At 57.9% G+C, this 57671-nt stretch carries 54 protein-coding genes, 2 tRNA genes and 2 pseudogenes (2 of these 58 cut by a window edge); 21 read left to right on the top strand and 37 right to left on the bottom strand.

Features of this window, described 5'->3' with window-relative positions; all coding sequences use genetic code 11:
* The 11 genes from BQ8011_RS04185 to lepA all read right to left on the bottom strand — a co-directional run.
* On the bottom strand, nt 1-768 hold the 5' portion of the coding sequence (locus BQ8011_RS04185; RefSeq protein WP_072457575.1) for a hemolysin family protein. The gene continues 543 nt to the left of window position 1, outside the view; only the first 768 of its 1311 coding nucleotides appear in the window; it begins with the start codon at nt 766-768; the stop codon falls past the left edge of the window.
* Complete coding sequence (gene ybeY / locus BQ8011_RS04180) at nt 765-1214, bottom strand: rRNA maturation RNase YbeY (RefSeq protein ID WP_034502481.1); 450 nt, start codon at nt 1212-1214, stop codon at nt 765-767. The genes BQ8011_RS04185 and ybeY overlap by 4 nt, the downstream gene beginning before the upstream one ends.
* A 3-nt stretch (nt 1215-1217) precedes the next feature.
* Nucleotides 1218-2225, bottom strand: a complete 1008-nt coding sequence (locus BQ8011_RS04175; RefSeq protein WP_083429989.1) for a PhoH family protein — start codon at nt 2223-2225, stop codon at nt 1218-1220.
* Nucleotide 2226: 1 nt separating this feature from the next.
* Nucleotides 2227-3057, bottom strand: coding sequence for a 16S rRNA (uracil(1498)-N(3))-methyltransferase (locus BQ8011_RS04170; RefSeq protein ID WP_072457571.1), 831 nt, complete (start codon nt 3055-3057; stop codon nt 2227-2229).
* Between the two features lie 13 nt (nt 3058-3070).
* Nucleotides 3071-4189 (bottom strand): molecular chaperone DnaJ, encoded by a 1119-nt coding sequence (gene dnaJ / locus BQ8011_RS04165; protein ID WP_072457570.1) that lies wholly within the window; start codon nt 4187-4189, stop codon nt 3071-3073.
* 22 nt (nt 4190-4211) lie between these two features.
* Nucleotides 4212-5228 (bottom strand): heat-inducible transcriptional repressor HrcA, encoded by a 1017-nt coding sequence (gene hrcA, locus BQ8011_RS04160; RefSeq protein WP_072457569.1) that lies wholly within the window; start codon nt 5226-5228, stop codon nt 4212-4214.
* A gap of 112 nt (nt 5229-5340) precedes the next feature.
* Nucleotides 5341-6225: a DUF3097 family protein gene (locus BQ8011_RS04155; protein ID WP_072457864.1), complete on the bottom strand. Its 885-nt coding sequence runs from the start codon at nt 6223-6225 to the stop codon at nt 5341-5343.
* An 87-nt stretch (nt 6226-6312) separates the two neighbouring features.
* Nucleotides 6313-7584, bottom strand: coding sequence for a radical SAM family heme chaperone HemW (gene hemW / locus BQ8011_RS04150; RefSeq protein WP_072457567.1), 1272 nt, complete (start codon nt 7582-7584; stop codon nt 6313-6315).
* Complete coding sequence (locus BQ8011_RS04145) at nt 7581-8801, bottom strand: MFS transporter (RefSeq protein WP_231945372.1); 1221 nt, start codon at nt 8799-8801, stop codon at nt 7581-7583. The genes hemW and BQ8011_RS04145 overlap by 4 nt, the downstream gene beginning before the upstream one ends.
* A 427-nt stretch (nt 8802-9228) precedes the next feature.
* Nucleotides 9229-9978 carry a tRNA (guanosine(46)-N7)-methyltransferase TrmB gene (trmB, locus tag BQ8011_RS04140; RefSeq protein WP_231945396.1) on the bottom strand — a complete coding sequence of 250 codons (750 nt, stop codon included), beginning with the start codon at nt 9976-9978 and terminating at the stop codon, nt 9229-9231.
* 125 nt (nt 9979-10103) lie between these two features.
* Nucleotides 10104-11963, bottom strand: coding sequence for a translation elongation factor 4 (gene lepA / locus BQ8011_RS04135; RefSeq protein WP_072457561.1), 1860 nt, complete (start codon nt 11961-11963; stop codon nt 10104-10106).
* A gap of 290 nt (nt 11964-12253) precedes the next feature.
* On the opposite strand from lepA, the gene rpsT reads away from it, so the two are divergent.
* Together rpsT and msrA are read left to right on the top strand one after the other, a co-directional pair.
* A complete protein-coding gene (gene rpsT, locus BQ8011_RS04130; RefSeq protein ID WP_034502464.1) occupies nt 12254-12517 on the top strand; it encodes a 30S ribosomal protein S20 in 264 nt (87 codons plus the stop codon).
* Nucleotides 12518-12792: 275 nt separating this feature from the next.
* Nucleotides 12793-13461 carry a peptide-methionine (S)-S-oxide reductase MsrA gene (msrA, locus tag BQ8011_RS04125; RefSeq protein ID WP_072457863.1) on the top strand — a complete coding sequence of 223 codons (669 nt, stop codon included), beginning with the start codon at nt 12793-12795 and terminating at the stop codon, nt 13459-13461.
* Between the two features lie 90 nt (nt 13462-13551).
* On the opposite strand, the gene BQ8011_RS04120 is transcribed toward msrA, so the two are convergent.
* A complete protein-coding gene (locus tag BQ8011_RS04120; RefSeq protein WP_072457559.1) occupies nt 13552-15072 on the bottom strand; it encodes an amino acid permease in 1521 nt (506 codons plus the stop codon).
* Nucleotides 15073-15357: 285 nt separating this feature from the next.
* Here BQ8011_RS04120 and BQ8011_RS04115 point away from each other — a divergent pair, with 285 nt between their 5' ends.
* From BQ8011_RS04115 to BQ8011_RS04080, 8 genes are all read left to right on the top strand, one after another.
* Nucleotides 15358-16293 carry a hypothetical protein gene (locus BQ8011_RS04115; RefSeq protein ID WP_072457557.1) on the top strand — a complete coding sequence of 312 codons (936 nt, stop codon included), beginning with the start codon at nt 15358-15360 and terminating at the stop codon, nt 16291-16293.
* Nucleotides 16294-16418: 125 nt separating this feature from the next.
* Nucleotides 16419-17258 (top strand): hypothetical protein, encoded by an 840-nt coding sequence (locus tag BQ8011_RS04110; protein ID WP_197678560.1) that lies wholly within the window; start codon nt 16419-16421, stop codon nt 17256-17258.
* A 125-nt stretch (nt 17259-17383) separates the two neighbouring features.
* The gene (locus BQ8011_RS04105) at nt 17384-18316 is read left to right on the top strand and encodes a hypothetical protein (RefSeq protein ID WP_072457555.1); all 933 of its coding nucleotides are present in this window, start codon (nt 17384-17386) and stop codon (nt 18314-18316) included.
* Nucleotides 18317-18458: 142 nt separating this feature from the next.
* Nucleotides 18459-19304: a hypothetical protein gene (locus BQ8011_RS04100; RefSeq protein ID WP_072457553.1), complete on the top strand. Its 846-nt coding sequence runs from the start codon at nt 18459-18461 to the stop codon at nt 19302-19304.
* 15 nt (nt 19305-19319) lie between these two features.
* Complete coding sequence (locus BQ8011_RS04095; protein WP_157885008.1) at nt 19320-20369, top strand: hypothetical protein; 1050 nt, start codon at nt 19320-19322, stop codon at nt 20367-20369.
* 57 nt (nt 20370-20426) lie between these two features.
* Nucleotides 20427-21431, top strand: coding sequence for a hypothetical protein (locus tag BQ8011_RS04090; protein ID WP_072457549.1), 1005 nt, complete (start codon nt 20427-20429; stop codon nt 21429-21431).
* 58 nt (nt 21432-21489) lie between these two features.
* On the top strand, nt 21490-22560 hold the full coding sequence (locus BQ8011_RS04085; protein ID WP_072457547.1) for a hypothetical protein: 1071 nt from the start codon (nt 21490-21492) through the stop codon (nt 22558-22560).
* A gap of 69 nt (nt 22561-22629) precedes the next feature.
* Nucleotides 22630-25158, top strand: a complete 2529-nt coding sequence (locus BQ8011_RS04080) for a hypothetical protein (protein WP_072457545.1) — start codon at nt 22630-22632, stop codon at nt 25156-25158.
* A 118-nt stretch (nt 25159-25276) separates the two neighbouring features.
* Here BQ8011_RS04080 and BQ8011_RS04075 read toward each other — a convergent pair whose 3' ends face one another.
* Nucleotides 25277-25894, bottom strand: coding sequence for a GNAT family N-acetyltransferase (locus BQ8011_RS04075; RefSeq protein ID WP_072457544.1), 618 nt, complete (start codon nt 25892-25894; stop codon nt 25277-25279).
* Nucleotides 25895-26183: 289 nt separating this feature from the next.
* Between BQ8011_RS04075 and BQ8011_RS09135 the strand changes: the two are divergent.
* Together BQ8011_RS09135 and BQ8011_RS04070 are read left to right on the top strand one after the other, a co-directional pair.
* Nucleotides 26184-26321: pseudogene (locus BQ8011_RS09135) on the top strand (EamA family transporter); the annotation flags it as partial.
* Between the two features lie 18 nt (nt 26322-26339).
* Nucleotides 26340-26918, top strand: a complete 579-nt coding sequence (locus tag BQ8011_RS04070) for a GNAT family N-acetyltransferase (RefSeq protein WP_072457542.1) — start codon at nt 26340-26342, stop codon at nt 26916-26918.
* Between the two features lie 237 nt (nt 26919-27155).
* Here the strand turns inward: BQ8011_RS04070 and BQ8011_RS04060 are convergent, their stop codons facing one another.
* Together BQ8011_RS04060 and BQ8011_RS04055 are read right to left on the bottom strand one after the other, a co-directional pair.
* Nucleotides 27156-28154, bottom strand: coding sequence for a hypothetical protein (locus BQ8011_RS04060; RefSeq protein ID WP_231945370.1), 999 nt, complete (start codon nt 28152-28154; stop codon nt 27156-27158).
* A 62-nt stretch (nt 28155-28216) separates the two neighbouring features.
* On the bottom strand, nt 28217-29491 hold the full coding sequence (locus BQ8011_RS04055; RefSeq protein WP_072457537.1) for a DUF5692 family protein: 1275 nt from the start codon (nt 29489-29491) through the stop codon (nt 28217-28219).
* A 165-nt stretch (nt 29492-29656) separates the two neighbouring features.
* Here BQ8011_RS04055 and BQ8011_RS04050 point away from each other — a divergent pair, with 165 nt between their 5' ends.
* On the top strand, nt 29657-30694 hold the full coding sequence (locus tag BQ8011_RS04050; RefSeq protein ID WP_072457535.1) for a hypothetical protein: 1038 nt from the start codon (nt 29657-29659) through the stop codon (nt 30692-30694).
* A 5-nt stretch (nt 30695-30699) separates the two neighbouring features.
* On the top strand, nt 30700-31731 hold the full coding sequence (locus tag BQ8011_RS04045; protein ID WP_072457533.1) for a DUF5692 family protein: 1032 nt from the start codon (nt 30700-30702) through the stop codon (nt 31729-31731).
* Between the two features lie 54 nt (nt 31732-31785).
* Here the strand turns inward: BQ8011_RS04045 and BQ8011_RS04040 are convergent, their stop codons facing one another.
* The 4 genes from BQ8011_RS04040 to BQ8011_RS04025 all read right to left on the bottom strand — a co-directional run bounded on the left by BQ8011_RS04040 (nt 31786) and on the right by BQ8011_RS04025 (nt 34722).
* Entirely contained in the window at nt 31786-32154 is a 369-nt protein-coding gene (locus BQ8011_RS04040) for a HigA family addiction module antitoxin (protein WP_072457531.1), read from the bottom strand.
* Complete coding sequence (locus BQ8011_RS04035; protein ID WP_072457529.1) at nt 32081-32362, bottom strand: type II toxin-antitoxin system RelE/ParE family toxin; 282 nt, start codon at nt 32360-32362, stop codon at nt 32081-32083. The genes BQ8011_RS04040 and BQ8011_RS04035 overlap by 74 nt, the downstream gene beginning before the upstream one ends.
* A 146-nt stretch (nt 32363-32508) precedes the next feature.
* A complete protein-coding gene (gene ychF, locus BQ8011_RS04030; protein ID WP_072457527.1) occupies nt 32509-33591 on the bottom strand; it encodes a redox-regulated ATPase YchF in 1083 nt (360 codons plus the stop codon).
* A gap of 81 nt (nt 33592-33672) precedes the next feature.
* On the bottom strand, nt 33673-34722 hold the full coding sequence (locus BQ8011_RS04025; protein WP_072457525.1) for a 4-hydroxy-3-methylbut-2-enyl diphosphate reductase: 1050 nt from the start codon (nt 34720-34722) through the stop codon (nt 33673-33675).
* Between the two features lie 112 nt (nt 34723-34834).
* Here BQ8011_RS04025 and xseA point away from each other — a divergent pair, with 112 nt between their 5' ends.
* The 3 genes from xseA to BQ8011_RS04010 all read left to right on the top strand — a co-directional run bounded on the left by xseA (nt 34835) and on the right by BQ8011_RS04010 (nt 37412).
* On the top strand, nt 34835-36094 hold the full coding sequence (gene xseA / locus BQ8011_RS04020) for an exodeoxyribonuclease VII large subunit (RefSeq protein ID WP_072457523.1): 1260 nt from the start codon (nt 34835-34837) through the stop codon (nt 36092-36094).
* A 53-nt stretch (nt 36095-36147) separates the two neighbouring features.
* Nucleotides 36148-36372, top strand: a complete 225-nt coding sequence (locus BQ8011_RS04015; RefSeq protein WP_072457521.1) for an exodeoxyribonuclease VII small subunit — start codon at nt 36148-36150, stop codon at nt 36370-36372.
* Between the two features lie 92 nt (nt 36373-36464).
* Entirely contained in the window at nt 36465-37412 is a 948-nt protein-coding gene (locus BQ8011_RS04010) for a carbohydrate kinase family protein (protein ID WP_072457519.1), read from the top strand.
* 148 nt (nt 37413-37560) lie between these two features.
* Here BQ8011_RS04010 and BQ8011_RS04005 read toward each other — a convergent pair whose 3' ends face one another.
* Nucleotides 37561-38322 (bottom strand): isoprenyl transferase, encoded by a 762-nt coding sequence (locus BQ8011_RS04005; protein ID WP_072457517.1) that lies wholly within the window; start codon nt 38320-38322, stop codon nt 37561-37563.
* Between the two features lie 195 nt (nt 38323-38517).
* On the opposite strand from BQ8011_RS04005, the gene trhA reads away from it, so the two are divergent.
* Both trhA and greA read left to right on the top strand, forming a co-directional pair.
* Nucleotides 38518-39195: a PAQR family membrane homeostasis protein TrhA gene (gene trhA, locus BQ8011_RS04000; protein ID WP_072457515.1), complete on the top strand. Its 678-nt coding sequence runs from the start codon at nt 38518-38520 to the stop codon at nt 39193-39195.
* Nucleotides 39196-39310: 115 nt separating this feature from the next.
* Nucleotides 39311-39790: a transcription elongation factor GreA gene (gene greA / locus BQ8011_RS03995; protein WP_034502055.1), complete on the top strand. Its 480-nt coding sequence runs from the start codon at nt 39311-39313 to the stop codon at nt 39788-39790.
* A 100-nt stretch (nt 39791-39890) separates the two neighbouring features.
* On the opposite strand, the gene BQ8011_RS03990 is transcribed toward greA, so the two are convergent.
* From BQ8011_RS03990 to galK, 16 genes and pseudogenes are all read right to left on the bottom strand, one after another.
* Nucleotides 39891-41423: an AI-2E family transporter gene (locus tag BQ8011_RS03990; protein WP_072457513.1), complete on the bottom strand. Its 1533-nt coding sequence runs from the start codon at nt 41421-41423 to the stop codon at nt 39891-39893.
* A 29-nt stretch (nt 41424-41452) separates the two neighbouring features.
* Nucleotides 41453-41851, bottom strand: coding sequence for an FKBP-type peptidyl-prolyl cis-trans isomerase (locus BQ8011_RS03985; RefSeq protein ID WP_072457511.1), 399 nt, complete (start codon nt 41849-41851; stop codon nt 41453-41455).
* A gap of 104 nt (nt 41852-41955) precedes the next feature.
* A complete protein-coding gene (locus BQ8011_RS03980) occupies nt 41956-42915 on the bottom strand; it encodes a Bax inhibitor-1/YccA family protein (protein ID WP_072457509.1) in 960 nt (319 codons plus the stop codon).
* Nucleotides 42916-42950: 35 nt separating this feature from the next.
* Nucleotides 42951-43024: transfer RNA gene (locus BQ8011_RS03975), tRNA-Leu, on the bottom strand.
* A 7-nt stretch (nt 43025-43031) separates the two neighbouring features.
* A pseudogene (locus tag BQ8011_RS03970) lies at nt 43032-43355 on the bottom strand (exopolyphosphatase); the annotation flags it as partial.
* 316 nt (nt 43356-43671) lie between these two features.
* The gene (locus BQ8011_RS03965; protein ID WP_072457511.1) at nt 43672-44070 is read right to left on the bottom strand and encodes an FKBP-type peptidyl-prolyl cis-trans isomerase; all 399 of its coding nucleotides are present in this window, start codon (nt 44068-44070) and stop codon (nt 43672-43674) included.
* A 104-nt stretch (nt 44071-44174) separates the two neighbouring features.
* Nucleotides 44175-45134, bottom strand: a complete 960-nt coding sequence (locus tag BQ8011_RS03960; protein WP_072457509.1) for a Bax inhibitor-1/YccA family protein — start codon at nt 45132-45134, stop codon at nt 44175-44177.
* A gap of 35 nt (nt 45135-45169) precedes the next feature.
* Nucleotides 45170-45243, bottom strand: a tRNA-Leu gene (locus tag BQ8011_RS03955).
* Between the two features lie 7 nt (nt 45244-45250).
* A complete protein-coding gene (locus BQ8011_RS03950) occupies nt 45251-46231 on the bottom strand; it encodes a Ppx/GppA phosphatase family protein (RefSeq protein ID WP_072457508.1) in 981 nt (326 codons plus the stop codon).
* Nucleotides 46232-46288: 57 nt separating this feature from the next.
* A complete protein-coding gene (locus BQ8011_RS03945) occupies nt 46289-46810 on the bottom strand; it encodes a DUF501 domain-containing protein (RefSeq protein WP_072457506.1) in 522 nt (173 codons plus the stop codon).
* Between the two features lie 98 nt (nt 46811-46908).
* Complete coding sequence (locus tag BQ8011_RS03940) at nt 46909-47634, bottom strand: FtsB family cell division protein (protein WP_083429988.1); 726 nt, start codon at nt 47632-47634, stop codon at nt 46909-46911.
* Between the two features lie 153 nt (nt 47635-47787).
* Nucleotides 47788-49068, bottom strand: a complete 1281-nt coding sequence (gene eno / locus BQ8011_RS03935; protein ID WP_072457502.1) for a phosphopyruvate hydratase — start codon at nt 49066-49068, stop codon at nt 47788-47790.
* A gap of 241 nt (nt 49069-49309) precedes the next feature.
* Nucleotides 49310-49894: a SurA N-terminal domain-containing protein gene (locus tag BQ8011_RS03930; protein WP_072457500.1), complete on the bottom strand. Its 585-nt coding sequence runs from the start codon at nt 49892-49894 to the stop codon at nt 49310-49312.
* 52 nt (nt 49895-49946) lie between these two features.
* The gene (gene mfd, locus BQ8011_RS03925) at nt 49947-53582 is read right to left on the bottom strand and encodes a transcription-repair coupling factor (protein WP_072457498.1); all 3636 of its coding nucleotides are present in this window, start codon (nt 53580-53582) and stop codon (nt 49947-49949) included.
* A complete protein-coding gene (gene pth / locus BQ8011_RS03920) occupies nt 53583-54191 on the bottom strand; it encodes an aminoacyl-tRNA hydrolase (protein WP_072457496.1) in 609 nt (202 codons plus the stop codon).
* A gap of 81 nt (nt 54192-54272) precedes the next feature.
* Entirely contained in the window at nt 54273-55511 is a 1239-nt protein-coding gene (galK, locus tag BQ8011_RS03915; protein ID WP_072457494.1) for a galactokinase, read from the bottom strand.
* Between the two features lie 156 nt (nt 55512-55667).
* Here galK and BQ8011_RS03910 point away from each other — a divergent pair, with 156 nt between their 5' ends.
* The gene (locus BQ8011_RS03910; protein WP_072457862.1) at nt 55668-56207 is read left to right on the top strand and encodes a 2'-5' RNA ligase family protein; all 540 of its coding nucleotides are present in this window, start codon (nt 55668-55670) and stop codon (nt 56205-56207) included.
* 4 nt (nt 56208-56211) lie between these two features.
* Here BQ8011_RS03910 and BQ8011_RS03905 read toward each other — a convergent pair whose 3' ends face one another.
* Complete coding sequence (locus tag BQ8011_RS03905; protein WP_072457492.1) at nt 56212-57042, bottom strand: exodeoxyribonuclease III; 831 nt, start codon at nt 57040-57042, stop codon at nt 56212-56214.
* Between the two features lie 141 nt (nt 57043-57183).
* Here BQ8011_RS03905 and BQ8011_RS03900 point away from each other — a divergent pair, with 141 nt between their 5' ends.
* Nucleotides 57184-57671, top strand: partial view of a zinc-dependent alcohol dehydrogenase family protein gene (locus BQ8011_RS03900; RefSeq protein WP_072457490.1) — the 5' portion only. 553 nt of this gene lie beyond the right edge of the window; the window shows 488 of its 1041 coding nt (coding positions 1-488); the start codon lies at nt 57184-57186; the stop codon falls past the right edge of the window.

Raw genomic sequence — 57671 nt, 5'->3', positions numbered from 1 at the left:
GAAAAGGATTCCGCGCACATCGTCGGTATCTGTCCCGGTGACAGGGATGCGTGAGAAGCCTGATCGAACGAATAGACGCAGGGCCTTGTGCGCGGGGGTGTCGAAGGAAATTGTCACCATTTCCGTGCGCGGAACCATCACTTCACGCACCAGGGTGTGCCCAAGTTCGAAGACCGAGCGCAACATCTGGCGGTCTTCTTCTTCAAAACCTTCGGTTTCGCCAACCTGATCGACCATTTCGCGCAGTTCATCAGCCATTTCCGCACGCATTTCAGCTTCGGTGCGTTCCGGCTGAGGTAAGACCGCGCGCGCTTTGTGTGCAACGGGAGCAAAGAAGTGCGCGATGGCCACGAGGCGGGTGATGAGCGGGGTGAATAGCAGCGCAGCACCGGTGGGGTTGCGTTGTGCCCAGCGCGTTGCAATCACGCTATTGGCCAGGAATTGCGCAAGGGTGACGATCGCGATCGTCACCAGTCCAGCGACCCACCAGTGATTGGCAAGATGCAGCGCGATCGTCGCCATCGACACGGCGAAGACCACCTGCGTAAAGGTACGAACGCCTCGAAGGACAAAAATAACCACGCGCCGCTGGTCCACCAGCTCCATCAGGGCACCCGCGTGCTTCTTCTCTTCTTGAATCAAGTCCTCGACAATGGCGCGAGTCAGTTTCGAAAGCGCAAACTCACTGGTCGCAAGGACCATCGCGAAGAGAAGTGCAATCGCGGCGAGGATACTCATCGCCGCGACGGGTACTGCTGCTTCGATCATCGCTGCGCCAAGAAGCTCAAAAGGAGCTGGCGTTGCAGGGCGAACATCTCTTCTTTTTCTTCGGGTTCAGCGTGATCGTATCCCATGAGGTGAAGCATCCCGTGGGTGGCGAGGAAAAGCATCTCTTCTGCGGTCGAGTGGCCGGCCTCGCGGGCTTGTTTTTCGGCGACCTGGGGGCAGATGCAGATGTCCCCCAGCGTTCCCGAGGCCGTGGGGTGCTCGGCGGTACCCGGGCGAAGTTCGTCCATCGGAAAGCTCATGACGTCGGTAGGGCCTTCAAGGTCCAGCCAGCGCACGTGAAGTTCTTCCATGGGTTCGGGGTCGATGAAGATGATGTTGAGTTCGACCTCGGTTGAGACATGCATCGCGCTGAGCACGAAGTCAGCCAATTGCACGAACTCTGCAATGTCGATCTCATAGTCGGTTTCGTTGAGAACTTCAGTCATGACTTAATGTCCATTGTGTCGGGAACGGGAGTGAAGTGAGCGGTCTCGGCGCGCTTTCAGGCGTGCCAGTGACTCATCCCAGCGTTCGTATGCGTCAATGATCTCGCCAACAAGTCGATGACGCACAACATCGGCGCTTGTCAGATGACAAAATTCTATGTCATCGATGCCGCCCAGAATATCTTCAATGACAAGCAGGCCACTGCTACGCTCCCCCGCGAGGTCGATCTGCGAGGTATCTCCGGTGACGACAACCTTGGAGTTGAAGCCCAGACGGGTAAGGAACATTTTCATCTGTGCAAGCGTCGTGTTTTGTGCCTCGTCCAAGATAATGAACGAATCGTTCAAAGTCCTACCGCGCATATACGCCAAAGGGGCAACTTCAACTGCGCCGGAGGCCATGAGCTTGGGCAGAGCATCGGGATCCATCATGTCACCCAAGGCATCGTAGAGGGGACGCAGATAGGGATCGATCTTGTCCGTCAAGGTTCCCGGCAAGAAACCCAGATTCTCCCCAGCTTCGACCGCGGGGCGCGTGAGAACAATGCGTCGGACCTGACCAGAGAGCAGCGCTGATACCGCCTGCGCCATTGCAAGGTACGTTTTTCCGGTGCCGGCAGGGCCGAGGCCGAAGACCAGGGTCGAGCGTTCAATGGCGTCAACATAGGCTTTTTGCCCCGCAGACTGCGGTCGAATCGAACGTCCTCGACTGCGAAGAATCTCCTGCGGCCGCTCAGTCGACGAGTGTGCTGAAGTGAGGAGTGCGATTGCTTGTTCGACTCCGTCGGCATCGAGAGACTGTCCTTCTTTAGCAAGTTCAACCAGTTCGTCGACCAATTGAACAGCCATATCGACAATGCCTTCGGGACCAATCAGCGACAGAGTGCGTCCCAGAAGGGAAAAGCGCACATGCGGGAACCCCTTTTCAAGGGAGCGCAAGACGCGATCTGATGTGCCGAACAGGACAACCGGGTCAACGCCTCTGGGAATTTCGATCCGTTTTGCCTCCATGTCACCACCGTCCAATTGCATCGCTGATCAGTGACAAAGCAACCGGACCTGCGGTCGAGGCACGCAAGACTGTTGTCCCCAATAGGCACACGCGTGCACCCGCGGCCTCGAAAAGAGAAAGCTCGTCGGGATCAACCCCGCCTTCAGGCCCGACGACCACGCTGATCCGAGGCGGAAGGCAGGTTCCCGGCACCGTCTGTCCAGAGGCCTCGTCAGTGGTCGGCAAAGACTTTTCTGCAGCGGCACGCAACTCACGCAGGAGAAGACTCAAAGGGGCTCGCGTGCTCTCATGGCAGACGATCACCCACGCGCCGGATGCCGTTTCTTCGCTCATCCATTGAGCAAGTCGTTGGGAGGTGCAGGCATCTTCGAGGCGCGGGATGAAGGCACGACGAGATTGCTTCGTGGCCGACCTTAAAGTCGACTCCCACTTCCTCATGCCCTTCGCGGCTTTTTCGCCCTTCCAGCGCACTTCACTGCGATTAGCCTGCCACGGGATCACGACGTCGACCCCGACTTCGGTTGCCATTTCGATGGCCATTTCGTCGCGGCCGCCCGTCGACAATGCTTGAACAAGGATCAAACGTGGAGACGGTGGCACCTCATGAATGATCTCTTCAACGCGAAGAGTCAATGACTTCTTCGTTCGTTCACTCACGCTCCCGCGCACACGCAATCCGTCACCGTCAACGACGTCGAGCATCTGCCCCACGTCCATGCGACGAACGGTTGCCGCGTGAAAGCCTTCATCCCCATCCAGAGTGTAGGAACCCCCGCGAGTGCAGCCTTGGAGGGCGGCGGCCTCGGGAGCGATGAAAACGGGAAGGGTCATCGATGTGTTCCGATCACTGGCCTGTGAAGGTTTCGCGAAGCTTGTCGAAGAAAGAAGAACCCCGCTTTTCGGGACGGGCGCTTTCTTCCCCGCGCACAGCGGAAAGCTCTTCAAGAAGCTCGCGGGAACGGTCGTCAAGCTTGCGTGGAATCTCGACGTTGATGCCGATATGCAGGTCGCCACGGCCAGGACGCTGCAAGTGGCCAACACCCAAACCAGGCAAACGCAGTTCATCTCCGGGCTGAGTTCCAGGCTTGACCGTGATGGATTGTTTTCCGTCCAAAGTATCGAGCTCGAAAGTGCTCCCCAGAGCTGCTGCAGTCATGGGAATGGTGACGGTCATGTACAGATCGTCGCCTTGACGCGAGAAAGTGGGATGCCTCTTTTCGACAATATCGACATAGAGATCACCGTTCGGGCCGCCGCCGGGACCGACCTCGCCCTGTCCGGCGAGGCGCAGGCGCATGCCGTCTCCCGCTCCTGCCGGGATGTCGATGGTCAGGCTTCGGCGAGTACGCACGCGTCCTTGGCCCGCGCATTCATGACACGGCTGTTCAATGACGGTTCCATAGCCCTGACAGGTGGGACACGGAACTTGGGTGCGCATGGTTCCCAGCATGGTCTGCTGGGTTTGAATCGAATAGCCCGCGCCGTTACAGGTCCCACAGGTTGTCGGTTCGCTCCCGGGCTCGCACATCGATCCGTGGCAGACATCGCAGGCGACGTAGGTATTGAGCGAAATTTCGCGATGCGCGCCGAAGGTTGCTTCTTCCAGGGTGATTTCAATACGCGTGAGCTGCTCGCGGCCCTGACGAGTACGCGACTGAGGGCCAGCGCCTCCGCCGAATCCGCCACCGAAGGCTCCGCCAAACATGGTTGAGAGGATGTCCCCGAAGTCGAAGGAGTCACCAGCGTATCCGCCGCCTCGGGCAGCATCTGCACCACCGATATCGTACATGCGGCGTTTTTCCGGATCGGAGAGGGTTTCGTAGGCGACCGAGAGTTCCTTGAAAGCTTCCTCGTCCCCGCCGTAGTCCGGGTGTAATTCGCGGGCCTTCTTGCGATAGGCCTTCTTGATTTCGCTTTGGTCGGCGTCGCGTGAGACTCCGAGGATTGCGTAGTAATCGTTCACGAATATCCTTTTGCGGCTGCGATTAGTGCGTTGAGTTCAAGTACTTGGACAGATACGAGGCCACGGCGTGGACCGTGGACATTGTCGAGGCGTAGTCCATGCGGGTGGGCCCGAGGATTCCCACGTGAGCTGAGTTCCCCCCGGAAGCGTAGGTTCCTGAAACAAGGGAGGTTTCAACGAAAGCATCGTGTCCGTTTTCGGAACCGATGGAGACGTGGACGTCGCCGTTTCCTTCATCCATTTCGGCGAAGAGACGCAGGAGAACGACTTGTTCTTCGAGGGCGTCTAAAACCGGGGCGATATCGTGGAAGTCAACACCGCTTCGAGCAAGGTTCGACATTCCCGCCATAGCGATTCGCGCGGAAGGCTCTCCTTGGAGGAGGCTGGCAATGATCTCACTGATGTCTCCGGCGCACCCAGATAGTGCGGGCGGCAGACACTCAGCCATGGCCTCGTAATGGGCACGAACTTCTCCCGCGTCTTTGCCCTGGTAGGCGGCGTTGAGGACCGAGCGCAGCGTCAAGAGATCTTCTTGGGCGAGGTCTTGGGGCATCTCACGCAGGCGTTCAAAAACTTTACCCTGCTCAGAGATGACCACGATGAGCAGGCGCGAGTCGCTCAGATCGACGAATTCGATGCGGCTCAGTGTTGAGCGCGCGTTGACGGGGTATTCGATGAGGGCAACCTGGCGCGTAACCTGGGCAAGCAGGCGCACTGTGGCCATAACGACGTCATCGAGGTCTTCGGCGCGGGCCAAGAATTTCTCGACTGCCTGGCGCTCTGGGGTGCTCATGGGCTTGAGGGTTGCCAATTGATCGACGAAAACTCGGTAGCCCTTGTCGGTTGGTACGCGACCAGCACTGGTATGGGGCTGGTAGATGAGTCCTGCTTCTTCCAAGACAGCCATGTCGTTTCGGATGGTTGCCGAAGAGACACCTAGGTCTTGGGATTGCGCGATTGCTTTGGACCCCACGGGTTCACGCGTGTGGACATACTGGGACACGATGGCTCGTAGAACGTCAAGGCGACGGTCGTTCATTCATCCTCCCCTAATCTGGCACTCACGCTATTTGAGTGCCAGTTTACTCCGCAAATACCCAATTCGCCCTATTATCAACAGTTGTCCCCCGGAGCCGAATGGGAAAGAAGGATCATTCCAAACCGGGCTGAGTGACGAAATCAATGAGTTCCTCGACGCGCCCAAGAAGGGCCGGCTCGAGGTCTTTATAGTTGCGAACCGTGGAGAGAATTCGTTTCCATCCCATCGCGATATCGGCCTGAGTCGCATGGGGCCAACCCAAGTGTTCCAAAGTCCCGTGTTTGATATCCACTCCCCGAGGGATTTCGGGCCACTTTTCAAGTCCCAAACGCTGCGGCTTCACCGATTGCCAAATATCGACATAGGGGTGACCGACAATGAGGACAGCATCTTTCCAACGCGCGCTCACGGCCTCGGCGATGCGGGATTCTTTGGATCCGGGGACCAAGTGATCCACAAGCACGCCCGCGCGTACTTTCTCGGTGGGGCCGAAAACTTCAAGGATTTCCTCCAAATGGTCGACGCCCTCAAGAAGCTGAACGACAACCCCAACATCGGCAAGGTCGTCGCCCCACACGTGCTGGATGAGCTCGGCATCGTGGCGTCCCTCGACCCAGATTCGAGACTTTCGCGCAACACGCGCAACACGGTTTTCAGCAGCAATCGATCCGGAGTTTGTGACCGCCCGGCCGCCGGGAGTAGTCAAAGCGGGAGCCTGCCGCACCGGCGCGGCCTTCGGAGGAAGCGCAACAATCGGCTTTCCTTCAAGCCAGAACCCGCCGCCAAGGGGGAAAGAACGCTTGCGCCCGTGTCGATCCTCGAGTTCGACCAGGTGCACTCCCCCGGATTTTTCAACGCGGGTCACTGCACCAACCCATCCGCTGGAAATATCCTCAAGTACCATGCCGTACTCGATAGCAACTTCAACAGAGCGCGGCCTACGCGCACCCGGCCCATCACGATGCGGGTCGAATTCGAAGATGTTGGTCCCGTACATATCTGAAGTCACCGCTCCACACTATGAGGGCCCGCAGCTTTATTCCCCGATCAACACTCTTTCCCGCGTAAGTGTGCGGCTCGTAACTCAGTATCCAAGGAGCTCTCGCGTCACGTAGTCAGCTAAAAGCCTGCCCTGGAGAGTCAGAATCGCCCGCCCCTCGTCGGCTGCCTGCGCGTCGATCAGTCCTTTCGAGGCCAGGGGTTCAAGCGCGGCGCAAAAGGCCTCGCGATCCCCTTCCCCTTCCTGGGGAGCTTCAACCCCTTTGCTCGTGCGCACAGCCAAGAGGATGCGTTCCATTTCCCGCGTCGGCGCGTCGAGGATTTCACCGGCCTGCGCGGGAGAAAGTCCCTCTCGTAGCCTTTGCGCATAAGCCGAGGGGTGTTTGACGTTCCACCAGCGATAGCGGCCGATGTGAGAGTGGGCGCCCGGACCGATCCCCCACCAGTCCCAGTCGCGCCAGTAGGCAAGATTGTGTTTCGAGGCGTGGCGCAGCTGGGTGGAAACAGTTCCTTCTTCGCCCACCTCCCTGCGCGCGAAGTTTGAAATTTCGTACCAGCTGTAGCCGGCCTCGCCTAGGAGTCGATCCGCAATTTCGTATTTCGAGGCCTCGTCGTCTGGGTCGGGCATGGGAAGTTGCCCGCGAGCGACCTGCGCGCCCATTTTGGTTCCTTCTTCGATGACAAGGGCGTAGGCACTGATGTGGTCCGGTTCCATTGCGATCGCTTCTTCAAGCGAGGTCTGCCAGTCCGTCAGGCTTTCTCCGGGGGCTCCGTAGATGAGGTCGACTGACACATCCAAGCCGAGCCTGCGGGCCGCGCCAACCAAGCCGGGCAATTTCGCTGGATCATGACGGCGATCAAGGACGCGCAAAACCTCAGGGACTGCGGATTGCATACCAAAGGAAAGGCGGGTGAAGCCAGCCTTGGCGAGGCGTTCAAGCGCGGCCTCGTCCACGCTTTCAGGGTTCGCTTCTACGGTAATTTCTGCGCCGGGGGCGATCCCAAAGTTCTCACGCACTCCCACAAGGAGACGCTCAAGGATATCGGTGGACAAGAGCGTGGGGGTTCCGCCGCCAAAGAAGACGCTCGAGGCGGGGCGAGCGGGCATATCGGCATCGCTGAGGATCCCTGCTCCCATGCGCATTTCAGCAAGGGCGCTTCGGTCATAGCTCTCACGGTCAGCTCCGGGGCCAAAACCGACAGTGTAGGTATTGAAGTCACAGTAGCCGCAACGAATCTGGCAGAAGGGAACGTGCACATAGACGGCGAGGGGGCGCTTGGCATCAGGTTCGGAAAGTTCAGCTCGGAGACGACCGCGTTCGTCCCAAGCCTGGCCTTCTGGCTGGTGAGGGCTCATTGAGGCTTGGGGGTTGAGGTCGAGCGGGCAACGATTTGGGAAATCACGACGAGGCTTCCTGTCAGGACTGTTAAAAGGATGAAGGGCCACAGCCAGTTAGCCATCATGTCGTACATGCGCCCCAAAACCCACGGCCCCAAGGCGCCAAAGCCGTATCCAATGCTTTGGACGAGGGCAGAAAGCGTGCGGGTTTGAGCCATGTTGGTCGTGCGTTCAATGACCAGCGTAAAGGTAATTGAGAAAAATGCACCTTGACCAAGTCCCCCGCACGCACTCCACAAAGCCCAGCCTCCGGGAAGAAGGAGCATTCCAATTGGCATGAGGAGCCACGACAGAGAGACCAGCGTGAGAATTGTCGAGGTCTGAGCGCGGATCAATTTCTGGACGGCCATCATGCTCAGCGGCGCCGCAACACCCACGATGTGGTAGATCGATGCTGCAAAACCAGCATCGTTTGGGCCCATCTCAAGCATGTCTGCAAGGATTTTCGGCAGCCATGCTGCGACGCCGAAGTAGCAGAAGGTATTGACAGCGAAGGCGAAAGCCATCAGCCATGCCATGGGCCAGCGATAGATTTCCGAGGCCTTGGCGGGACCATCCGTTACGACTGAGTCGTCCGTATGGATCGTCCATCCGGCTTTTTGAGCGAAAAAGGGGCGGATTCCCGGGCGATTGAGTGGGTAGATTGCAAGACAGGCCACGAGCGCGATCAGAGCTGGACCGACTCCCCATACTCCCGCTGCGCCTCTCCAGCCGACGTATGCGACCAACGGAAAGCTGAAGGCGGTCGAGGCTGCGATCATGAGGTCAATCATCGTGGAGTAAACCGCCGTCATAATTCCCGCGCGATGGCGAAAATCGCGACCAATGAGCATAGTGACGACCAGGTTGGAGCAGGTTGTTCCGATGCCAATGACACAGGTGCCAACAAATAGTGACCAGGCCATACCGAGCGAGCGGAGCACGGCACCGAGGATCACGATTGCCAGCCCCAGACAAACGGCGCGATTCAGTCGGATTTTTCGCAGGATGAGTGCGGTGAATGGGGTGAAGAAACCGAAACAGAATACGGGGATTGAGGTCACTAATCCGGCCTCGGCCGAGGAAAGTCCCAAGTCTCTTTGGATTTCCTCGATGATGGGAGGCAGTGCGGTGATGGTTCCTCTGAGGGATCCAGCTAGAAGCACGAATGCGGACAAAGTGATGAGGATCCACACGAACCTACGCTGAAAATATCGCGCGTAAGCTACCTGTTTCACTGTTCTTTCTTCCTTGATGAATGTGGGATGGATTACACAATGTTTCCATAAAACGCTCAAAAAGAACACTTCGTGTTTTGGCGCGAATACAGCTGTGCCCGTCTTCTCCTAAGCGAAGAAGACGGGCACACGTTGCGGACCGAGGCGGGGCTTTCTCGGTTCATCGAGAAAGCCCCGTCCCCGTGCGTTCTGCTAGCAGAACGCATCTCCACTCTTCGCAGATCCGCCTATCGCGAAGAGGAAGCCGGAGTTTCACGTTGGAGTGAAATCTCAATGCACAGCCAGCATATAGAAATTGTCAACCAGGTGAAATATGAACACCCTAAATGTCACCTGTATCTCTTTGTGAAGTGGGAAAACATAGCGAGGCTGACATTGGATGTGGCTACACGCTTTCACGTGGAAGCCGGACTCCGATAACGTCATGTACACGACGCCCAGCATCGATCCCGCGCGTTTCAAAATGAGTAACGACACGTCCTTCATAGCGCGGCGCGAAACCACCGCGCTTTGGTTCGGGATCCTCGGGATCAGGCCTTTGCCCCACGTAAGGATTCTCAAAGAGTGGGCATCCTTCAATCACATCTCGCATTTGCCAGGCGTAATCATCCCAGTCGGTCGCAAGACGCCACACTCCCCCATCGCGGAGCACTCGGGCAACTTGGAGCGCGAAGTCATCACTGACGAGTCGGCGCTTGCGGTGGCGCGCTTTCCTCCACGGGTCAGGGAAGAAGGTCCAGACCTCGTCAAGGCAGGCATCGCCCAGCATGATCGGGAGCGCCTGTGCTACATCGGCCTCGAGCACTCGAATGTTATCAACGCCCGCATCCACTGCCTTGGAAATCAGCTTGGCAATCCCAGGCACCCACACCTCGAGCGCAAGGTAATCACGATCGGGGTTGGCCACTGCCGCGGCTACGATCTGCTCGCCCGTCCCCGAACCAATTTCAAGGGTCAGCGGCGCCCGCCTGTCAAAGAGTTCCTCGGTGTCCAGATGGAAATCGTCGGCAACAGTCGTGTAGCCAATGCCTCGTCGAGGTTCAATGACATAGCGGTCGGCATGCGCCTCCCACGTGCGCGCAAGGTTGACGGGGAGCTCACGGCTCCGGCGCGTAAAGGACTTCGTCCGGCTCATGAAAACGGTCCCCTCTGGGACGTCTCCAGATCGGCGGCCATTGCGCGCATTAGCGCCAGCAGACTGAGCGACATCAGTAGCCTGTGCTGCTGCCCCGCCCGCAGCCTCGCTATCCTCTGCCACGGTCATTTCTTTCCGGTGGGCACATCGGAGGTCAAGGCCGCGATGAAGGCTTCCTGCGGCACGTCCACGCGACCGATGGACTTCATGCGCTTCTTGCCTTCCTTCTGCTTCTCGAGCAGCTTGCGCTTACGGGTGATGTCACCGCCATAACACTTCGCAAGCATGTCCTTGCGCAGAGCCCTAATGTTCTCGCGAGCAATAACCCTGGCACCAACAGCCGCCTGCACGGGAATTTCGAATTGTTGGCGAGGGATCAGTTCCTTGAGGCGCTTCGTCATGCGCAGACCGTAGGCGTAGGCCTGGTCCTTGTGGACGATCGCACTGAAGGCATCGACGCGGTCTCCGTTCAGGAGAATATCGACCTTGACGAGGTCAGCAACCTGCTCGCCGCTCTCGTGGTAGTCAAGCGAGGCATAGCCGCGAGTGCGCGACTTGAGGTGGTCGAAGAAGTCGAAGACGATCTCTGCAAGGGGGAGCTGGTAGTGCAGCTCGACGCGATCTTCTGAGAGGTAGTCCATTCCTCGCATGGTTCCACGACGATCTTGGCACAGTTCCATGATCGTTCCCGTGAATTCAGTTGGGGTCAGGATTGTCGCGTTCACGACGGGTTCGCGGACTTCAGAGATCTTCCCTTCGGGGAATTCAGAGGGGTTATCAACTTGGACCTCGGTGCCGTCTTCTGCAACGACCTTGTAGACGACGTTGGGCGCGGTTGCGATCAGGTCCAGTTTGAATTCGCGCTCGAGGCGTTCGCGGATGATTTCCAGGTGCAGCAGTCCAAGGAATCCGCAGCGGAAGCCAAAGCCCAGGGCCGCGCTGGATTCAGGCTCGAAGGTCAGCGCTGCATCGTTGAGCTGGAGGCGTTCCAAAGCGTCGCGCAGATCCGGGAAATCAGAGCCATCAACGGGGTAAATACCCGAAAAGACCATGGGGCGCGGGTCGCGATAGCCAGCGAGAGGTTCTTCAGCACCACGAACAGCTGAGGTCATGGTGTCACCAACGCGGGACTGGCGAACATCCTTCACGCCGGTAATAAGGTAGCCAACTTCGCCGGCAGCGATTCCTGGAGCAGGAGTTGGCTCAGGTGAAATAACACCAATTTCAAGCAGTTCGTGAGTTGCGCCGGTAGACATCATTCGCACGCGTTCACGAGTGGAGAGCATGCCATCGACGACTCGGACATAGGTAACGACGCCTCGATACGTGTCGTAAACGGAGTCGAAGATCATCGCACGCGTCGGCCCCTCGGGGTTACCCGTAGGTGAGGGGATCTGACGAACAATCTCGTCAAGGAGGTCCGGAACGCCCTCACCGGTCTTGCCGGAGACGCGCAGAACATCATCCACTTCGACGCCAATGAGCTGAGCGATTTCCTGTGCGTATTTTTCGGGCTGTGCGCCCGGAAGATCGATCTTGTTCAAGACCGGGATGATGGTCAGATCGTTCTCTAAAGCTAGGTAGAGGTTCGCCAAGGTCTGTGCTTCGATCCCCTGGGCGGCATCGACGAGAAGGACGGCGCCTTCGCAGGCGGCCAGGGACCTTGAGACCTCGTAGGTGAAGTCCACGTGTCCGGGTGTGTCGATCATATTGAGAGCGAAAGGCTCCCCTTCGAAGGCCCAAGGCATACGCACGGCCTGGCTTTTGATGGTGATGCCACGTTCGCGCTCAATATCCATGCGGTCCAGGTATTGGTCGCGCATGTCTCGACTTGCAACCACCCCGGTGAGCTGAAGCATACGGTCAGCCAAGGTGGACTTGCCATGATCGATGTGAGCGATGATGCAGAAATTGCGGATGCGTTCCTGCGGGGTGGCCGAGGGCTGAATCAGCTTGGCCTGCTCGGGAGTAGGAATCGGGGACAAACAGGACCTCCGGAAGGATTGTGACGTCTGATCTATCGTCCCATTAGTAGGCACGGGCATGCCAATTCCACGCCGATAGGGTGTGCGTTCTCACCATTTCTCAAGCGGATGTGAGCATTCCGGGGGTCGTTAGGTTCCTATTTTTCTGGTAGAGTTGTTGATCGGACTCCCAGCCTGGTCGGGCAGGGGGTCTGGTTAGAGCCGTTTGCGGGTGTCCCCATGCCCCAGTCCCGGCACTGACACAGCCCTCACCGACCTGTACGTACGAAAGACCAAGGAGTAATCCGACTGTGGCGAACATTAAGTCTCAGATCAAGCGGATCCGCACCAACGAGAAGCGCCGTCAGCGCAACCTGGCTGTCAAGTCTGAACTGAAGACCCTGGTGCGCAGGACTCGCGAAGCCGTCGAGGCTGGCGACAAGGAAGCAGCAATCGAAGCTCTGCGCATTGCTTCGCGCAAGCTCGACAAGGCCGTCTCGAAGGGTGTTATTCACCGCAACCAGGCCGCGAACCGCAAGTCCAAGCTTGCCCGTCGCGTCCAGTCGCTCGGCTGATCTAAACGCTTGTTGTGGCCCTTGCAGGAAACTGCAGGGGCCACATTTTTTTCTGCCAAGACTTGAGTATCGCCATAGAATACGGGATAGATAGCCCCATCCGTCAGCGGCAGAGAGCACCTCGCTGCCACACACTAAAGGAGCCAAAGATGGCCACCGATCCTTCACCCACCTCCCAGCGCTATGCCGCAGGACCACACCAGGCATGGCCTCGTCTATCGGAGGGGGTAGAGCGCTACCTGGACTCCCCCACTGCGGGCACTCTTCCGGCGGATATGCCGGGTGGCAGACACCCAATCTTGGACGCGCTCGAACTTCACCCGGTGAATGGGACGCGCGCGACTGATCCGGTTCCCGATGGATTCGAGGTGCTCTACCTTGCTGCGGGTTGCTTTTGGGGTGTGGAGCGTATTTTCTGGCGCCAGAAGGGCGTGTGGGCAACTGCCGTTGGTTACATGGGCGGCGGGAACGCAAATCCGACTTACCGAGAGGTGTGCACGGGGCGCACGGGCCACGCCGAGACTGTCGTGATGGTCTACGACCCCTCCGTAACCGGCGAAGGCGGAGCAAGCCTGCTCAAGACCTTCTTCGAAAACCACGATTCCACTCGGTCTAATCGCCACGGCAACGACGTGGGCACGCAGTACCGCAGTGCGATTTGGGTGACGACGCCGAGGCAGGCTGAGATGGCATCGCTTCTGCGCGGTGCGTGGGTGGCTGAGTTGGAGCGCGCGGTGCCGGGAGCCCGCTGCTACACAACGATTGGCGAGGCCGGGGCGTGCTTTGCTCAGTCGGGTGGCCCTTTCTACCTCGCTGAGGACTACCACCAGGCGTACTTGGAGAAGAACCCTGATGGATACTGCAATCACGGCCCCAATGGGGTGACCTGCCCCGTAGGGATCCTCAATTTGCCCGCGCAGGTAAGCATCGAACCAGCGAAGTAGTCATTCATAGATTGCACAGTCCACTGCGAGAATAAACAATTCGGGGGAGGCAGTTTCTGCCTCCCCCGAACGCTGTTTACCAGCTCACCACTATGCGTTTTCAGGCGTTACGGTTACGCCTTCAACATCCATTTCATCCAAGCTCACGGTGCGGTCCTTCTTCACCAGGTGGTAGCCCAGCCAGATCAGCAAGAAGACCGGAAGTCCGATGTACGAGGAGGCGACTTGCAGAAGCTGTCCACGGAAGATGGCCTCGTAATTCTGGCCCAGCAGAACGATCAAGCACATACCGAAGGCAAGAATCGGACCGAAGGGGAAGAAGGGTGCTTTGTAGGGAAGCTCATCGAGGGAGTGGCCCTGCTTGACGTAGGCCCTGCGGAAGCGCCAGTGGCAGGCCGCAATACCCAGCCAGACGATGAATCCGGACAGACCCGAAACATTGAGCAGCCATGTGTAGGCAGTATCTTCACTCACCAGTGCCGCAACGAATCCGAGTGCGCCGACGGCGGAGGTGGCCAGCATTGCGTAGATCGGTACGCCGTGACGCGTGACCTTTGCGAAGAAGCGAGGCGCCTGCCCGATGAGTGCCATCGAGTGCAGCATTCGCGTGGAGGCGTACAGGCCCGAGTTTCCTGCGGAGAGGATTGCGGTCAGAATGACGGCATTCATCACTGCTGCTGCAGCGGCAACACCCATACGCTCGAAGACCAGAGTGAAGGGCGAGTAGGCAATGTCTGCAGCACTGTCACGCAAGAGGTTCGGATCGGTGTAAGGAATCAGCGTTCCAATGATGGCGATTGCGCCAATGTAGAAGAACATGATGCGCCAGAACACGGTCTTGATTGCTCGAGGCACGTCGCGGCGAGGATTAGAGGATTCACCTGCTGCAACACCGACAAGTTCGGTTCCCTGGAAAGAGAAGCCTGCAATCATGAAGACCGAAATGATGGACAAGAATCCACCGTGGAAGGGAGCATCTCCGGCGGTCCAGTTCTGAACTCCCGGGGAGTCATTGAAGATTCCGAAGATCATCAGAGTGCCTGAAATCAGGAAGACGATGACGGTGATGACCTTGATCAGGGCGAACCAGAATTCTGCCTCACCATAAACCCGCGCGCTCAGCGCGTTGAGGAATGTAAGAAGGAAGAGGAAGGAGATTGCCCAGACCCAGGAAGGGACGCTCGGCAACCAGTAGGACATGACAAGTCCCGAGGCGACGAGTTCGGCTGCGACGGTGATCGCCCAGTTGAACCAGTAGTTCCATCCCATTGCGAAGCCGAATGAGGGGCTCACGAAGCGAGTGGCATAGGTCTGGAATGATCCCGCAACGGGCATGTGTGCGCTCATCTCACCAAGAGATTGCATGAGCAAGAGGACCATGAGGCCGATGACGGCATAGGCCGTGAGGGCTCCGCCAGGTCCTGCGGTTGAGATTGTTGCGCCCGAGGCGACAAAGAGGCCGGTGCCAATTGCGCCGCCGATAGCGATCATCTGCATGTGGCGTGCTGATAAACCACGCTTGAGTTCCGTGCGCTGGGGCTTGTCCTTGGACTGTACCTGCTGGTCAGTCTCAAGGTTCACTTCCATTGCACGTGGGTTCGGCGTTTCCATGCCGCACTCTCCTATGGTTTATCGGTCCGCGGCCGGACGCCGCCGACTCTGGTCCTCATAGTCTGCCATTGCATGACCTGAGCTTTCCGCTTTGTTTACCTTTTGGACATGAGTGTGAGCAAAGTTATACCCCTGTTACCGACTGCTGAAAATGATCAAGTACCCCGCAAAGTGGATACACCCATCCATTGAGAGAGTCACACTATCCAGACAACATTCAAATTCGTCACGATCGCATTCAATGCCTATTCTGTGAATAGTCGTCCCTTGGACAAAGGAATTGTGATGAAGCAACGCATGCTGGGAATCATCTGCGCACTTGCGATCGCCATAACTTGCGCTTCGGCAGGAAACGCTTCTTTTGCCGACCCGTACTACGAACTAAAAGACAGTTATCAGATCACGTCTCCAACTGAAATTGGACACACTGTCAGCATGATCGATCCCACCGGGCAGACGATCACCAAAGACAAGTGCACGAGCAAACCCGGAGACTACACCCAGGCGCACTTCCGAGTACAAGGCACCAACAGTATTTGCGACCTTGTTCAGGTCATTAAGGATGACGCAGTCAGCGAACGTCTAAAGATCGACGGTTCAGAGTTCACTTTTACTTCTATGACTGCCGTCTTGATTGATAAGAGTTTTGAAGGCATGTCCTTTAAGGAAGTCAGTGTGACCTTCCCTAAAGGTTGGGTCGCAAAGACCGCAGACTTTGACGGAAAAATCAATGAGAAACAGACAACCGTCACCTGGACGCACATCACCCGGAATGTGACGGTCAAGGGAACTACCAAAGCCGGTGCTTCACCTACGTCCGAGGCGAGCGAATCCCCAACTTCCTCCCCAACTTCTAACGTCTCTTCCTCTTCGAACAACAACTGGATATTCCTCGGGGTTGCTGGCCTGATCCTCATTGGTGGTGGCACCGCAATTTTCTTGGTGCTGCGAGGTCAGAAGAAACCCCACTTAGAGTCCATGCCTGCACCAGGAACGTACCCGGCCCCCATCATCGAGCAGCCTATGCCACAACCGGGTCAATACCCCCAGCACACTCAATACTTCCCATCGCAGGGCCAGGTTTCCCCACAGCAATGGCAGGCAGCGCCTCCGCCACAGCCAGAGCAGTTCAACCCGCAGCAACAACAATGGCAGCCACCCGAACAAGGGCAACAATCTGGGCAGTATCCGCAGCAGCCAGGCCAGTATCCGCAGGGCTAACCCCCAAGCTGCGCATTCAGCATCCACTCAGCATTCTGTAATTTAAACGATACACAATTCGTCAGCCGCGACGATTGTGCCTATTCTTTTGTTTGTCTGTCCTCATATATCGAGAAGGAACTCTCATGAAGCGACGCACGATCGGGGCAGCAGGCGCCCTGGCACTCACAGCCAGCCTCTTGTTGGCGACAGGACCAGCTTTCGCTGACGAGCCGCGTTTTAGCGTGGAAGAGACCTACGATTTCACCTCTGCAACTCACTTGAGCTATACCCAGCATTTCAGGGACAGCTCGAAGACTTTGATGACAGAGTATACATGCAGCTACATTTCAAGCAAGAACCCAGAGCTCAGCACCAAGTTCCACACAGAAGGCTCAGTTAACGTCTGTGATGTAATCACCGAGGTCAACGAAACTGATATCGATGAGCTCTTGGAGGTCTCTGGAAACAACTTCACCTTCACTTCCGAGTCTGATGGCGTGTTGAAGGTCATGTCTAAAGAGTTCCCCGACGACAAAATTGACAGCATTGGGAAGGTGACTGCGAAGTTCGCTGGCGGCTTGGTTCCCAGTTCTGCCGATAATGGCGGCACGATCGATAAGTCGACGGGCACAGTCACTTGGTCCAATGTCAAGATTAATGTCAAAGTAAAGGGCAGTACGGACGGTAAGGCAGCTGCTTCTTCCACAGCGAAGAGCAGTTCGACAAGCAGTGCCTCAGCAGATTCCGACTCCACCAGCGCAGCATCCTCAACGCCTGATTCCACCTCGTCTTCCTCTTCTTCCGGCTCGAAGTGGATCCTCTTGCTGGTCTTGGCAGTCATCGTCATCGGTGGCATCGGTGCATTCGTTGTCATGAACAACCGCAAGAAGGCCCAGCCCCAAGGCGGCCAATACCCACAACAGGGTCAGTACCCCACACCAGGCCAATACCCACAGCAGCCAGGGCAGTACCCTCAGGGCTAACCCCCAAGCTACACATTCAGCAAACGCTCAGCATTCTGTAATTTAAACGATACACAATTCGTCAGCCGAGACGATTGTGCCTATTCTTTTGTTTGTCTGTCCTCATATACCGAGAAGGAACACTCATGAAGCGACGCTCTCTTGGAGTCATCGGAACTCTGGCGCTTGCTGGCACCTTTGCCATGGTGACCGGTTCAGCTATTGCAGCTCCGAGCATTGACCTCGAAGAAACCTACGAATTCACCTCGACCACATCGGGAAGCTACACCCTGAGCATGATCGACACCAGCGGTACTCTGATCTCGGAGTCCATGTGCAAGAGTGCGAAGACTGCCGGAGCAACCACGGCTTTCCGCACCAGCGGTTCTTCCCACATCTGCGATGTCAGCCAGTCCTTTAAGAGCAGCGAGATTTCGCAGGTCCTTGACATCAGCGGCAAGGACTTTACTTTCACCTCCCAGACAGAGACTGCTGTCTCGCGCCTGTCATCAGTGATGCCCGGCATCACAATGCAGAAGGTCACCGCAAAGTTCTCAGGCGGCATGGTCCCCACAACTGCAGACAACGGCGGCACCATTGACAAGGCGACCGGAACGGTCACGTGGACCGACGTGAGCGATAACGTTTCCGTTAAGGGCACCACCGATGGTTCAGGTGCAGCATCTGGCAAGTCTTCTTCGGATACCTCCTCCGATAGGAGCAGCACTTCTTCTTCCTCATCTTCGTCTTCAAGTATGAAGTGGGTTCTTCTTGGCATTCTGGCCGTTGTCGTCATCGGCGGCATCGTGTTCTTCGTCGTGATGAGCAACCGCAAGAAGACTCAGGCGCAGCCCATGGGCGCACCCGGCGCATACCCCGGCACCTACCCCGGTGCGATGCCTCAGCCCGGACAGTACCCCGCTCCGACCGGCCAGGCTCCTGTGGATCCGGCGCAGTACCCGCAGCAGGGTCAGTACCCGCAACAGCCCGCACAGTACCCGCAGGCTGAGCAGTACCCGCAGCAGCCGGGTCAATACCCTGATCAGGGACAGCAGCCCGGACAGTACCCTCAGGCCTGAGTAGCTCTCAAACCTGAACAGCCGGTGGGGCGAGCGCGGTCGAAGCGTTCGCCCCACTGTCTTCTCCACCGCTCCCTCACTTCACAGACGCACCAAGCCCGCTCCGGCCTCGGAAATCAACTGCTGAACAGAAGGAATCCTGATGACGCTCTCTCTACTGAAGCGTGCCGCCTCCCTCGCTTGCGCGCTCACTCTTACCGCTGCACTGAGCGCGACGCCCGCCCACGCTCAAGATCAGGGCGTTCAGATCGAGGAGCAGTATTCGCTCTCAGCCTCGGGATCAATCACGTACCGCTTGAAGATTGTCGACTTAACGAAGACCATCACTCTGGACACGTGCAACTCCCTCTCCCAGGTCATCGAGTGGTCAGAGGTGCACTTTAAAGCTGCGCCAGCGGCAAGCAACTGCCAGATCGCTACGGAATACACGCGCGACAAGAACCCCTATGTTGGCACTGACCAAGAAGGGAACTTTGTCTTCGCGGCAAAGAGCATCCAATTGTCGGACCTCAACATCACTTTTCCCGCGGGAACTTCCCTAACAGAGCACGAGTTCCACTTCAGCGCTGATACCGGTCAACTTTCACAGATGAGTCCCGGAGGAAAAGTTAGCGATAGCGTCAAGGGCTTTATTACGTGGAAGGACGATGTTCCTCAGATCGTTGGCGTCGCGGGAACCATCGAGAAAGCGGAAGATTTCCGCACGACTAATCGCGTTGAGTATCAAGGAATCGCCCCCGTCGAGCTTCCTTCTGGCCTCGAGGATATTCCGGCGAGGCCCTCGACGACGAGCACTCCTTTCACTCCAGCGACGGGAGCGCTACCTTATCCCGGAGATCGTGAGACGTGTTCATGCCCGAGCTCGAAGTTACTCATCTCGTCGATGGTGATCTTGATTGTTAGCATCGCGATACTTGCGCGCTCGGCTCGTAAGCGCTCGCGCCCTTCTCCTCCGCTTCCCCTCCCCTCCCCTGGCTTGGGCCAGTAGGCATTGGGAGCGTACGTGGCTTTTTCATTGCCGAGGCGATTGCTTGCTTGTGTCCTGAGTTGCGTGTGCGCGGGAGCTTTTCTTCTGCTTTTCCAAGGGGCTCCTGCGCATGCCGTGAATAATCGCGTGACGATCCACGAGTCGTTCGTTTTCTACGATATGGGGTTGTTGTCGTACGAACTGTGGGTTTTTGACTTCTCGGGGACGATCACGGAGGATAGCTGCAAGGCTCTTCCTCAAGCGCGGAATAATGCCCAGACCAGCTATTCCACTGATCCACAGCGCAAGACGTGTTCGATCAAGGCGAGTTTCTTCACGTTAAACAACCCTTATGTGGAGGCCAGTGAGGATGGAGCTTTTACTTTTGTCACGCGTCCCCTTCGCTTTGAGGATTTCAAGGTTTCCTTCCCGGAGGGCACGTCCTATCTCACTCGAGATCTCAGCTTCGCGGGGATCAGCCTAAAGATCTCAAAAATGAGTCCCGGTGGCACTGTGAGTAACGGGCCGCGAAACAGCATGCATGTCCAGTGGAGTGGCGATCTTGGCTCTTCCCTTGCGGCTGTTGGTACTTTTTCGCCTACAAGCGATTTCCGATCAACCAGGCGCGTTTCAATGCCGGAAGTCGCGCCTGACGAGCTTCCGACAGACCTTGAAGTAGTAGCCGCTCCATCGCGAAGTACGCAAGCTACACCACGCACCACAAGCACACCGCGTTCCTCTTCGGTTCCGCCAACGCATACACCACTGGTAGACATCGACGGTGATGCTCTCATCAGAAAGATCATGGGGCTCAGCGTATTCGTCTTCGCAGCCTTCGGCGTGTACTCAATATGGAATGCAAAACAGCGGCAGGACGCTCAAATATCCCATCGTCAAACCGAAGCAAAAGTCGATGAGGAGCTCAGCGATGACCACGCGGAGGGAAGAGCTTCGCCTCGTTCCCCCTTCGTTCTTCCTCCCGAAGAGAGAATCCCTTCTCCACCGGAGTCTTCCGCGCAAAGCGGTGTTACGCCAGACGATCCTTCGTCTTCCCCGCGAAGCCGCTTCGCTCCCCCGACAAACTAGTATTCTTCACACTGAGACGCAGCCGCTTCACGGCCACCTCACTCAAAGGAGTCATGCATGCACCTGCCACTTCATCGACACACACACGCCCCTGTCCTTGCATGCGCCTGTGCGCTGACTCTTTTTCTCCCCATCGCTGGGGCTCAGCCTGCACATGCCTTGGACAAAGACATCAGAATCAACGAGGACGTTCGTATTGAGCGCGATGGTCGCACTCAATACAGGGTCACTGTGACCGACGAATCTCAGACCATCACTGAGGACACGTGTACTGCGCTGCCATTTGTCCAGGAGTGGTCAATCGTCGATTTTTCGACAAGTAAGTACTACAGCCGTTGTGAGATCACGACGGACTTCAATCGTCACGTCAATCCTTATATCGGCGTCGATAGCAACGGAAACGTTACTTTTGCTGCAAAGCAAGTCACTCTTGACGATCTGGGGCTCACTTTTCCAAATGATGCCTCGGTTACCTCCCGCCGTTTTTCTCTGAGCGGTACTTATTTCCGGGGAACAAAGGCAACCCCGGGCGCTAGTCTCGATCGAAGCGAATACTCCGACACTGTTACCTGGGAAAATGCATCAGCTCGAGTCCTTGGAGCAGAGGGAACTCTCGAGCAAAATGATTATTTCCACACCCAAGAACGCCAAGAGTACAAGGGCATAGCTGCTGCCGACATGCCGACCAGTCTTGAAGCGCTCCAGCCCTCTTCTTCCCCAAGCCCTACGTGGCGTGCCACCGGCGCTCTTCCTACCCCATCCCTCCTCACAAGTTCTATTGGTAAGTACTTCATGTTCGGTCCCATTGTTGTTGTGTTTGGGACGATTTACCTGGTGAGGAGGGCGAATAAGAAGCGCCGCAAGCGAGAGAGCAGTGGCTTCGTCATCCCCACCGCATATCAGCCGAGTATGCCTACTTCCGCTTCGCAGACGAAGAATCCCTTCGCTCTTTCAGCTGACGAGGTTTCTGTTCCTTCTGCCGAGCACTCAACTCCTTCAGCCGTTGAGCCCCTTTCTTCAACTCAGGGGCCGACGAACCCCTACGCACCACCATCGAACTAAACGCACGCCGCTGGGGCACGGCCTCGGAAATCTGGCACTACCAGACAAGGAATCACCATTGCAGGTCTTACGACGAGAAACGAAAACCCTTTTCCTTGCATGCATGTGCGTGCTGAGCATTGTCGGCGGGATACTTGGCGCCTCCCCGGCACACGCCGCGCGAAACGAGGTCGAGCTTGCCGAGGAATTCTTTGTCGGCACATCGGGTGTGAGCTACTCAATCTATATCGGCGATTATTCCAAGAGTCTCGATCAGAAAGCGTGCGAAGCAGTACCCCAGGTAACGGAATGGTCCGAAGTGCACTTTGAGGCGGGAACTTACTCGAATGATTGCAGAATTACAACAAAGTTCAATCGTTTTGTTAATCCATACATCGAGATCGATGACCAAGGAAACCTTACTTTTGCCGCAAAACTCCTGAAGTATGAAGAGCTCAATCTTGGGCTTCCCAGTGACGTCAAACTGACGCGCCATGACGCATACCTGCAGGGGAGCTACCTGACCATTTCGGAACTCAGCCCCGGAGCGGTACTGGATGAAGACGATAATTCCGCTGATGAAGCGAAGTGGATGAGCACATCGGAAACGCTGATCGGAGCGAAGGGAAGCGTGCAGATCTTCAGTGACTTCCACGCAATCGAGCGCAAGGAAGTGAACGGTGTCGTTCCCGCCGGACTTCCTTCTGGTCTCAAGGCAGTAGTACACACCCGTTCCATCACGCCCTATACCCCGTCCCCCAGTCCCACTCCTTACCGGCCTCCACGCGGAATCGGGACGATTATCAAGATCATTCTGGTTCCGGTCGTCTGTTTCTTCTTCATCATCGGCGTTCCCATGATCATGCGCGCAAACAGCAGGAGAAAGGAACGCGAGCAGCGAGGTTTCGCAGTTCCGCTGAGTTACCAAAGTGGAACAGGTTTCTCCGGCTCGCTAACTCCGGGAGACACCGGGCAAAATCCCTTCAAACTTTCAGATGATTTCCATGTGGAAGATACGCCTGTTGCGCCCTCCGTTCAGGATTATTCGCCACCCACGCAGCCCTCGTCTTCATCGGCACAAAGCGAGCTTTTCCCTGAAGATTCACAGGCAGAGCAGGGGAAAAATCCCTTTGCCCCACCCTCGGAATAACTGTTTTTGCGCACCCCACACAATTCGATATGCTTGAAATAGCGTGATTCACTTTCAAAGGATGCCTCAATGAAGCGTTTGTATTCGACAGCGGCCACACTCGTGCTTGCAGGAGCATTGGTGCTCCCTACTGCAACAACTGCGCAGGCTGCAGATTCAGACTTGACCGTCTCGGTGACATTGAGTGTCTACAACAAGGGAAGCGTCGGACACGCACTTGAAGTGTATGACCGCACCAAGCAGATCGACGAAGGCAAGTGCAAGTCGTTTTCAAATGGGAATAACGACTATCGCATCGAGTTTGCCCAAGGTGATAACTTCACTCGTTGCTCAATCTTCCCGCCTTTCGAAGGCCCCGAAAATGCCGGAAAGTACTATTCGCTTGATGACAAGGGTGAGTTTATCTTTGTCTATTCAAGCGAACAGTTGATGCAGGAAACCGAATTCCTCGGCCGCCCGCGCGATATTGGCTACATCAGCATCCGCCCGCTGGTTTTTGACCTTGATTCCGCATCTGCAGGGGCAAAGTTCACCGACTACTGGGCCAATCGCCGAGACGATTCAAAATACACCCCCGTCGAACAGATCGTCCTGTGGAATAAGCCCGATGGAAAGGTCGCCGTCCACGGCAAGAAGACGGATGCTTACCAGGGCAACGCGACCGTTGCCGCACAGTACAGTACGCCCGTTCCCTCATTTGAGCCTTTGACACCGGCGCCGACAGATCCCGCTGCGCCCGACCGTAACCGTACTGCTTCTGCATCAAAGTCAGGCTCTCTCCTTGGCTCAATTTCTTCAACAACATGGATCATCGCTGCAGCAGTCGCTGGTGGTCTCGTTGTCCTTGCAGGAATTGTCTTCTTTGTCCTCCGAGGCCGTTCACGAAAGGCCGATACCCCCGCGAAGTCTCAGCGCCAACAGGCACGCGAAGAAGCACGTGCAGCGAAGCGTCAAGCTCGCGAGGATCGCAAGCGCGCGAAGTCTGGTGCTACCGCATCCGCGCCGATGTCGCAGGAAGCTCTTCCTCTCGGTGGCGCCCCCCAGCCGGCTCCAGCGCCTGCAGCTCCCGGAGCAATGCCCGGCACCACAGCTTCAATGCCTATTGCCACTCCCGTCAGAGGAGTTCGTGCTCCCTCTGGGGCATCTACAACGCCTACTTCCACAGCGGCATCGACGCCTGCCCAACCGCAGGTTCCTCAAGCTCCTCGCGCTCAGGCGTCCGCTCCGCACACTCCTCTTCAACCTACCCAGCAGGCGTACAAGCCAGCTCATGCTCCGGCCTCGACGCAGGAACAAACTCCAGAGCCCTCTCAAACAGAGGCTGGAATTCCCTCATTCGCCGCAGCCCAGTTCCCCGCACAGACGGAAGCACGTCACGCACCAGCAGAGTCCGAGCAGCCGGTTGTAGCTGAAGAGCCCGCTGGCGCGCCAGACGTTGAGCCGGCGGCAGTGGCAGAATCTGCACTGCCTGCGGTGAGCGAGCCGGAAGAGGCTGCTCAGGAACCGAAGACCGAGGCCTTCGCGGCCGCGCAGGCGGAAGAAACTGCACCGGCCGAAGAGACTGTTCCCGCGGCTGAGCACGATGAGGCCGAACAAGCACAGCCCGAACCTCAGGATCAGGCCGATTCGACGCCCGTTTCCAGTCCGGCACCGGCAGCGGCACCGGCACAAGAACCGCAGCTTTACTCTCAGCAAGGCGCGCAAGCACCCGTGGCACAGCCTCAGGCTCAGCCTCAGCACGCTCCGGCGCCTACACCGCTTCCGCAGTACCAGCCTGCGCCGACGCCGCAGGTCCAGCCACAGGCTCCCACGCCTGCGCCTGCTCCGGCACCCGCGCCGCACGTACAGCAGCCTCAGCCCGGTTACACGCCCATGGCCTCGCAGCAGCTCGCGCAAGCTCCCCAGCAGTGGGGTCAACAACCGCAGTACGGCGCAGCCCCCATGCAGCAGCAACCGCAGCAACAGCAATGGGGACAGCCTCTGCCCCCGCAGCAGACCAGGCAAAGCCAGCGACAGAGCTACGTTCCGCTTCCTGGCCAGCAACCCGCCGCTGCGCCGCAACAGTGGGGCCAGCCTCTGCCCCCGCAGCAGGGAGTCGGCTATGGCCAGCAGGGATATGCTCCTGCTCCCCGACAGTGGGGTCCCTCGTACGTTCCCCCGGCACCTGCTCAGCAACCTGCCCCTGCGCCTCAGTGGGGTCAGCGGCCGCAGCAAGGCCAGCCTGCACAGCAGTGGGGTCAGCCCAATGGTGCCGTACCCCCGCAGGGCCAGCAAGGTGGCCAGCAATGGGGACAGCAGCAGTACGGCGCTGCTCCCCAACAAGGCCAACAGCAGTGGGGTCAGCAGCAGGGTATGCAAGGCGACCAGTGGAGGCAGTACGCCGGCCAGTCCGGTCAGCCCACGCAGCAGGGGCAACCCGCACAGCAATGGGGCCAGCAACCACAGCAAGGCCAGCCCACACAACAGTGGGGCCAACAGCCCAATGGTGCCGCGCCCCAGCAGGGCCAGCAGTGGCAGCCTCCGCAGCAAGGCGGACAGCCCAATCAGCAGGGCCAGCAGCCTAATCCCTGGGGACAGCAGGGACCTGCCCAGCAATAACGAGCTAGATCTCGATAGATAGTTTGGGGGCTTGGTATCAGGTGATACCAAGCCCCCAAACTCATCGCAGAAACCTCAGCTGCGTTCTTCCCTCCAGTTCGAACGCGCCAGCAGGTATCTACTCGATGACCTTCTCAAAAGACCACACGGGAACATCGTTCCCATCTAAAGAAACCGAGTGCTCCCCCACGACTCGGTATCCAGCCGAGGAATAGAAGCGCGCATTCGTGGGAGTGCAGGTAATGAATGCGAGGCGTCCACCTCCATGGGAGCGCACGTATCCTTCGATTCCTTTCTCAAGGAAGCGCCGACCAATGCCCTGATGTTGGCGTGAAGGATCGACGGCAATAACGGTCAGGAACCAATCGAAATCGGATTCGCGACGCACTACAGCATCTGCGGCCTCGGTAAAGGCAAAGAAACGCAGAAGGCGATCAAAGCGCATATAGCCCAGGAGCGGCCTGCAATAGCGAAGGTATTCAAGCAGCCCGGGCGGTCGATGATTCAGGAGGGCAACTCCAAGGATTTCACCCTGGTCTTCAAGGACCAGAACTGTGTGATAACGCGCGAATACACGAATCATGACGGCGTGGACATCGCGAATCCAGTTGGGGAATTCCTCCGGATCGGCCAGTAGTCCCTTCACCGCTGTGTGAAGAGGGTAGTTCTCGAAGGCAGCACCCGCGATTTCAGCGAGCTTATCGATGTGCTCTGGGCGTGCAGAGTAAACGTGCATGGCCTTCCCTGTTCGTCGGCACCTCGTGGTGAGGTATGGGCGGATATTGAGGTTTTAGGCTAGGGCGTCAACCTGCACCTGTACTGTCTACAGACAGTATGAGGGCAGGGCAAAACACTCGCAACAGTTTGCATTCATAAATGTATCGGGAATTTTTTGAGGAAAATTCAGACACTTCCCGCAATCCGGCTGCCAATAATCTAAAAACGTAACTTTCAAGCACCTGTAGAGACGTTCACTCACAAACATCGACTTGTGCTGCCCATGAAAACATGCGGATTCCGTCCCCGTTGTCCCCATCAACAAGCTCTCAATACTGGTGACAGTTGCGTTTTCAGCGCTCATGTTGCGCGAGCGCGTCTCGGGACGGTATTTATTGGGAATCGCTGGTATGTGTGCCGGGACTGTTCTTATGATCATCGGCTAGCCCAAGGAGGGGAGAATTATGCTGCGTCGCGCAACACCCGAAGATGCAGAGGCACTATCCGTGCTTGCGTCCACGTGCTACATCCAGACTTTTGGACAGCTTTACTCTTCCGAAGACCTTGATCGTTTCATTCACGAGGCCTACTCCCCCGAGGTCCTTCGTGGCGAGCTCGCGGACCCCCAGCGCCCAACCTGGCTGCTTTTCCTTGAAGAAAGCGAGGCCGACGCGACTGCACCAGAGTGCACTGATGCGCGGACGGCCTCGGAAGGCAAACTGATTGGCTACGTGACCGTTTGCCCCGCACACCTCCCCCACCCCGACGTCAAGCCCACCGACGGAGAAGTTCAGCGCCTCTATCTACTGCGGGAATACCAAGGTGGCGGGCGCGGATCGATGATGCTCCGGCACGCGATCGATTACCTCCTTGCCGATGGGCCGCGTCCCCTGTGGATTGGCTGCTTCAGTGAGAACTTCGGGGCACAGCGACTCTACGGGCGCCACGGGTTTAAGCTGGTCGGCGAGTACAAGTTCATGGTTGGCGACCACGCTGACCGCGAGTTCATCATGCGCCGCGAGGCCGAAGTTCAGGAGTCATAATGAAGACAGCACACTGGCATGCACTTTTGCTTGCAGGAGCAGGAGTTATGCATTTCAAGGCACCGCAGGTTTATGACGCGATTGTGCCACGTAGCCTTCCCGGGAATGCGCGAACCTACACCTTGGTGAGCGGCGCAGCCGAGTTGGCAATTGCCGCTGGCCTTGCGCTTCCATTGACGAGGCGACTGGCCGGTTTGGCCGCGAGCGCACTGTACATCGCCGTCTTCCCCGCGAACATTAAAATGGCCGTGGATTATCGCAAGGAAGGCAAGCCTGCGGCCGCGCAGGCACTTGCGTATGCTCGACTACCGCTTCAGATTCCTTTGATTCGCGGGGCATGGAGGGTGTTTCGAGGGAAGTAGGAGGCCTCAGTTTCCACTCCGCGGCATCGAGGCCCGGAGGCGGAAGCTGACGCAGGTGCTGTTTGAGCCGTGTCGCTTGAGTTTGCAGAGCAACGAAGGTCATTCCACCCGAGATCACTCCCCCGATCAGGGGAACAATCTTCGACATGGTTTTCGCCATGCTCTGTTTCGTGACCGAAACGCCAATCACTTTAAGAGACTTCTTGACGACCGGATACCACGTTGTCTTCATGAGGGCTTTGCGCGCGATCCTCTTTTCGATAGCCGGAGCAACGATCACTCGCGCAAAGTCGCGCAGTGACTCCGCAGCTCCCGCAACTCCCAGCATGACACCGAAGAAGAGGCCCATCTGGGCAATAGTCTCATCATCGACATCGTCCAAATCCGTTAAGAATTCTCTCCACCCATACAGGTACGCAAGCTTTTGCATGATCCGCAGCGAGTGAACGTAGTACTGAGTGAGGTCGGCGGGCACGGTTCCGAGCATCGCCAGGCCACCGGGGATTCCTGCAGCAAAAGAGAGCGCGGTTGATTTCTTAGTTTCAAATGAGATCGCGTCACTTGCCAGTTTGTCCAGCAACTTGCGCGAAATACCTGCAGAGACAGGATCACTCGCGATCGCACGCTCAATCTGGGCATCACTTAGATGAAGCTTTCGCAGTTCTTGGCGCAAGAAGCCCTCGCGCGAGATCCGTACTCCCCGCAGGCGAACGAGCTTCTTCAAGAAGAAAACCGCGTAGACCGAGGCCTGCTGATCCTGCTCTGAAGACGCCTCAGAAACCAGGGAGACAGCACCATCTTCCTCGACGATTTCGCCTTCGATGATCGGCTCGACAACGAGCTCGTCTTCGCCTTCAACATTCCTCTGGGCCATTCTTGTCTCTTTTCATTCAGTGACACCCAAAATAGATAGTGCGATTCTAGTGGAAGCAGGCACTACCCACGCTTCGTGGGATACCGCCGGTCCTCACCCTTCCACCAGGGCATCCACGAGGCGTATCCATCGGCAGGCGCGGTATTGGACAAGGGCTCAAAACCAAGCTCTTCAGGAGTCTGCGGAATTCCGTCGACCAGGAAATACTTATCCTTATCATCGCAGTGCTCGCGCACAATCGTGCGGAATTCCGCCAGCTCACAGTACAAAACTCCGGTGATCGGATTGCGCTTAAACACCACGATCTTGTAGAGCCAGTAGACAAAGAGCATCACGTTCGCCACCAAGGCAACAACCGCACAAGCAATATTCGCCCGCGGGTCCATGGTCGCAAAGTTAAAGATGTCCGAGGGCGGCACCAAGACCTCGGGAAGCAAAGTATTCATCGAAATCCAGAACACCAGTGTGAAGCAGCGGAACCAGATCCACTGTCCCTTCGCCCAGGTGAACGCGGGGATCGTGCAGGCCAGCAGCAGGGCAAGAGTGCAGTACCACGTGTAGTCTGCCAGCGAGTTGTAGAGGAACGCGTGGTTCCACAGGTCGTAAGCAATAACCCACGGCCACACCATGTCCACCCAGATCAGCCCGCGGACCTTCTGCTTGCCCGGCGAGGTTGCGATGATTTTTCCGAGGCCGGTGATCGTGATGATATTGAGCTGGCCGGCCAGCGCGGAAAGCAGGTTCCAGTAGCCGCCGATCGTACGGAATCCGGTTTCAGGATCAATACCAACGTGGCGAGAAGACAGGTTCGCTGCAACTTCCTGATACCACTGCATTGAGTGGAGTTCTGCGCTGACGCCTCGTGCCTCGGGCAGGCCGGCGATCATATCGATTGTGTGCGCGTCGTTGACGCCCTTCAGGCACTGCCAGTCGGCGCCGCACGCATAGTAGGTGTCAGCATTGAAGTAGATCGTGAGGTCGCGGATGTTTGCTTCCATGATGTTGACGGCCAAGCCGATCCACAGTGCCACGCCCAACCAAATCGCATATTTGTGCGCTTTGTCCGGGTTGCGTTTGGCGTAAACCAAGACGGTTCCGGTCATGGTGGCGGTCAGGATCATGATCGCGTACTTGCCGAATGGGAACCACCCGACCATGGGAGTCCCGTGGATCCACGCATAGGGCATGAGCAAAATGCCGCCAACCGTCCATACTGCAAAGATCGTCCAGTTCCATCGGCGATTGATCTCGGCGACAAGGATTTGCGCGAGCAAGACAAGTAGCCAGATGAGATAGACCTTTGGAGTTCCCAGCTCCCAGAGGAAGAGCGAGTCCACAGCATTCTCCTTCGAACCTGTAACTAAGCTGAATATTTTCGTCTATCATAGTGCCTAAATCACCCAAAGATGTGAGGTTTGCTACATCTTCTGCAGTGTGCTGGAACCACGTACAGCCCCGCATCCACGCGATATTGGCTCAATTAGTCCTCAAGGAGGAGGATCATGAAACGACACTCGTCACGCTTTGGCAGACTCTGCCGCCTCGGCCTCGTCGGAGGAGGCGCACTCCTGGGCGGAATGTACGCCTTCAGCCAGCTCAGCGGCAAAGCCACCCCCGAAGAACAGGCCTGGCGTTACCCGGGCGATGATCTCATCGACGCCAACTACGACAACGGGTATTCCTCCACCTACGCGATCACCATCGACGCCCCCGCCTACGCAGTGTGGCGCCTCTTCAAGCAGATCGGCGCGGAAAAGTCCGGGTCTTTCTCCTCCGAATTCCTCGAGCGCGTCTTCGCACGACTCCCCTTCTTCAACTCCTACGAGATCCAAGAAGAGTTCCAACAGCCCGATTCCATGATGCCCGGCGACATTGCGGCCTTCGATTTCCACGGAATGTCCATGGAATGGGCAGACGTCGTGCCCGGCAAGTACATGGTCCAGTGGGTTGACACAAAGAATCCGCCCAAGGCCCCAGGTTCCTATGCATTCCGCTTCCCCGGAATGAAGCACTTTGCGGCAGCATGGTGCTTCTATATGGTCCCCTTGGAGGGTGGACGCACGCGCCTGATCAACCATTGGCGCATCGGCTACGAACCCCCCTCGCCCGCAATGACCGCGCTCAACTGGGTGAACATCGAGTTCATCGGCGGGTGCATGACGCACCTGCAAAACCTCTACGTCAAGCGCGTGCTTGAGTTCCGCAAGAAGCAGCACCTGACGGGGCGTTTCATGCGAGGTATGCTCGGTGGCCGCTTCTTCAACAGTGAGACCCCGGCTGGCCGCTACGATGGCACTCCCCTCTTCGAGGACACCTACACGCAGTGGTTCCGTTTCGGACGCAGCGCCCCGGCCGTCGCTGAGATCCGCCCGCCCGTCACTGACGATCCTTCGTGGCCGCCGACGGGCCCGGGCACGCCGTGGGAAAGCGAAGTTGACGCCTCGTACTTCGAAGGATGGAGCGAGCCTGCGTTCTCGTGGGATGAGCAGATCCGCCAGAAGATGGAGCGCACCTACCTCACCGATTGGGGCAAGGAGTAACACTGATGGGCTCGATCACTCCCCCGGATTACCCGACCCTCTTCTTTTTCGAGGCCGGCGAGTGGTGGGATTACGCGATGCTCCTCGTGGTCATCGCTGCCCTCGCCTTCACGGCGTGGCTTGCCCAGCGCAATATGTGGGTAGTCCTCGCCGTCTTCGTCGTCATCCCGGTCGCACTCACGATCTTTTGGTGGCCGCACTCGACGCAGGGCACGGCCTCGGCAGGCTGGTTCCCGATCGTCAAGCAGTATTCGGCGCTGGCAGGATCCCTGTGCCTCGTCGCTCTTCAAGTATTCCCGAGGCTACGGCACAACCGCGGGTACCTGCTGATTCCGCCGGTGATCCTTTCCGTCAACATTGCCGAGGCCGTGGTGAGGGATTTCCAGTGCTACGGCATTCACGGGGTGGATCCTTCCCAGGGCATGGTGACTTGGGGAGGTCCGTGGAACATCATGAACGGGATCGCGGGGATTTTGAATCTGCTCGCAATCTCGGGGTGGATCGGGATTTTCGTCTCCAAGGGCAAGGAGCGCGCGCTCGTCTGGGGTGACCTGACGATCGGGTGGATTATCGCCTACGACCTGTGGAATTTCGCCTACGTCTACAACTGTTTGGCGGACCGCGCCTGGTATTCGGGCGTTGCGTTGCTGGCGGCGTGTACGATTCCGGCTCTCATGAAGTTTGGGCGAGGCGCGTGGATCCAGTACCGGGCCTACACGCTGACCTTCTGGTCGGCCGTGGTGCTTACCTTCCCGCACTTCATGCAGGACTCGATGTTCGCGCACCGCAGCGCTCACAACCCAACCGCGATGTTCATCATCTCGGCGGCCGCGCTGCTAGCAAATGTCTGGGTGTTCGGCCGCCATATGTATGTGATCGTCTCGAAGAAGCGCAATCCCTTCACGCAAGAAGTTCACGTCGATGAGCCAACTTACGTGGAATGGGTGCGGGACCTGGCCTCGGATGAGGACAAGGAAGTGATCGCTGCGCGTCTTGGGACGACGCCCGAGAAGGCGGGGTTTGTGAAGGCGTCTTAAGATCGTGGCCGGGGCGCACGCGCCCCGGCCACTGCCTTATCAGACTTCGTCGACTCAAACGACTTCCACCGTCGCAAGAGGAACAATTCCACTCAAAGCATCCCCCATCGCCTCTTCGGCACAGTCAAGTTCGTAGCGCATCTGCAGGTTCATCCAGAACCCCGGAGTTGTGCCGAAGTAGCGGGACAGCCTCATCGCGGTATCCGCCGTGATCCCACGCTTCCCATGGACGATTTCATTGATACGACGAGGCGGAACCCCAATAGCGACGGCGAGCTTGTGCTGTGTAATGCCGAAACCCTCGATGAAGTCTTCCATGAGGACTTCGCCCGGGTGAATCGGAGCAATTTTAGTGGTAGTCAACGATCTCAACCCCTTCTGGACCAGCGTCGCCCCACTTGAAGCAGATACACCACTGATCATTGATTCGGATACTGTACTGCCCCGCACGATTACCGCGCAGACGCTCAAGCCGATTGCCCGGAGGAATCCGAAGATCCTCCAAACGACACGCAGCATCGACCTGGCGCAACTTGCGCAGCGCGACACGCACGATGCGCGCATCGAGGGAAGGGACAGCCTCCCTCGCAAACAACCGCTCAGTCTGACGATCCCCGAATGACTGGATCATGACACAACAATATAACGTAAAACGTTATTAACGCAAGACGTTATTTTTCAACACCCCATCCCACGTTCACCCTTGATTCAAGAACTTACAACAGCAAAACCGGGCCACGCCCTCGCGCGACCCGGCACTGCCCCATTCAGGAGTGATTAAACATTAAACCTGAATTCGACGATATCGCCGTCCTGCATGACGTAGTCTTTGCCTTCCATGCGGACTTTGCCAGCAGCCTTCGCTGCAGCCATGGAACCGGCCTCGATCAGATCGTCGTATGAGACGATTTCAGCCTTGATAAAGCCCTTCTCGAAGTCCGTGTGGATGACGCCTGCTGCCTTTGGAGCTGTGTCGCCCTTGTGAATCGTCCAGGCGCGTGCTTCCTTCTCACCGGCGGTCAGGTAGGTTTGCAGGCCAAGGGTGTCGAAGCCAACGCGTGCGAGCTTGTCCAGGCCCGATTCGCTCTGACCGGACTCAGCCAGCATTTCACGCGCATCGTCCTCATCCAGCTCAACAAGCTCGGACTCAAACTGCGCGTCCAAGAAGATCGCTTCAGCCGGAGCAACCAGGGCGCGCAATTCGTCTTGCATCTCCTGGTTGTCCATCTCCGCCGCATCCATGTTGAACACGAAGATGAAGGGCTTAGAGGTCATCAGCTGGAAGGACTTGAGTGCATCCTGATCAAGCTTTGCACCCGCGGGGCCGCTGAGCAGTTCACCCTTTTCAAGCAGTTCCATTGCCGCGCGCGCAGTTTCCAGGACAATTGCCTCGGTCTTCTTGCCACGGACTTCCTTTTCCAGACGCGGGATCTGCTTTTCAAGCGTCTGCATGTCAGCCAGAATCAGCTCGGTCTTAATGGTTTCAATATCCGAGGCCGGATCAACCTTGCCGTCAACGTGCACAACGTCGGGGTCGGAGAAGGCGCGCGTCACCTGGCAAATGGCGTCGGCCTCGCGAATGTTCGCAAGGAACTGGTTACCCAAGCCCTCACCCTCAGACGCACCACGCACAATACCCGCAATATCAACGAAAGACACGGTTGCGGGGATGATGCGCTGGGAGCCGAAGATCTCGGCAAGCTTGTTCAAGCGCGGGTCAGGAAGAGGGACCACACCGACGTTCGGTTCAATAGTCGCGAAGGGGTAGTTCGCAGCCAGAACGGTCGCGCGGGTCAGAGCATTAAACAGGGTGGACTTGCCAACGTTGGGCAGGCCAGCGATACCAATAGTTAAAGACACGCCCCTATCCTATCCGACGAGGCCGCACTCCCGTTTGCCCGCACGCACAGAAAGTGCGCGAAAAAGCGGGTGAACTTGCGCTCAGCTGGTGTGATCAGGCCCCGCAGTGCGGCGAGCGTGAGGGCGCACATCAATCTGTCCAGCATTCTTCAGGTCTGAACGCAGATCGCGAGGAAGCGCGAAAGTCGTCGTCTCCGTCTCTGTTCGCACCTCTTCAACTGTTGGGAAACCGCGTTCTTGCAGCCAGGCGACAACATCGCGTACAAGAATCTCGGGCACCGACGCACCGGAAGTCAGGCCAACCGTCGAGGCACCCTCAAACCATTCTTCTTGGAGTTCCTCGGCCTTGTCGATGCGATACGCAGCGGGCACACCCGATTCGAGCGCGACATCGACTAAACGCACCGAGTTCGAGGAATTCGCCGAGCCCACAACAACCATGACATCCACCAGCGGCGCAATGACCTTCACGGCCCCCTGGCGGTTCTGTGTCGCGTAGCAAATATCATCCGAGGGCGGATCAAGAAGAGCCGGGAAACGCTCGCGCAGGCGATCAACAGTCTGGCGAGTCTCATCAACCGACAAGGTGGTCTGTGAAATCCACACGACCCGCTCGGGGTCACGCACCACCAAGTTGTCGACTTCTTCAGGACTTCCAACAACTTGAATGTGTTCAGGGGCCTCGCCAAAGGTCCCTTCAACTTCTTCGTGGCCTTCGTGGCCCACCAAAATAATGTCGTAATCGTCCTTCGCGTAGCGCACGGCCTCGCGATGCACCTTGGTCACCAGTGGACATGTCGCATCAATGGTTGCCAGGTGTCGCTGCGCTGCGACCTCATGAACCTGAGGGGAAACTCCGTGTGCGGAAAAGACGACGCGCGCGCCTTCGGGGACCTGGTCGGTCTCTTGAACAAAGATTGCCCCGCGCTTGCTTAAGGATTCCACAACGAATTTGTTGTGAACGATTTCTTTGCGCACGTACACGGGAGCGCCGTACAGATCCAGCGCTTTTTCTACGACATCAACTGCGCGGTCAACGCCCGCGCAATATCCGCGTGGCGCTGCCAGCAAGATCTTCCCACCGGCATTTTTTTGTTCGAGGCTGCCCAGCGTCTGGTCGTCAACAGTCATGATTCAACGGTACAGGTAGGCACTAATATCCGCGCAGCCGAAACCACTGATGCTCCTCACACTGGACGCAAATGCTAGGTGCCTGTGTCATGCTTGTTTCGTGCCAGAAAAGATGCCTCCTGCTGCAAAAGCCGCCGATACCACGCGTGACAACCCGTGGCCGCTCAGCAGGCTTACCCAGAACATCAAGATCTACGTGGATCGCATGTCACCGCTCTGGGTTGAAGGCCAAGTCGTTCAATACAACCCGCGCCCGGGCTCGCGCATGGCTTTCTTTACACTGCGCGACACGGAATCTGACACGTCCATGACCGTGACGGCCTTCCCCAATGTCATCACTGCGATTGGTGCCGGTTTTGAGGAGGGCGTGAAAGTCGTTGCCCGCGTCAAGCCCGTTTTTTGGGAGCGCAGCGGAAGCCTCAACCTCCAGGCAGCCGAAGTTCATCTTCAGGGTTTGGGTGACCTGCTGGCTCAAATAGAGCGCTTGCGCCAGCGCCTGGCCGCAGAAGGCCTCTTTGATACAGATCGCAAGAAGCCCCTTCCTTTCCTTCCGCGAGTGATCGGCCTGGTGTGTGGCCGAAACGCAAAAGCTAAAGACGATGTCATCGTCAACGCCAGCGCCCGTTGGCCCGCTGCCCGTTTCGAGGTCCGTGAGGTCGCAGTCCAGGGACAATACGCCGTCCGCGAGGTCACCCAGGCGATCGCGGAGCTGGATTCCCTCCCCCAGGTTGACGTTATTGTTGTTGCCCGAGGCGGCGGCTCCGTTGAGGATCTTCTTCCCTTCTCTGACGAGGCCTTGGTGCGCGCCGCCGCGCAGGCCTCCACTCCCCTGGTGTCAGCTATCGGCCACGAAGGGGACGCTCCCCTTTTGGATTACGTTGCGGATTACCGCGCCTCAACACCGACCGACGCTGCCCGCCGGATTGTTCCCGATCTTGCTCAGGAACTTGATGGCCTTGCTCGGGCGCGAGAAGGAATGCGCAGCGCGATTCAGCGCAGGCTCGCTCAAGAGCGTTACAACCTCGATTTGCTGGTGTCGCGTCCAATTTTCTTAGCTCCTGCTGCAACTTTGGAGCCACATCGAACTTTCATTGACTCCGCTCTCACGTCACTGCGCACTCAGGTCGAGCGTCGCTTGAATTCTGAGCGTCAGAGCATCCTCCAAGCCTCGGCAACCCTTCAGGCTCTCTCTCCTCAGGCGACTTTGGAACGCGGATACTCGATGCTGCGTCTTCCTTCAGGGGAGCTTGTCCGCGACGCTTCGCAAGTTCCTAAGGGAACTCTTGTGGAGGGAATCTTGGCGCAGGGTCGTTTGGTTGCGCAGGTTGTCGGTTCAACGCCCGCTACCCGCGCACCTGATTCCCCACAGTAGCGTCCTCGTTCAGACTCAACTACCACCCATACTTGTCACTACCGGAGGTTCCCATGGCAGAAACAGCCCTTCCTGCACCCGAAACGCTGTCCTACGAAGCGGCGCGTGATGAACTCGTTGCGATCGTCAAGACGCTTGAAAGCGGACAAGCTCCTCTTGAAGACACTCTTGCGATGTGGGAGCGCGGCGAGGCCCTTGCAACGCGTTGCCGTTCCATCCTCGACGCGGCAACTCAGCGCATGCAAGCAGGAGCAGAATCACCCCAGTCCGACCAGTAGACTTCGGGTCCCGCAATCAGCTGGGAATGGTTAGACTTAAAGCGTCATCTGTTAGTGGAACCAGCCAAAGTGGTCTGGAAACAGGAGGAAATATGGACCTCGCAACCGACCCCCACATCCTCTCCATTGGAGAGGCACTGATGGATATCGTTGTCCCAGCGGACAGCCCCGTTCCAACTGCCGAAATCCCGGGTGGTTCACCCGCTAACGTCGCAATGACTCTTGGGCGTCTGGGCCGTAACGTCGGCCTGCAGACGTGGCTTGCACACGACGAACGTGGCGAGATTATTGAAGATCACTTCACGGCCTCGCACGTGGTTATTACCGAGGAATCCTTCGGTGCGGACCACACCCCAACTGCCCTAGCAAAGCTCAACGAAAAGGGCGCAGCGACCTACACCTTTGATCTGGATTGGTGCCCTCCATGCCCGATCCGGGTTTCGACGCAGGCCCGAATCGTTCACTCCGGCTCCATCGCCGCAGTCATCGAGCCCGGTGCACACGCCGTTTTGGATGCCATGGTCACCGCGCGTCAGCACGCGATCATCACCTATGACCCCAACGCGCGTCCCGCACTCATGGGCACCCCCGAGCAGGCTCTCGCTACCGTCAACAAGTTCATCGGCATCTCCGATGTCGTCAAGGTTTCCGACGAAGACATCGCGTGGCTGACCAACGGACGCGAAATCGACGAAGTCGTGCGCGATTGGCTCACAGCAGGCCCCTCACTGATCGTTGTCACGAAGGGCAAGGAAGGCGCAGCAGCCTTCACCTCCAATGGCGTCCGCCGTTCAATCCCCGCCGGAGACGTCAAGGTCGAAGACACCGTTGGTGCAGGCGACTCCTTCATGGGCGGCCTGATCGATGCCCTGTGGTCACTCGGCCTGGTGGGTGCTATGTCGCGTCCTGCTCTGCGCGATTTGGATGCTGCAAAGGTCGACTTCATCTTGCAGCGCGCCGCAACCATCGGTGACATCACCGTCTCCCGCGCAGGCGCGAACCCGCCGTGGCTCTCAGAGCTCGCTGAGTTCCTCGCCTAAGAAAGGTCTCTGAGCGCAAAAAGGCTGATTGGGGGGCTTGAATCCACACGATTCAAGCCCCCCAAAGGTTATTTCAGTCGCAGCGTCCAAGGATTTCCCTCAGTGATAACCGCGCCTGCGCATTTACCGCCCGGGAACCTCGCTGACCTTACTTCCCCATTCGCCTCTCACGCTGCGCATAGGCGCGCAACGCGCGCAGGAAGTCGATCTTGCGAAAATCTGGCCAATAGGTTTCACAGAAGTAAAACTCAGAGTGCGCAGACTGCCAAATCATGAAGCCCGACAGTCTCTGCTCCCCCGATGTACGGATCACCAAATCAGGGTCGGGTTGATCTCCCGTATACAGATGCTCGGCAATATCAGAGTCCTTCAATCGTGAAGCCAAATCTTCAAGGCTCTCCCCGCGCTGGCCCGCATCGCGGATCACCTCACGCACGGCCTCGACAATCTCATGACGTCCGCCGTAGCCGACGGCAATGTTGACGCTCAGCGCGCTTGTGGCGGGGCTTTCCTTTGCGGCCTCACGGAGGGAATCGGCAATATCATCTGGGAGCAGGCGCAGATCCCCAACGATACGCAGGCGCCATTTTCCGGTTTGGCTGAGGGCTCTGACGGTTTGCGAAATGATCGTCAGGAGTTCAGAAAGCTCATCGCTTTGACGCGAGAGATTATCAGTCGAAAGCATCCACAAAGTGACGATCTCGACGCCGACTTCTTCGGCCCACCCAAGAAACTCCGCAATTTTTCCCGCGCCGACTCGGTGTCCTTGGGATGCGGTGAAGCCGATCGACTTCGCCCACCGCCGGTTTCCGTCAAGAATGACTCCGACGTGACGAGGGATTGGGCGCCCCGATAAAGATGCTCGTAAGCGCTTCTCATAGACGTCATAGAGCATGTTCCACTGTGACACTTTCAGTCCCTTCCGCGCGAAAGAGCGTCAATACTGTTTAAGAATATCGCGATTCTCACTCCCCTTGCATATTCGCCCGTGGCCCTAAGTTCCCTCACACCTACCTCCACAAGCGATGATTTTTCCGCAAGATTGGCGTACCCTACGGTGTAGTAAGTTACGCAAACGTAGGTAGAGTTTTCAGAGGAGGCAGCAATGAGAATCGCTTCCCTCAAACCCACTGAGTGGTTCCCCGGGCAGAAGGTTTCCGTCAAACCTCACTTGAGAGGATGGATCCACCTCGTCGCAGCACCGCTCTCCTTGGCAGCATCTATTGTCCTCACCTGCCTCGCTCCCAGCGGGGCAACCAAGTGGGGTTCGGCGATCTACCTTGCGGCCTCGCTGATCCTCTTTGGAATTTCAGCGCTCTACCACCGTTTCTACTGGTCACCGCGATGGGAAATTGTGTGGAATCGCCTCGATCATTCCAATATTTTCCTGCTTATCGCCGGCACCTACACTCCCCTCTCGGTCGCAGTGCTTCCTCACGACCAAGCGGTCACGATCTTGTCAATCGTCTGGGGAGGCGCGCTGGCCGGAATCCTTCTCAATCTCTTTTGGCCGACCGCTCCAAGGTGGCTCGCAACGCTCATTTACGTTGCTTTGGGGTGGGTTGCTCTGTGGTACCTCCCCCAATTCTGGGCGCTCGCGGGACCGGCTGTAGTCTGGCTTCTCTTGGCCGGCGGAATCTTGTACACGATCGGCGCGATTGTCTACGCAACGAAGAAACCCGATCTATCACCTCGCTGGTTCGGGTTCCACGAGATCTTCCATACCTTCACGGTTCTTGCCTGGGCGTGCCACTGCACCGCCGTGTATTTGACAGTTCTGTAAATTTTCCACAGATAGCGCAAAATCCACATTTCCAGACTGAAGGCTGCTAGGCTGGCAAATCTATAGAATCAATGCGAAGGCCGACGCCCGTCGGCACATGTCGGAGGCATAAGTAATGGCTGATACCCAATGGCTGACTCAAGCTCAGTATGACAAGCTCCAGGCGGAGCTCACGGATCGCGTCGAGGTGCGTCGTCCTGAGATCGCTCGCCTAATCGACGCGGCTCGCCAAGAAGGCGATTTGCGCGAGAACGGCGGTTACCATGCCGCTCGTAACGAGCAGTCCCTCAACGAGACCCGTATCCAGGCACTCGAAGAAATGCTGCGCAACGCTGAGGTTGGCGAAACCCCCGCTGATGATGGAATCGTCGAACCCGGAATGGTTGTCACCGCTCTTGTTGCAGGCCGCGAGCAGAAGTTCCTCCTAGGTTCCCGCGATGCCGGCGGCGACCTCGGAGTGCAGGTCTTCTCTTCTCAGGCTCCTCTGGGCGCAGCAGTGATGGGACACCGCAAGGGTGATACCCTCACCTACGAAGCACCCAATGGCCGCGAGATCACCGTTGAAATCTTAGATGCAACACCTTTCGTTGGCTGAGTAAAGCCAAACGCATTGTGGGGGCTCCGGAGTTGAACTCCGGAGCCCCCACAGTTTTACGCATTCAGCCAAAACGATGCGCGTTCAGCTTCAATAAGCATCACGCATCACTGTCTTCTTCATCCGTTTCAGCGCTCTGCTCGATTTCATCAGCGACACGCGTCCCCACGCTATCGCCCGGCTCTGCAGTGCCAGCAGTGACCATGCGTTCACTCAGCTCTTCGTTGACGGCGTAGGTGTGCGCATCGACTGCTTCCCCTGCGAGAAGGGGAAGATCTTCACCGTAGGAATGAGCAATCAACGCATCGAGCGTCCCCGGTGCCCCTCCTGGACGATCAAGCTTTGTCGCTAGGGCAGGCTCGGGATCGTGTCCATGCAGGTAGAGCACAGTGGAGTTAATGAAGGCTGCGATCGGGATGGAGAAAATCGCTCCCGCGATTCCCGCAACCATCGAACCCGCCGTCACACCGAGCAAAACAACCAGAGGGTGCAAGGACACGGCGTTGGACATGAGAAGCGGTTGAAGGAGGTTCCCCTCGACTTGCTGGACCAGCAAGATAATGACCAGCATGATCAGACCGACGGTGAATCCCTGATCCACGACAGCGACCAAGACTGCGATAATTCCCGAAACCAAGGAGCCGATAATCGGAATAAAAGAGCCGAAAAACACCAAAACGATGATCGGGATGACCAGTGGGACGCCCAAGAAATAGGCACCGATACCAATGCTCAGCGCATCGATGAAGGCAACTTGCATCTGCCCGACCACATAGCCGCCCATGCTTGCCCACCCGCGAATTGCGGCCTCGTGAACGGGTTCGCGGGCGCCCTTGGGAAGCAAACGCACGAACCACACCCAGATGTCGCGACCGTCTTTAAGGAAGAAGAAAAGGCAGAAGAGAGCGATCACCGAACCGGTAGCGACAGAAATAGCTGAAGACGTCGCGTTCACCGCGCCGAAAATCAGTGACTGCGCGTGGGATTGAACCCAGGCGACAATCTCGGACTGCAAGTTTTCCAGATGTGAATCGATACCGGAGGTGTCGATCCCCAACGGGCTGGTGCGCAGCCACTCGAGGAGCGTAGTGAGGCCTTCGTTCGCACGGGTGAGCAGTGAGGGAACCTGTGAGAGGATCTGAGCTCCAGCGGTCGACAGCGCTGCACCTACAACAACCACAGTGGCAAGCAAACCACTAAGGGCAGCGAGGGCACGCGGGAAGTGAGCCTTGCGGTGAAGCCAGGACACCATCGGGTTAAGGAAGACCGCAAGAAGAAGCGCAACTGCGATCGGAACGATAATCCCGTAAACGAAGGTCATCCCATAAATCAGCAGGGCAACCGCCGCGACGACGACGATCGCGCGCCACGCAACCGCCGCGCCCACGCGCAGGGACCAAGGCACAGCCTCGGAAGCATCTCGGCTGGTGGGCTCATCCTCAACGACAACGCGAACGCGCCTTTGTCCATCCCCCTGAAGATGAGAGCGCCGCTCTTGAACGCGGCGCCTGATCTGCCCAAGAGGTTTCAGAAGTGACGAGGCCAAGCTCGAGCTGGATCCTCCTCCCCTATCCGAACGGCTGGGGCGTTGATCGGGGGCTGATGCTGCTTGCTGCGCATCCTTTTCGCTCATGCTTAGCCTCGTCTTTTCAGTTTGTTGGCTCAGGCGACACCGAGAATATCGGTGACGAAAACAAGGGTATCGCCGCCGCGGATCCCAGCCTGAGGAACACCGCGCTGACCATAACCGTATTCGGAAGGAATGGACAGCAGGACGCGCGAACCTACGCGCTGGCCAATGAGTCCCTCGTCCCAACCGCGAATGACCATTCCCACGCCGATTTGGAAGCTCAGTGCAGCACCGCGGTCGTAGGAGTTATCGAAGACGTTTCCATCCCAGACTTGCCCCAGGTAATGGCAGTGGATGGTGTCTCCAGCTTCGACGACCTGGCCATCGCCCTCATGCAGGACCTCAACGAGCAGCTCATCGCTGGGGGTGGAATCAGTAAATTCCAGAGTAGGCTTACGGCCAAATTCACCTGTCACTATTAGGTTTTCCATGGTTTCTCCTTTGGGAAGTACTGCGATAGAGGATTGAGTTATTCAATGAGGCATCCCGAAGGATGCAGAAGGGGCCACGCTCGAGCGAGCGCGACCCCAACTTGTTAGCGACGAGACGCCAAGATCGAAAGAATTCGCAGGATTTCGACGTACATCCACACGACCGTGACCATGATGCCGAAGGCGCAGTACCACGCGAATTGCACGGGAGCACCTCGCTCAACGCCCTGCTTGACGGTATCGAAGTCACCGATCAAGGCCATGGTTGCAAGAACAACGGCGATGAGGGAGACAACCACGCCCAGCGGAATGCCCTTGACGTAGATCGTGTCGATGGGCGCCATCGCTCCGAAGGCCACCAAAACTGCATTTGCGATGCGAGTCAGGAGAAGCGCCAAGATTCCGATCAAGGTGAACTTCGCGAGCTTGGGCGAATTACGCACCTTGCCGGAAGTGAAGAGGACAAGCGTAATTCCCGTAACGGCAAGGGTTGCGATGAATGCCTGAGCGACGATGCCCGGGTAGGTCATTTCCATGAAGGAGGACAAGGCACCCAGCGAGACACCTTCTGCGAAGGCGTAAGCCATGATGAGCCCCGGGCGAATGGTCTTCGAGAAGGAATTCACCATTGCCAGAATGAAAGCGATAAGCGTCCCCAGTCCCATAGCGACAACGCCCAGCATGGGGTTCGTTGCAGCGAGGAACCACGCAGGAGCTGCACCAAGAAGCAGGATAAGGAAAGAGATTCCAGTCTTCATCAAGGCATCGTCATAGGTCATGCGACCGCGATCAACCGCGTCTGCGGAAGGCGCCTGGTAGGCCTGCTGGAGGTCGGCATACACGGAGGGGTCAACGCTGGGGGCGCCAGCGTAGCCGCCTTGAGCCTGGGCCCCATAGGTCGAGGCCTGGGGCTGAGCATAGGGGTAGCGCACGGGATCAACAACGGTTGTCCCGGGAGCTTGAGCATTCGTGGGCTGGTAGCCGGGCATTGCCGGGTAGCCCGCGGGAGTCGAATCGGTGCGAGACCAGTCTCGCTCCATCTTTGAGAACACGGGGTTTGTCATGAGATTTCCTTTCCCTCGGTTCAGTATCTATTGAGTACCCCCAGTCGGACTCGAACCGACAACACACCGATTTTAAGTCGGTTGCCTCTGCCAATTGGGCTATGGGGGCGTCGCCGCTAGCGACGAGCCAGCATCGAAAGCGCGATACCGTCAAGGATATCGTGTTCGGAGACGTGGGCGCCCACTATTGGGTGGTTTGTATTCTCGCAGCGTAGAGTAACGCGGTCCATGACGCGTTTCCAGATCAGGGCGCCACCTGCGATGACGTCCGCGCGTCCCTCTGGCATGAAGCCTAGGGCAGCCTTGACCGCCAGTGGTTGCTCGAGCATGAAACGGACCGAGGCATCGGTATCCGCGTGGCTCAGAAATGCGCCGTCGATCTTTTCCGGCTGGTACGAGGCCAAGCCCAGCGCGTGTGCGGCGATCGTTGTGATNCCGCCGCGACGACGACGATCGCGCGCCACGCAACCGCCGCGCCCACGCGCAGGGACCAAGGCACAGCCTCGGAAGCATCTCGGCTGGTGGGCTCATCCTCAACGACAACGCGAACGCGCCTTTGTCCATCCCCCTGAAGATGAGAGCGCCGCTCTTGAACGCGGCGCCTGATCTGCCCAAGAGGTTTCAGAAGTGACGAGGCCAAGCTCGAGCTGGATCCTCCTCCCCTATCCGAACGGCTGGGGCGTTGATCGGGGGCTGATGCTGCTTGCTGCGCATCCTTTTCGCTCATGCTTAGCCTCGTCTTTTCAGTTTGTTGGCTCAGGCGACACCGAGAATATCGGTGACGAAAACAAGGGTATCGCCGCCGCGGATCCCAGCCTGAGGAACACCGCGCTGACCATAACCGTATTCGGAAGGAATGGACAGCAGGACGCGCGAACCTACGCGCTGGCCAATGAGTCCCTCGTCCCAACCGCGAATGACCATTCCCACGCCGATTTGGAAGCTCAGTGCAGCACCGCGGTCGTAGGAGTTATCGAAGACGTTTCCATCCCAGACTTGCCCCAGGTAATGGCAGTGGATGGTGTCTCCAGCTTCGACGACCTGGCCATCGCCCTCATGCAGGACCTCAACGAGCAGCTCATCGCTGGGGGTGGAATCAGTAAATTCCAGAGTAGGCTTACGGCCAAATTCACCTGTCACTATTAGGTTTTCCATGGTTTCTCCTTTGGGAAGTACTGCGATAGAGGATTGAGTTATTCAATGAGGCATCCCGAAGGATGCAGAAGGGGCCACGCTCGAGCGAGCGCGACCCCAACTTGTTAGCGACGAGACGCCAAGATCGAAAGAATTCGCAGGATTTCGACGTACATCCACACGACCGTGACCATGATGCCGAAGGCGCAGTACCACGCGAATTGCACGGGAGCACCTCGCTCAACGCCCTGCTTGACGGTATCGAAGTCACCGATCAAGGCCATGGTTGCAAGAACAACGGCGATGAGGGAGACAACCACGCCCAGCGGAATGCCCTTGACGTAGATCGTGTCGATGGGCGCCATCGCTCCGAAGGCCACCAAAACTGCATTTGCGATGCGAGTCAGGAGAAGCGCCAAGATTCCGATCAAGGTGAACTTCGCGAGCTTGGGCGAATTACGCACCTTGCCGGAAGTGAAGAGGACAAGCGTAATTCCCGTAACGGCAAGGGTTGCGATGAATGCCTGAGCGACGATGCCCGGGTAGGTCATTTCCATGAAGGAGGACAAGGCACCCAGCGAGACACCTTCTGCGAAGGCGTAAGCCATGATGAGCCCCGGGCGAATGGTCTTCGAGAAGGAATTCACCATTGCCAGAATGAAAGCGATAAGCGTCCCCAGTCCCATAGCGACAACGCCCAGCATGGGGTTCGTTGCAGCGAGGAACCACGCAGGAGCTGCACCAAGAAGCAGGATAAGGAAAGAGATTCCAGTCTTCATCAAGGCATCGTCATAGGTCATGCGACCGCGATCAACCGCGTCTGCGGAAGGCGCCTGGTAGGCCTGCTGGAGGTCGGCATACACGGAGGGGTCAACGCTGGGGGCGCCAGCGTAGCCGCCTTGAGCCTGGGCCCCATAGGTCGAGGCCTGGGGCTGAGCATAGGGGTAGCGCACGGGATCAACAACGGTTGTCCCGGGAGCTTGAGCATTCGTGGGCTGGTAGCCGGGCATTGCCGGGTAGCCCGCGGGAGTCGAATCGGTGCGAGACCAGTCTCGCTCCATCTTTGAGAACACGGGGTTTGTCATGAGATTTCCTTTCCCTCGGTTCAGTATCTATTGAGTACCCCCAGTCGGACTCGAACCGACAACACACCGATTTTAAGTCGGTTGCCTCTGCCAATTGGGCTATGGGGGCGTCGCCGCTAGCGACGAGCCAGCATCGAAAGCGCGATACCGTCAAGGATATCGTGTTCGGAGACGTGGGCGCCCACTATTGGGTGGTTTGTATTCTCGCAGCGTAGAGTAACGCGGTCCATGACGCGTTTCCAGATCAGGGCGCCACCTGCGATGACGTCCGCGCGTCCCTCTGGCATGAAGCCTAGGGCAGCCTTGACCGCCAGTGGTTGCTCGAGCATGAAACGGACCGAGGCATCGGTATCCGCGTGGCTCAGAAATGCGCCGTCGATCTTTTCCGGCTGGTACGAGGCCAAGCCCAGCGCGTGTGCGGCGATCGTTGTGATGGTCCCGGCTACGCCCACCACGCCTCTAACGCTGGAGAAATCAACGACCTCTTCGGCCTCGTCAAGGCGGGCGTCAATCCACTCGCTGGCCTGGGCCTGGACCCCATCGGGAATCGGCTGATCGCTTGCGCATCCTGCAAAGAATTTCTCGGTCACGCGAACGGAGCCCATATCGGCCGAATATGCCGCATCAACGCCCTTACCTAGCGTACCTACGACCATTTCCGTTGAACCGCCGCCGATATCGACGACCAGCACCTTCCCGCGATCGTAGGCGTGCACGCTGCTTGCAGCACCGGTGAAAGACAAGGCGGCTTCTTCAGTTCCGGGAACAACTTCCGGGTAGACACCCAGGAGTTCTTTCACCGGCTCAATGAAATCCTGGCGGTTTTCGGCGTCACGCATTGCCGATGTCGACACGAAACGAATGTCCGTTGCCCCCAGATTGTCAATCATCCGCTTGTATTCGCGCACAGCTGCGAGGGTGCGTTCAATTGCCTCAGGAGCGAGGTGCCCCGTGCGGTCAACGCCCTGTCCCAAGCGCACGATCCGCATTTGTCGGGTGAGATCGTTCAAGGTGATGTGCTCACCCATGGTTTCGCCGTCTGCAACAAGAAGTCGAATTGAGTTCGTTCCACAATCAATTGCCGCTACCCGCGTCATGGTTCCGTTCTTTCTGGGGAGTTCGCTATTTCTAGAAATCGACACGCACCACGCGCATCAGCAGGTGCAGGATTGGCAATCCCACAGGCCTCGTTCGCGCATCATCTCCAGCGCAAGGTCACCAATCGGGTTCACGCCCTCCCCCGCGGCCAAGGCATGACCGACCAGCGCGTGCAGACACTTGACGCGCGTGGGCATTCCGCCGGCGGATACGCCATGGATTTCAGGAACGTCGAGCTCCAGCTGCTCGCCGAGTTGCTCGCGGGAAGCAATATAGGCCTCGTGAGCATTCTGGTAGGCGGCGCGCAGATCCTCGTCATCGGCCAGGCGCTCATTGAAGTCTTCCATGACCTTGGTTGCTTCAAGCGTCGAGCAGGCGCGGACCGCTCCGGGACTGGTCAGGTAGAAAGCTGTTGGGAAAGGAGTTCCGTCTTCAAGCCTAGGCGCCGTCGCGACAACGGTCGGCTTCCCGCAAACGCAACGCGCGGCAATCCCGACGACCCCTCGGGGAACACGTCCCAATTGTTCTTCGAGAACCTGAAGATCCTCGGCACTAGCCGGCGTAATTGCGTTCATCATTCCTCCACATTCAGACAAACCCGGATTATTTTACGCGAAAAGGCTTGCGGGAGGGAGTGTTTCCACGCAATGGATCTGGCCCACGTGGCACGCGGTGATCAGTTGCCAGTTCCTTGTGTGCTTGCGCTACTTTCAGGAGTCGCAGACTGCGAGGGAGATGGCGCATTCCCGCCTGTTTGTGCGGTCTGGATATTTCCCGTCGGATGGTCAGCCTCTTCGACCGTCATCGAGAGGACCTGCATCCATGGGCGAGCGGGGCCCGCCTCGCGCGCAGCCGCGACCTGCGCTTGGTCTTGATAATCCTTACCGGGGTCCAAGACGGAGTACTGAGTTTCCCCAGGCTTGACATATCCGAGGCGTTCGCGCGCCTGCGAGGCAATGTACTGCGGGTTCGACCACAGTTCGAGTTGCTGGCGCTTCGCGTCATTATCCGCTTGGGTTTGCTGGACTTTTGCCTTGATCGCAGCAAGTTCGCGTTCTTGACTCCACAGCTGCATGAAGGAGGGAACGAGGAGCATCGCGAGAAGCGCTCCAAGAAGAACCAATCCCAAAATACGCATCGAAATTTCAATGCCGCCAAAAGATACCGAGGTGGGGCGCTTCGCGGCACTTTCCGCGGCTTGGGCGCGGGACCTGGGAGCTTCGCGTTCCGGACGCACTCGCGCTGTTGTGCGAATGCTTGGTGTACTTTGCGTCCCTTGAGCGCGCGTACGCGGGGTTTTTCCTCCCTGACGAGGCCGCCGCTGGGTATCAGGCTCAGCCGCAGCTTGACGTCTGCGGGCATTGGGGACGACTGGGCGTCCTCTTCTGGGTTTCTGAGCCATATCCCTATGGTGCCTCAAGCGGGCAAGACGGGCAGGACATAAAACTCATGTGTTCCCAATTGAGGGCTGAATCGCATAACGAAGGGGTGGGTGATGATTTCTCATCACCCACCCCTAAGGTCACGCTTCTACGAGCGTGTCAGTATGTGCTTCTCAGAAGGAAGCGCGGGGGAAGGAAGAACGACCCGCGTACACTGCTGCAACGTCGAGGTCCTCTTCGATGCGCAGGAGCTGGTTGTACTTCGCCACGCGCTCGGAGCGAGCGGGAGCACCGGTCTTGATCTGGCCGGAGTTGGTGGCAACCGCGAGGTCCGCAATGGTGGTGTCCTCGGTTTCACCGGAGCGGTGAGAGGTCATTGAACGGTAGCCGTTGCGGTGTGCTTCTTCCACGGCGTCCAGGGTCTCGGTCAGCGAGCCGATCTGGTTCACCTTGACGAGCAGAGCGTTAGCAGCGCGCAGCTCGATGCCCTTGCGCAGACGCTCGGGGTTGGTGACGAAGAGGTCGTCGCCAACGAGCTGGACACGATCGCCGATCTCTGCGGTCAGAGCGGTCCATGCGTCCCATTCGTCTTCCGACAACGGGTCTTCGATGGAGACCAGCGGGTAGTCGCGGATGAGCTTCTCGTAGTAGGTGACCATGTAGTCGGTCGAGCGGCCTTCGCCTTCGAACTGGTACAGGCCATCCTTGAAGAACTCGGAGGAGGCGACGTCCAGGGCGAGTGCAACATCGGTGCCGGGCTTGAAGCCGGCCTTCTCGATGGCCTCGATGATCAGGTCGAGTGCAGCGGCGTTGGAGGAGAGGTTCGGTGCGAAACCGCCCTCGTCGCCCAGACCGGTGGACAGGCCACGTTCCTTGATGACGGCCTTGAGGGTGTGGTAGACCTCGGCGCCCCAGCGGAGGGCATCGCGGAAGGTCGGAGCACCCAGAGGAGCAATCATGAACTCCTGGATGTCAACGTTGGTGTCTGCGTGAGAGCCACCGTTGAGGATGTTCATCATGGGAACGGGCAGGATGTGAGCGTTGGGGCCGCCCAGGTAACGGTAGAGGGGCAGACCTGCAGACTCGGCAGCAGCCTTTGCAACAGCAAGGGAGACACCGAGAATGGCGTTGGCGCCGAGCTTACCCTTGTTGGGGGTGCCGTCCAGCTCGATCATGATTTCATCGATGCGACGCTGGTCGGAAGCGTCTTCGTCAATCAGTTCGGGGGCGATGATGTCGTTCACTGCGTCAACGGCATCCTGAACGCCCTTGCCCTGGTAACGACCCTTGTCGCCATCGCGACGCTCAACGGCCTCGAATGCACCGGTGGAGGCGCCAGAAGGAACTGCTGCGCGCTCGAAAGTGCCATCTTCAAGAATGACCTCAACCTCGACGGTGGGGTTACCGCGGGAGTCGAGGATCTCGCGAGCTCCGATTGCTTCAATGCTTGCCACGTTAATTCTCCAATCGATTAACTACGTGACTACTGTCGTATCTAACGCTAGTACATTCGGGGCCACTCCATCAGTAGTACGCGAGCACTCACACACGTTTTCCTCGTCACGATCAAGGGCACATTGGCGCAAATTAGACATAGGTCCCCATAAATGCCGTATCGCCCACCCTCACGGGTGGGCGATACATCACATTTCAGACACGTGGGGGTATACCCATACGCCCACGCGCAGCCACCGGCTAGTTCTTGCCTGCCTGCTGCGCGGCAGAGCTCGAGCGGACGACGTCGCCGAAAACTGTCTGAGTCAGCTCATTGCTTTGCGCATTGTAGGTGCCGTAGCGCGGATTGATCTCAACCTTCGTCGACTGCATAATCTGCGAAATCTGATTGCTCAGCTCCTGCGATTTTTCGGAGGAAAATCCCATTGAACGCAGCTTTTGCAGAGCCAAAGTGTCCTTGACGATCGTCTTCAAGAAGGGAGTCGGTTCTTCGACAGGAGTGCTCTGTCCTCCACGGGCAACAACGCGCTCCCCCATTTGCTGGAACTGTTGCATGACCTCTTCGTCGCTCACCGTCACGCCGTTTTCTTCAGCCACTTGGCCCACTGCACGTGAAGAACTCATATCCGGAAGGAACTGTGCTGCATCGACCTGCTGCCCCATCAATGCGCTGAGCTGCTGACTAGACAGGTCCAGTTCTGCCTCGCTCACGCTCCAATCACCAATGATCGCTGCAGTTCCCGGGTGCGTGGAACAGGCACCAAGGCCCAATCCACACACGGCCAAGATTGCCGCAGCCTTCGATGCGCGTGAAAGAGAAACCATGACTATATCCTCCGGAAAATCACTCTGTATAGGTGTCAGTGTAGCGCTCTGATTAGGCCTGAGACGCCTGCGGTGGGTTGAGTACCTTCGTCATCAGATTTTCGATCCAGTCGATGAGGGCGTGATCTGTCAACGGCACACCACCGACACGCGCCGTCATCGGCAGAGGAACAAGCAACTGACGAACAGCGGCTTTCACGACACATCCCGGGTACAAACGCTTGAGCCTCATCGCCTGAGATTCTTTCAATTCGATGGGGTGAATCCGCAGGTATTTACCCTGCGTTGCAAGCTCATCAATACCCATGCGACGCAGGAGCGAACGAAGACGAGCAATCTCAAAGAGCAAGTCAACCTGCTGGGGAATAGGACCGTAGCGGTCAGCCAACTCCTCGCGCAGATCTTTTTCCTGTTCGCCGGTTTCAACCGCAGCAATCTTGCCGTAGACCTCAAGGCGTAGGCGTTCAGCAGAGATGTAGTCCTCTGGGATATGCGCATCGACGGTAATGTCCAAACGCAAATCCTTCTTTTCTTCCTTACGCTGCCCCTTAAAGGCAGCGACCGCATCCGCGACCATTCGGACGTAGAGGTCAAAGCCCACGCCCTCGATGTGTCCCGATTGCGCGCCTCCCAAGAGGTTACCGGCGCCTCGGATCTCCAAATCTCGCTGAGCAACCGCAAGCCCCGCACCCAGATCAGCATTCTGGGCAATAGTTTGCAAGCGCTCGTGTGCCATCTCTGAAAGAGGGCGGTCAGAGGGGTAGAAGAAGTACGCATAGGCGCGCTCACGGCCTCGGCCCACGCGACCACGTAACTGGTGCAATTGGGATAGACCGAAAGTATCCGCACGATCAACAATCAGAGTATTCGCGTTCGAAATATCCAGACCGGTTTCCACGATGGTGGTACACACCAGGACATCGAAATCGTGGTTCCAAAAGTCAACGATGACGCTTTCCAATTGGTGTTCATTGAGCTTTCCGTGGGCAACTCTGATCCGCGCCTCGGGAACAAGTTTTTGGATGTGCGCTGCGACCGAGGCGATGGAGTCCACGCGGTTATGCACGTAGAAGACCTGGCCATCGCGCAAAAGCTCGCGTCGGATAGCGGCGCTGACCTGTGCGTCAGTATGCGCGCCGACGAAAGTGAGAACGGGCTGGCGTTCTTCGGGCGGGGTCTGAAGAATCGACATCTCGCGAATGCCGGAAACCGCCATTTCCAAGGTCCTGGGAATGGGCGTTGCAGACATTGAGAGGACGTCCACATCGGCTCGCAGGGCTTTGAGTGTTTCCTTGTGCTCGACGCCGAAACGCTGTTCCTCGTCGATGATGACCAGGCCCAGATCCTTGAAGGTAATGGCACCGGAGAGCAGCGAGTGGGTACCAATAACCAGGTCCACTCCTCCCGAGGCCAAGCCTTCCTTGACCTTTTCTGCTTCCTTGGGCGTCGAGAAGCGCGAGAGCGTGCCAATGGTGACGGGGAATCCCGCGTAACGTTCCGCGAAGGTTTCGGCGTGCTGCTGGACGAGAAGCGTCGTCGGCACCAAGACAGCGACCTGTTTGCCGTCTTGGATTGCTTTGAAAGCTGCGCGGACTGCGATCTCGGTTTTTCCATAGCCCACGTCGCCCGTGAGGAGACGGTCCATGGGCATGGGCTTTTCCATGTCGGCTTTCACTTCGTCAATGGTGACGAGTTGGTCGGGTGTTTCCACGTAGGGGAAGGAATCTTCCAGCTCGCGTTGCCACGGGGTATCCGGCCCGAAAGCGTGCCCCTTCGTCGCCTGACGCACCGCGTAGAGACGAATGAGTTCCTGCGCGATTTCTTTGACGGCTTTGCGAGCTTTTGCCTTGGTTTTCTCCCAGTCTGCACCGCCCATCTTCGTCAGTGCGGGTTGATCCGAACCCGTGTACTTCGAGATCTGATCCAAACTATCTGTGGGGATGAAAAGTCGATCACCGGGCTGGCCACGCTTTGAGGGCGCGTATTCCAAGACCAAATAGTCGCGAGTAACCTGTCCTTCTCCACGTCCAACGGTGCGGGAAACAAGCTCAATGAATCGCCCAATTCCGTGCTGATCATGAACGATGTAATCCCCTGGATGAAGCGTGAGGGGATCGACTCCTTTACGCCTGCGCGAGGGCATTTTCCGCATGTCTCGGGTTGTCGCACCCACGCGCCCGGATAGATCCGACTCGGAGATAATCGCCAGTTTGAGTTCAGGGGCAACAAAACCGCGAGTTCGCGGAGCTGAGACAACATAGAGCACCGAAGGGTCCTGCGAAGGATCACATTCTTCAACGATGCGACTTCCAATTCCTGCGTCCGTCGCGATGGAGTTCAAGCGACGGGCGGGGCCTTCTCCTTCGGCCGCAAGGATGAGCGTCCATCCGGCCCTCAGCAAAGTCCGGATATCGTCGAGGGCACGCGCATAATCGCCTCGATAGGGGCGCACGTCCCGCGCACCCAGAGCAACCAGTTCGTCTGAAACAACGACGGAGTGCGCTTCTTTCTTCAGGAGCGCTCCCGAGGTTTGCGCCTCTTCGTCTTCATTCTTCGCGAGGCTTCCGCCTTGTTCAGCGATTGCCTGAGCAAGTTGCGCGGGAGGAAGAGCCGTCAGGTCCCACCAAGGACGCCCCTGCGCTCCCCAGATTTCTTCCAATGGGATGAACGAGGCCTGGCCTGCTTCAAGGGGCACTGCTCCCCCACCGGCAGCCTGAGACCAGGCCGCGGCGAGAAATTCCTCTGTGGTTGCAACCAGGTCCGCCCCGCGAGCGCGAATACGCTCGGGGTCAACGGCAACAAAGAGTCCACCAGCAGGAATCAGGTCAAGGAAAGAATCCATTCCCCCGACCAAGATTGGCGCAAGAGATTCAAGACCAGGGGCCGCGATTCCCTGCGATGCCAATTCCAGGATTTCGGCTGCACCGGGAAGCTGGTCTATTTCATTGCGGGCCTTAGCGCGAACCTGTGGGGTCAGCAGCAGCTCCCGGCAGGCAACCGCCCACACACCGGACTCCACAACCCCCAAAGTTCGCTGATCAGATACGGAGAAGGCTCGGATTTCATCGACTTCGTCTCCCCATAATTCAATGCGCAAAGGGTGCGCTTCTTGAGGGGGAAATAGATCAAGAATGCCACCACGAACCGAAAATTGTCCGCGCCGCTCGACCATATCGACACGCTCGTAACCCAGGTTTTCAAGGTCTTGAGCCAAGTGCGGGAGGTCAACGATATCCCCGGACTTCACGCGCACGGGGGCTCGATCAGCAATCCCGTGAATGATGGGCTGCATGAGCGCTCGAACGGGAATCACAACAACATTGAGACCTCCCGCGTGTTCATCGCCAGATTGCGGGTGAACAAGGCGCCGCAAGACCGCGATGCGTTGCGCCATGGTGTCTGCTTGAGGCGAGAGGCGTTCATGCGGCAGTGTCTCCCACGAAGGAAAGACCTCGACTTCATCGATCCACGCGCGCAGGGCGAGCGCCGTTTCTTCGGCCTCGCGCCCGGTTGGGGTCACGACATAGGTTGTTCCACCTCGGCGAGCAGCCATGGATGCAATCAGGGGAATACGCGCGCCAGCGGGAGCAACTGCACAACCAGAGATCCCCTGGTCAACGGATTCGAGCACCTGCGATAGTGCTGCGTCGCCTTCGAATGATGGGAGAAGAGAAGAAAACTGCGGCACTTAGGCTCCCTGTTGCGTGTGCAAGCGCTGCTGCGCCTCACTGAAACTTGTGGTGACGATATCTTCGACAACGTCTCCGGCTTGGGCGATGGTCACTGCGAGCTCGGTCAGTTGGTTTTGATTCATTCGCGCAAGCACGTAATCTGCGGGATCCATTCGCCCCGGTGGGCGACCAATTCCGATCCGTAGCCTGTTGTAGTCACGTGTGCCCAGGACCTGGGAGATTGATTTAAGGCCGTTGTGGCCGCCTTCTCCACCCCCGGTCTTCAAGCGCAGAGTGCCTTCAGGAAGGTCGAGATCATCGTGAACGACCAAAAGACGTGAAGGCGCGACATTCATGAACTTCGCGAGGCGTCCAATGGGACCTCCAGAAGTGTTCATGTAGGAATCGCTGATTGCCAGAATTACTCGCGGTCCAGGAACTCCCCCAGGGAGCATTCCCAGTCGGATATCAGCACAGTGGGCCCCTGAACGATGGGCGACAAGCTGTACTCCCGCATTGGCTGCGAGCAGGTCCACGAGCATGTGCCCGACATTGTGACGGGTATTCGCGTACTGTGCGCCCGGGTTACCCAGGCCCACAACCATCCAGGGATCCGTTGAAGTCATAGAACGATTGTGCCACCCCCTCCCCGCATCTGCGTCCAGGAAGAAGGTGGCACACCTGTGAAGTTAGGCGTTGAGAGTACTTCAGAGTTTGCCGGCGGGAGCAGAAGGAACGGCAACAATGAACGCCGGCTCCCCCAACTCATGATCAGCGAATGCGCGCGCAACAGCCTGCGCGGTTTCCTCCACACGCTCGCGATCAACGAGGGCGATGGCACTGCCTCCGAATCCCCCACCTGTCATTCGCGCACCATAGGCACCCGCGCCGCGTGCTGCGTCCACAGCGACATCAAGTTCCGTGCACGAGACCTCGTAATCATCGCGCAGAGAATCATGCGAATCATTCATGAGCGCGCCGACGACCTGGACACGCGAACCTTCCAGGGGTCCTTCCTTGAGGAGCTCAATCAACGCTCGAGTGCGCGCAATTTCAGAGACAACGTGACGCATACGCTTACGGAGCCTCTCATCTTCCAAAGCCTCGCTGGCACCTTGCAGGTCTTCGATCTCAACGAGCTGTTCCACGCCCAGGAGTCGGGCGGCCTCTTCGCAATCAGCACGGCGTTGTCCGTACTGTCCATCCGCCAAGGAGTGCGCAGCCCGCGTATCAATAACGAGCAGCGCAAGCCCCTGAGATTCCAGATCGAAGGGGATGTGTTCGACGCTCATATCGCGGCAATCCAATGCAAGGGCATGGCCTTCTTCGCAACGCAGCGACGCGGTCTGGTCCAGTCCCCCGGTGTTTGCTCCCGCAATCTCGTTTTCTGCGCGGCGCGCACACTCAACGAGGATTGCTCGCCCCTTATCGCTGGGCGCACTCAGCGGGCCGGCCAAGCCCAGGTCTTCGGCCTCGTCAATGGCGACGGCCATCGCACACTCAAGGGCAGCAGATGAGGAAAGCCCACCACCGCGGGGAACGCAGGAATAGAGCGCAGCGTCAAAGCCGTGAATCGGCCCATAACCAGCCTTTTCAAGCGCCCACGCAACGCCGGAAAGATACGAGGCCCAGCCAATAACTTCACCCTCGCAGCCACGCGGTGCGACCTTGTCGAGGTCCAGCTCATCAACGGCCTCGCGGGTCTGGGGCGAAACCAAGCGCAAAAGTCGATCTTCGCGGGGGGCATAGGCGATGAAGGCTCGATGCGGGAGGGCAATGGGAAGACAGGGACCCCCGTTGTAGTCGACGTGCTCGCCAATAACATTGACGCGCCCGGGTGCCGACCATACATCGAGCGGCTGGTAGCCGAAAGTTTCTTCAAAAAGTTCGCCGGCGAGTTTGCGTCCTTCTTGGGCGCTCAGAGCGGCTGACCAGGACAGATCCACGTGCACACTTCCTTGGGTGAATCGATCAATACAGTGTCTTCAGCGTAGCGCATTGGGCATCTTCCTTACGCCGATATGCTTGTGGACTCGATGTGCTCGACGCCGGCCTCCCCATGTACCATGGGCGAGTTCGTATTCCCCATTTCAGGTAGTTTCATGTATCTCCCTCAGCGTTTACCGGGTCAAGAATGGCTCGGCGTTGTCGTTGCGATACCTGAACCCTGGGTGAGTGCGCTGACGGATATTCGCGTCGGTTTGGGCGATGAGCAGGGAACAAAAGTGCCTGCACACATCACGATTCTTCCACCAACAGCAGTGGATAAGGACCGCCGCGAGGACGTGATCGAGCACCTGCGCACGGTTGCGCAGCGCTACACGCCTTTCCGCGTGACTTTGGGTGAGACGGGAACTTTCCGCCCGGTTTCACCGGTTGTCTATCTTTCTCTTGCCGAGGGCGCGCGCGAGTGCACTTTCTTGGCGGAAGATATCCGCTCCGGTCCCTTGTACGCCGAGGCTCGATTCCCTTATCACGCACACGTGACCCTTGCGCAGGGGGTGTCCGATGAGGCGCTGGACCGCGCGATGAGCATCGGCTCTTACGAGGCCTCGTGGATGGTTCCCGGATTCCGCTTAGACCGCGTGGACGAGAACGGCGTCTACTCCTCCATGGCGCTTTTTGATTTCGAAAGCGCCTGAGTATTTAGAGTTCGTAGCTCACCGACAGCGGTGCGTGGTCGCTCCAGCGTTCCTCGTACGAGGCCGCGCGGCCAATTGCGAAAGAGCTGGCCTTCTCCGCCAGCGCGGGCGTCGCGAACTGATAATCGATACGCCAACCGGTGTCATTGGTAAATGCCTGACCGCGCTGAGACCACCAGGTGTAGGGGCCTTGAATGTCGCCGGCAAGATCACGCATAACGTCATGCCATCCCGCGTCGAGCCACTGATCGAGGAATGCGATTTCCTCATCGAGCACACCCGCGCGCTTGTTGTGGTTCGAGGTCCAATTCTTAATGTCGGAGCGGGTGCGAACAATGTTGAAATCCCCAGCAACGACGGTCCCGAGGACGTCTGCTTGTCCCTGGGCGGCCTCGGCAAAGAGTTCTCCCATGCGGCGGCCAATACGCGGCAGATGCGCCATCTTCGCGTCCTGCTTGGGGGTGTCTTTTTCGCCAGAGTGGAAGTAGGCGGAAACGACGCGTACGCGCCCCGCTTTGGTTTCAACCACTGCTTCTAGCCAGCGTCCGGAATCGACATCGGTTTCCTGATCGTCAAGGGAAAGGCGCGGTTCACCGCTGATGTGTGCGCTATCCTTGCGCACCGCAACTGCGACACCTGCACGTCCCTTAATGCGGCAGGGAAGAATGATGCTTTCCCATGAATCGCCCAGTAGTTCGGTGGCGATTTCTTCATCCGCACGGACTTCTTGGAGAAGAAGAACATCGCAGGGGTTGGCGTCGAGCCACTCCATCATGCCCTTGCGGTGTGCGGCACGGATTCCGTTGACATTAACGCTGGTAACAGTGAAAGCCATGGGCTTCAGTGTACTTGCTGATGAGTGTTCAGGCGGATGGAGTCACCATTGTCTTCATTGAAATCCCCGCTCTACCCGGTGGAGGTCTGGTTAATTTCGGGCTAGCTTTATGGGAATAAATACTTCTACCCAAGGAGTGCCATGCGCGCTGTTGTCATGCACGAACCCGGCAACGTCACCGTCGACGAGATGCCGATGCCGACCATCCTCGAGCCCACGGACGCCATCATCAAGCTGGCGGCCACGTGCATCTGCGGCTCGGACCTGTGGCCTTACCGCGGCTTTGAGCCGGTCCACGAGCAGCGCATGGGACATGAGTACGTCGGAACAGTCGTCGAGGTGGGCGAGGCCGTCACAACCGTGAAGCCCGGAGACTTCGTCGTCGGGTCCTTCTGTATTTCCTGCGGCGAGTGCGAGATCTGCCGCGCCGGCTACCCCTCTCGCTGTGTGACCGCCTCCGCGCAAGGCGACACCTACGTCAGCACCCGCGCCGGTGGTACCCAAGCCGAATACGCACGCGTGGCCCTCGCGGATGGCACTCTGGTGAAGACCCCCGCGATGCCCACAGAGGAGCAGCTTCCCTCCCTCCTTGCCGCCTCCGACGTCCTTGGCACCGGCTGGTTCGCCGC

This window comes from Actinomyces marseillensis, assembly GCF_900155605.1.
Taxonomy (GTDB): domain Bacteria; phylum Actinomycetota; class Actinomycetes; order Actinomycetales; family Actinomycetaceae; genus Pauljensenia; species Pauljensenia marseillensis.
The sequence above is the reverse complement of the archived record's forward strand: the minus strand, read 5'-3'. Positions and strand labels throughout refer to the sequence as shown.

What these genes read in the sequence shown, in the direction of transcription:
- BQ8011_RS04115 (WP_072457557.1), top strand. Translation starts at nt 15,358, where the DNA reads ATGAAGCAACGCATGCTGGGAATCATCTGCGCACTTGCGATCGCCATA.
- BQ8011_RS04060 (WP_231945370.1), bottom strand. Translation starts at nt 28,154, where the DNA reads ATGGCCCAGAGGAATGTTGAAGGCGAAGACGAGCTCGTTGTCGAGCCG.
- BQ8011_RS04025 (WP_072457525.1), bottom strand. Translation starts at nt 34,722, where the DNA reads ATGACTGTTGACGACCAGACGCTGGGCAGCCTCGAACAAAAAAATGCC.
- BQ8011_RS03980 (WP_072457509.1), bottom strand. Translation starts at nt 42,915, where the DNA reads ATGACAAACCCCGTGTTCTCAAAGATGGAGCGAGACTGGTCTCGCACC.
- hrcA (WP_072457569.1), bottom strand. Translation starts at nt 5,228, where the DNA reads ATGAACGACCGTCGCCTTGACGTTCTACGAGCCATCGTGTCCCAGTAT.
- BQ8011_RS04015 (WP_072457521.1), top strand. Translation starts at nt 36,148, where the DNA reads ATGGCAGAAACAGCCCTTCCTGCACCCGAAACGCTGTCCTACGAAGCG.
- ybeY (WP_034502481.1), bottom strand. Translation starts at nt 1,214, where the DNA reads ATGACTGAAGTTCTCAACGAAACCGACTATGAGATCGACATTGCAGAG.
- BQ8011_RS03950 (WP_072457508.1), bottom strand. Translation starts at nt 46,231, where the DNA reads ATGACGCGGGTAGCGGCAATTGATTGTGGAACGAACTCAATTCGACTT.
- BQ8011_RS04035 (WP_072457529.1), bottom strand. Translation starts at nt 32,362, where the DNA reads ATGATCCAGTCATTCGGGGATCGTCAGACTGAGCGGTTGTTTGCGAGG.
- hemW (WP_072457567.1), bottom strand. Translation starts at nt 7,584, where the DNA reads ATGAGCCCTCACCAGCCAGAAGGCCAGGCTTGGGACGAACGCGGTCGT.
- BQ8011_RS04010 (WP_072457519.1), top strand. Translation starts at nt 36,465, where the DNA reads ATGGACCTCGCAACCGACCCCCACATCCTCTCCATTGGAGAGGCACTG.
- BQ8011_RS03930 (WP_072457500.1), bottom strand. Translation starts at nt 49,894, where the DNA reads ATGGTTTCTCTTTCACGCGCATCGAAGGCTGCGGCAATCTTGGCCGTG.
- BQ8011_RS04090 (WP_072457549.1), top strand. Translation starts at nt 20,427, where the DNA reads ATGCACCTGCCACTTCATCGACACACACACGCCCCTGTCCTTGCATGC.
- BQ8011_RS04075 (WP_072457544.1), bottom strand. Translation starts at nt 25,894, where the DNA reads ATGCACGTTTACTCTGCACGCCCAGAGCACATCGATAAGCTCGCTGAA.
- BQ8011_RS03905 (WP_072457492.1), bottom strand. Translation starts at nt 57,042, where the DNA reads ATGGCTTTCACTGTTACCAGCGTTAATGTCAACGGAATCCGTGCCGCA.
- BQ8011_RS04105 (WP_072457555.1), top strand. Translation starts at nt 17,384, where the DNA reads ATGAAGCGACGCTCTCTTGGAGTCATCGGAACTCTGGCGCTTGCTGGC.
- BQ8011_RS03985 (WP_072457511.1), bottom strand. Translation starts at nt 41,851, where the DNA reads ATGGAAAACCTAATAGTGACAGGTGAATTTGGCCGTAAGCCTACTCTG.
- BQ8011_RS04170 (WP_072457571.1), bottom strand. Translation starts at nt 3,057, where the DNA reads ATGACCCTTCCCGTTTTCATCGCTCCCGAGGCCGCCGCCCTCCAAGGC.
- BQ8011_RS03945 (WP_072457506.1), bottom strand. Translation starts at nt 46,810, where the DNA reads ATGATGAACGCAATTACGCCGGCTAGTGCCGAGGATCTTCAGGTTCTC.
- BQ8011_RS04050 (WP_072457535.1), top strand. Translation starts at nt 29,657, where the DNA reads ATGAAACGACACTCGTCACGCTTTGGCAGACTCTGCCGCCTCGGCCTC.
- BQ8011_RS04175 (WP_083429989.1), bottom strand. Translation starts at nt 2,225, where the DNA reads ATGGAGGCAAAACGGATCGAAATTCCCAGAGGCGTTGACCCGGTTGTC.
- BQ8011_RS03960 (WP_072457509.1), bottom strand. Translation starts at nt 45,134, where the DNA reads ATGACAAACCCCGTGTTCTCAAAGATGGAGCGAGACTGGTCTCGCACC.
- BQ8011_RS04100 (WP_072457553.1), top strand. Translation starts at nt 18,459, where the DNA reads ATGACGCTCTCTCTACTGAAGCGTGCCGCCTCCCTCGCTTGCGCGCTC.
- BQ8011_RS03990 (WP_072457513.1), bottom strand. Translation starts at nt 41,423, where the DNA reads ATGAGCGAAAAGGATGCGCAGCAAGCAGCATCAGCCCCCGATCAACGC.
- xseA (WP_072457523.1), top strand. Translation starts at nt 34,835, where the DNA reads ATGCCTCCTGCTGCAAAAGCCGCCGATACCACGCGTGACAACCCGTGG.
- BQ8011_RS03965 (WP_072457511.1), bottom strand. Translation starts at nt 44,070, where the DNA reads ATGGAAAACCTAATAGTGACAGGTGAATTTGGCCGTAAGCCTACTCTG.
- greA (WP_034502055.1), top strand. Translation starts at nt 39,311, where the DNA reads ATGGCTGATACCCAATGGCTGACTCAAGCTCAGTATGACAAGCTCCAG.
- BQ8011_RS04155 (WP_072457864.1), bottom strand. Translation starts at nt 6,225, where the DNA reads ATGTACGGGACCAACATCTTCGAATTCGACCCGCATCGTGATGGGCCG.
- BQ8011_RS04040 (WP_072457531.1), bottom strand. Translation starts at nt 32,154, where the DNA reads ATGATCAGTGGTGTATCTGCTTCAAGTGGGGCGACGCTGGTCCAGAAG.
- BQ8011_RS04070 (WP_072457542.1), top strand. Translation starts at nt 26,340, where the DNA reads ATGCTGCGTCGCGCAACACCCGAAGATGCAGAGGCACTATCCGTGCTT.
- BQ8011_RS04110 (WP_197678560.1), top strand. Translation starts at nt 16,419, where the DNA reads ATGAAGCGACGCACGATCGGGGCAGCAGGCGCCCTGGCACTCACAGCC.
- BQ8011_RS03940 (WP_083429988.1), bottom strand. Translation starts at nt 47,634, where the DNA reads ATGGCTCAGAAACCCAGAAGAGGACGCCCAGTCGTCCCCAATGCCCGC.
- BQ8011_RS04080 (WP_072457545.1), top strand. Translation starts at nt 22,630, where the DNA reads ATGAAGCGTTTGTATTCGACAGCGGCCACACTCGTGCTTGCAGGAGCA.
- trmB (WP_231945396.1), bottom strand. Translation starts at nt 9,978, where the DNA reads ATGAGCCGGACGAAGTCCTTTACGCGCCGGAGCCGTGAGCTCCCCGTC.
- pth (WP_072457496.1), bottom strand. Translation starts at nt 54,191, where the DNA reads ATGACTTCAACGGATCCCTGGATGGTTGTGGGCCTGGGTAACCCGGGC.
- BQ8011_RS04120 (WP_072457559.1), bottom strand. Translation starts at nt 15,072, where the DNA reads ATGGAAACGCCGAACCCACGTGCAATGGAAGTGAACCTTGAGACTGAC.
- trhA (WP_072457515.1), top strand. Translation starts at nt 38,518, where the DNA reads ATGAGAATCGCTTCCCTCAAACCCACTGAGTGGTTCCCCGGGCAGAAG.
- BQ8011_RS04045 (WP_072457533.1), top strand. Translation starts at nt 30,700, where the DNA reads ATGGGCTCGATCACTCCCCCGGATTACCCGACCCTCTTCTTTTTCGAG.
- BQ8011_RS03910 (WP_072457862.1), top strand. Translation starts at nt 55,668, where the DNA reads ATGTATCTCCCTCAGCGTTTACCGGGTCAAGAATGGCTCGGCGTTGTC.
- msrA (WP_072457863.1), top strand. Translation starts at nt 12,793, where the DNA reads ATGCCGGGTGGCAGACACCCAATCTTGGACGCGCTCGAACTTCACCCG.